At 59.1% G+C, this 51,411-nt stretch carries 44 protein-coding genes (1 of these 44 running past the window's edge); 20 read left to right on the top strand and 24 right to left on the bottom strand.

Annotated elements, in window-relative coordinates; all coding sequences use genetic code 11:
- Positions 1–258 precede the first annotated feature (258 nt).
- From GE543_RS20525 to GE543_RS20505, 4 genes are all read left to right on the top strand, one after another.
- Positions 259–1,575, top strand: a complete 1,317-nt coding sequence (locus GE543_RS20525; RefSeq protein WP_153222252.1) for an MFS transporter — start codon at positions 259–261, stop codon at positions 1,573–1,575.
- Between the two features lie 486 nt (positions 1,576–2,061).
- The gene (locus tag GE543_RS20520) at positions 2,062–2,331 is read left to right on the top strand and encodes a LuxR C-terminal-related transcriptional regulator (RefSeq protein WP_153222251.1); all 270 of its coding nucleotides are present in this window, start codon (positions 2,062–2,064) and stop codon (positions 2,329–2,331) included.
- 181 nt (positions 2,332–2,512) lie between these two features.
- Complete coding sequence (locus tag GE543_RS20515; protein ID WP_153222250.1) at positions 2,513–3,244, top strand: hypothetical protein; 732 nt, start codon at positions 2,513–2,515, stop codon at positions 3,242–3,244.
- Positions 3,245–3,937: 693 nt separating this feature from the next.
- Entirely contained in the window at positions 3,938–4,807 is an 870-nt protein-coding gene (locus GE543_RS20505) for a hypothetical protein (RefSeq protein WP_153222248.1), read from the top strand.
- A 4-nt stretch (positions 4,808–4,811) separates the two neighbouring features.
- On the opposite strand, the gene GE543_RS20500 is transcribed toward GE543_RS20505, so the two are convergent.
- The 6 genes from GE543_RS20500 to GE543_RS20475 form a co-directional block, all read right to left on the bottom strand.
- Positions 4,812–5,888 (bottom strand): diguanylate cyclase, encoded by a 1,077-nt coding sequence (locus GE543_RS20500; protein WP_046271090.1) that lies wholly within the window; start codon positions 5,886–5,888, stop codon positions 4,812–4,814.
- 299 nt (positions 5,889–6,187) lie between these two features.
- Entirely contained in the window at positions 6,188–7,390 is a 1,203-nt protein-coding gene (locus GE543_RS20495) for an MFS transporter (protein WP_003412721.1), read from the bottom strand.
- Between the two features lie 203 nt (positions 7,391–7,593).
- Entirely contained in the window at positions 7,594–8,181 is a 588-nt protein-coding gene (locus GE543_RS20490) for a polyribonucleotide nucleotidyltransferase (RefSeq protein ID WP_153222247.1), read from the bottom strand.
- A gap of 131 nt (positions 8,182–8,312) precedes the next feature.
- Complete coding sequence (locus GE543_RS20485) at positions 8,313–9,125, bottom strand: VacJ family lipoprotein (RefSeq protein ID WP_003412714.1); 813 nt, start codon at positions 9,123–9,125, stop codon at positions 8,313–8,315.
- A complete protein-coding gene (locus tag GE543_RS20480; protein WP_003363327.1) occupies positions 9,118–10,416 on the bottom strand; it encodes a hypothetical protein in 1,299 nt (432 codons plus the stop codon). Before GE543_RS20480 ends, GE543_RS20485 begins: the two co-directional genes overlap by 8 nt.
- Before the next feature lie 848 nt (positions 10,417–11,264).
- Positions 11,265–11,555 (bottom strand): hypothetical protein, encoded by a 291-nt coding sequence (locus GE543_RS20475; RefSeq protein WP_153222246.1) that lies wholly within the window; start codon positions 11,553–11,555, stop codon positions 11,265–11,267.
- A 40-nt stretch (positions 11,556–11,595) separates the two neighbouring features.
- Between GE543_RS20475 and GE543_RS20470 the strand changes: the two genes are divergently transcribed.
- The 3 genes from GE543_RS20470 to GE543_RS20460 all read left to right on the top strand — a co-directional run bounded on the left by GE543_RS20470 (position 11,596) and on the right by GE543_RS20460 (position 14,651).
- Positions 11,596–12,450 carry a glycine betaine ABC transporter substrate-binding protein gene (locus GE543_RS20470; RefSeq protein WP_046236297.1) on the top strand — a complete coding sequence of 285 codons (855 nt, stop codon included), beginning with the start codon at positions 11,596–11,598 and terminating at the stop codon, positions 12,448–12,450.
- A gap of 234 nt (positions 12,451–12,684) precedes the next feature.
- Positions 12,685–12,996, top strand: a complete 312-nt coding sequence (locus GE543_RS20465) for a DUF485 domain-containing protein (protein ID WP_003314526.1) — start codon at positions 12,685–12,687, stop codon at positions 12,994–12,996.
- A complete protein-coding gene (locus tag GE543_RS20460; RefSeq protein ID WP_003363323.1) occupies positions 12,993–14,651 on the top strand; it encodes a cation acetate symporter in 1,659 nt (552 codons plus the stop codon). The genes GE543_RS20465 and GE543_RS20460 overlap by 4 nt, the downstream gene beginning before the upstream one ends.
- Positions 14,652–14,771: 120 nt before the next feature.
- On the opposite strand, the gene GE543_RS20455 is transcribed toward GE543_RS20460, so the two are convergent.
- Entirely contained in the window at positions 14,772–14,930 is a 159-nt protein-coding gene (locus GE543_RS20455) for a DUF3309 family protein (RefSeq protein WP_002552554.1), read from the bottom strand.
- Between the two features lie 315 nt (positions 14,931–15,245).
- On the opposite strand from GE543_RS20455, the gene GE543_RS20450 reads away from it, so the two are divergent.
- From GE543_RS20450 to csrA, 4 genes are all read left to right on the top strand, one after another.
- Positions 15,246–15,623, top strand: coding sequence for a DUF2784 domain-containing protein (locus tag GE543_RS20450; protein ID WP_178118647.1), 378 nt, complete (start codon positions 15,246–15,248; stop codon positions 15,621–15,623).
- A 102-nt stretch (positions 15,624–15,725) separates the two neighbouring features.
- Positions 15,726–16,541 (top strand): SDR family oxidoreductase, encoded by an 816-nt coding sequence (locus tag GE543_RS20445; RefSeq protein WP_153222245.1) that lies wholly within the window; start codon positions 15,726–15,728, stop codon positions 16,539–16,541.
- A 188-nt stretch (positions 16,542–16,729) separates the two neighbouring features.
- Complete coding sequence (locus GE543_RS20440) at positions 16,730–17,062, top strand: YnfA family protein (RefSeq protein ID WP_003393231.1); 333 nt, start codon at positions 16,730–16,732, stop codon at positions 17,060–17,062.
- A 170-nt stretch (positions 17,063–17,232) separates the two neighbouring features.
- Entirely contained in the window at positions 17,233–17,427 is a 195-nt protein-coding gene (gene csrA, locus GE543_RS20435) for a carbon storage regulator CsrA (protein ID WP_003402536.1), read from the top strand.
- 57 nt (positions 17,428–17,484) lie between these two features.
- Here csrA and GE543_RS20430 read toward each other — a convergent pair whose 3' ends face one another.
- The 4 genes from GE543_RS20430 to GE543_RS20415 form a co-directional block, all read right to left on the bottom strand.
- The gene (locus GE543_RS20430; protein ID WP_003314533.1) at positions 17,485–17,712 is read right to left on the bottom strand and encodes a YheU family protein; all 228 of its coding nucleotides are present in this window, start codon (positions 17,710–17,712) and stop codon (positions 17,485–17,487) included.
- 67 nt (positions 17,713–17,779) lie between these two features.
- The gene (locus GE543_RS20425; protein ID WP_003412697.1) at positions 17,780–18,976 is read right to left on the bottom strand and encodes an osmoprotectant NAGGN system M42 family peptidase; all 1,197 of its coding nucleotides are present in this window, start codon (positions 18,974–18,976) and stop codon (positions 17,780–17,782) included.
- A 79-nt stretch (positions 18,977–19,055) separates the two neighbouring features.
- Complete coding sequence (gene ngg / locus GE543_RS20420; RefSeq protein ID WP_003412693.1) at positions 19,056–20,804, bottom strand: N-acetylglutaminylglutamine synthetase; 1,749 nt, start codon at positions 20,802–20,804, stop codon at positions 19,056–19,058.
- Positions 20,805–20,807: 3 nt separating this feature from the next.
- On the bottom strand, positions 20,808–22,580 hold the full coding sequence (locus tag GE543_RS20415) for an N-acetylglutaminylglutamine amidotransferase (protein ID WP_003402540.1): 1,773 nt from the start codon (positions 22,578–22,580) through the stop codon (positions 20,808–20,810).
- A gap of 278 nt (positions 22,581–22,858) precedes the next feature.
- On the opposite strand from GE543_RS20415, the gene GE543_RS20410 reads away from it, so the two are divergent.
- Both GE543_RS20410 and GE543_RS20405 read left to right on the top strand, forming a co-directional pair.
- On the top strand, positions 22,859–23,047 hold the full coding sequence (locus tag GE543_RS20410; protein ID WP_371927213.1) for a type II toxin-antitoxin system HicA family toxin: 189 nt from the start codon (positions 22,859–22,861) through the stop codon (positions 23,045–23,047).
- Positions 23,048–23,083: 36 nt separating this feature from the next.
- Positions 23,084–23,488: a type II toxin-antitoxin system HicB family antitoxin gene (locus GE543_RS20405; protein ID WP_153222243.1), complete on the top strand. Its 405-nt coding sequence runs from the start codon at positions 23,084–23,086 to the stop codon at positions 23,486–23,488.
- A gap of 16 nt (positions 23,489–23,504) precedes the next feature.
- Here the strand turns inward: GE543_RS20405 and GE543_RS20400 are convergent, their stop codons facing one another.
- The 4 genes from GE543_RS20400 to mnmC all read right to left on the bottom strand — a co-directional run bounded on the left by GE543_RS20400 (position 23,505) and on the right by mnmC (position 29,930).
- On the bottom strand, positions 23,505–24,584 hold the full coding sequence (locus GE543_RS20400) for a lipocalin-like domain-containing protein (RefSeq protein ID WP_153222242.1): 1,080 nt from the start codon (positions 24,582–24,584) through the stop codon (positions 23,505–23,507).
- The gene (locus GE543_RS20395) at positions 24,574–27,054 is read right to left on the bottom strand and encodes an ABC transporter permease (protein ID WP_153222241.1); all 2,481 of its coding nucleotides are present in this window, start codon (positions 27,052–27,054) and stop codon (positions 24,574–24,576) included. The genes GE543_RS20400 and GE543_RS20395 overlap by 11 nt, the downstream gene beginning before the upstream one ends.
- On the bottom strand, positions 27,054–27,722 hold the full coding sequence (locus tag GE543_RS20390) for an ABC transporter ATP-binding protein (protein WP_004394289.1): 669 nt from the start codon (positions 27,720–27,722) through the stop codon (positions 27,054–27,056). Before GE543_RS20390 ends, GE543_RS20395 begins: the two co-directional genes overlap by 1 nt.
- Before the next feature lie 225 nt (positions 27,723–27,947).
- Positions 27,948–29,930, bottom strand: coding sequence for a bifunctional tRNA (5-methylaminomethyl-2-thiouridine)(34)-methyltransferase MnmD/FAD-dependent 5-carboxymethylaminomethyl-2-thiouridine(34) oxidoreductase MnmC (mnmC, locus tag GE543_RS20380; protein ID WP_153222240.1), 1,983 nt, complete (start codon positions 29,928–29,930; stop codon positions 27,948–27,950).
- 148 nt (positions 29,931–30,078) lie between these two features.
- On the opposite strand from mnmC, the gene pap reads away from it, so the two are divergent.
- A complete protein-coding gene (gene pap, locus GE543_RS20375) occupies positions 30,079–31,575 on the top strand; it encodes a polyphosphate:AMP phosphotransferase (protein WP_153222239.1) in 1,497 nt (498 codons plus the stop codon).
- Between the two features lie 38 nt (positions 31,576–31,613).
- Here pap and GE543_RS20370 read toward each other — a convergent pair whose 3' ends face one another.
- Positions 31,614–32,027, bottom strand: coding sequence for a YbaN family protein (locus tag GE543_RS20370; protein ID WP_153222238.1), 414 nt, complete (start codon positions 32,025–32,027; stop codon positions 31,614–31,616).
- A 10-nt stretch (positions 32,028–32,037) separates the two neighbouring features.
- Complete coding sequence (locus GE543_RS20365) at positions 32,038–32,625, bottom strand: YecA family protein (protein WP_003412674.1); 588 nt, start codon at positions 32,623–32,625, stop codon at positions 32,038–32,040.
- Positions 32,626–32,802: 177 nt separating this feature from the next.
- Here GE543_RS20365 and recQ point away from each other — a divergent pair, with 177 nt between their 5' ends.
- From recQ to GE543_RS20350, 3 genes are all read left to right on the top strand, one after another.
- The gene (gene recQ, locus GE543_RS20360) at positions 32,803–34,932 is read left to right on the top strand and encodes a DNA helicase RecQ (protein ID WP_032699329.1); all 2,130 of its coding nucleotides are present in this window, start codon (positions 32,803–32,805) and stop codon (positions 34,930–34,932) included.
- Positions 34,933–35,025: 93 nt separating this feature from the next.
- Positions 35,026–35,460, top strand: a complete 435-nt coding sequence (locus GE543_RS20355; RefSeq protein ID WP_003363288.1) for a MarR family transcriptional regulator — start codon at positions 35,026–35,028, stop codon at positions 35,458–35,460.
- Between the two features lie 95 nt (positions 35,461–35,555).
- A complete protein-coding gene (locus tag GE543_RS20350; protein ID WP_153222237.1) occupies positions 35,556–37,781 on the top strand; it encodes a FimV/HubP family polar landmark protein in 2,226 nt (741 codons plus the stop codon).
- Between the two features lie 32 nt (positions 37,782–37,813).
- On the opposite strand, the gene GE543_RS20345 is transcribed toward GE543_RS20350, so the two are convergent.
- The gene (locus GE543_RS20345) at positions 37,814–38,164 is read right to left on the bottom strand and encodes a topoisomerase DNA-binding C4 zinc finger domain-containing protein (protein WP_153222236.1); all 351 of its coding nucleotides are present in this window, start codon (positions 38,162–38,164) and stop codon (positions 37,814–37,816) included.
- 546 nt (positions 38,165–38,710) lie between these two features.
- Here GE543_RS20345 and GE543_RS20340 point away from each other — a divergent pair.
- The 3 genes from GE543_RS20340 (at position 38,711) to GE543_RS20330 (ending at position 45,706) form a co-directional block, all read left to right on the top strand.
- A complete protein-coding gene (locus tag GE543_RS20340; protein WP_153222235.1) occupies positions 38,711–41,716 on the top strand; it encodes an autotransporter serine protease in 3,006 nt (1,001 codons plus the stop codon).
- Between the two features lie 234 nt (positions 41,717–41,950).
- Complete coding sequence (locus GE543_RS20335) at positions 41,951–45,067, top strand: autotransporter serine protease (RefSeq protein ID WP_153222234.1); 3,117 nt, start codon at positions 41,951–41,953, stop codon at positions 45,065–45,067.
- A gap of 348 nt (positions 45,068–45,415) precedes the next feature.
- Entirely contained in the window at positions 45,416–45,706 is a 291-nt protein-coding gene (locus GE543_RS20330; RefSeq protein WP_060400948.1) for a hypothetical protein, read from the top strand.
- A 52-nt stretch (positions 45,707–45,758) separates the two neighbouring features.
- Here GE543_RS20330 and GE543_RS20325 read toward each other — a convergent pair whose 3' ends face one another.
- The 6 genes from GE543_RS20325 to GE543_RS20295 all read right to left on the bottom strand — a co-directional run.
- On the bottom strand, positions 45,759–46,334 hold the full coding sequence (locus tag GE543_RS20325) for a Bro-N domain-containing protein (protein ID WP_153222233.1): 576 nt from the start codon (positions 46,332–46,334) through the stop codon (positions 45,759–45,761).
- Between the two features lie 417 nt (positions 46,335–46,751).
- On the bottom strand, positions 46,752–47,870 hold the full coding sequence (locus GE543_RS20320; protein ID WP_099315153.1) for an HNH endonuclease signature motif containing protein: 1,119 nt from the start codon (positions 47,868–47,870) through the stop codon (positions 46,752–46,754).
- 166 nt (positions 47,871–48,036) lie between these two features.
- Positions 48,037–49,284: a ribonucleotide-diphosphate reductase subunit beta gene (locus GE543_RS20315; RefSeq protein WP_003393710.1), complete on the bottom strand. Its 1,248-nt coding sequence runs from the start codon at positions 49,282–49,284 to the stop codon at positions 48,037–48,039.
- Between the two features lie 669 nt (positions 49,285–49,953).
- The gene (locus GE543_RS20305; protein ID WP_153222232.1) at positions 49,954–50,523 is read right to left on the bottom strand and encodes a GNAT family N-acetyltransferase; all 570 of its coding nucleotides are present in this window, start codon (positions 50,521–50,523) and stop codon (positions 49,954–49,956) included.
- A 104-nt stretch (positions 50,524–50,627) separates the two neighbouring features.
- Entirely contained in the window at positions 50,628–51,275 is a 648-nt protein-coding gene (locus tag GE543_RS20300) for a BON domain-containing protein (RefSeq protein WP_153222231.1), read from the bottom strand.
- A gap of 131 nt (positions 51,276–51,406) precedes the next feature.
- Positions 51,407–51,411, bottom strand: partial view of a potassium channel family protein gene (locus tag GE543_RS20295; protein WP_003418224.1) — the 3' portion only. It continues 445 nt past the right edge of the window; the window shows 5 of its 450 coding nt (coding positions 446–450); its start codon lies beyond the right edge, outside the window; it ends in the stop codon at positions 51,407–51,409.

Below are 51,411 nucleotides of genomic sequence, written 5' to 3'. Positions count from 1 at the left end.
CGCCCCCTCCCGCGCGCGCAGCCAGTTCTCCACCGGCTGCGACGATCTGCGGCCGCAGGGCGCCGAGACCCTCTTGCGACGCATAGCGCCGCACGATAATCGGATTATCAGTGGAGACCGACGCGGAGCGCCGCACCATAGTCGGGATTATCGTTCCTGCTACAGGCCTCAGCTCCGTATCAGTGCGCCCGCAAGCTTTGCTATTCTTCGCGCCCTGTGAGCGTCAGGCGCTCTTTTCAGCCATGTTTCGGGGGCTTCATGACGGCCATCGTTCAATCCACTCCGCAACCTTTCACCAAAGGCGACTACAAGACCCTGAGTCTTGCGGCGCTGGGTGGGGCGCTGGAAATCTACGACTTCATCATTTTCGTATTCTTTGCGCTGACCCTCAGCCAGCTGTTCTTTCCCCCGGACATGCCCGAGTGGTTGCGTCTGCTGCAAAGCTTCGGGATCTTCGTGACCGGCTATCTGGCGCGCCCGCTGGGCGGGATTCTCATGGCGCACTTCGCCGACCGGCTGGGCCGCAAACGCGTGTTTAGCCTGAGCATTCTGATGATGGCCCTGCCTTGTCTGCTGATCGGCGTCATGCCCACCTACGCACAGATCGGTTACTGGGCGCCGCTGGTGCTGCTGGCGCTGCGCATCCTGCAAGGAGCCGCTGTGGGCGGCGAAGTGCCAAGCGCCTGGGTATTCGTGGCAGAACACGCGCCCAAGGGGCACCGCGGCTATGCACTGGGCGTACTGCAAGCCGGTCTGACATTCGGATACCTGCTGGGTGCACTGACCGCAACATGGCTGGCGCGTGTCTTCAGCCCTGGCGAAATTCTTGAATGGGCATGGCGTATTCCGTTCCTGCTCGGTGGCGTATTCGGTGTGGTGGGCGTCTGGTTGCGCCGCTGGTTGAACGAAACCCCGGTGTTCATCGCCCTGCATGCCCAGCGTGAACATCTGCCGGCGCTGCCACTTGGCCAGGTGCTGCGCGATCATCGCCAATCCTTGCTGCCTGCTGCGCTGCTGACCTTTGTGCTGACCTCCGCAGTGGTGGTCCTGGTGGTGATTACCCCGACCGTGATGCAGCAGCGCTTTGGTATCAGTGCCAGCGACACCTTTGCTCTGAGTGCCGTCGGCATCGTGTTTCTCAATATAGGCTGCGTGCTGGCAGGCATGCTGGTCGACCGGATCGGCGCCTGGCGCGGCATCATGTTCTACAGCCTGCTGATGCCGATGGGCATCGGCGTGCTTTACACCAGCCTCATCGAGCAATGGATGCCGCTGGGCATCGCCTACGCGATTGCCGGGCTGGCGTGCGGGATTGTCGGTGTGGTGCCGTCGGTGATGGTCGGACTGTTCCCGGCGAACATCCGGGTGTCAGGCATCTCGTTCACTTACAACATCGCCTATGCCTTCTGGGCCAGCACCACGCCATTGATGCTGATTGCGCTGATGCCGTGGAATATCTGGGTGTGCGTGCTGTATAGCCTGATCATGGGCGCCACGGGCCTGATGACCGCTGCAGTATTCGGCCTGCGCCGTGGCGTGGTGGTGGATGACCTGGCAAGCGGTAAAGCCGGATAACTCCGGGGCGGGGGGCGCGGCGACCGCTGTTCTCGTACACACCGGCAATGCCCGCTGCTCACCTCTTGTGTGGGGTGAGTGGCAACTCGAATATGGCCGGAAAGTTCCGGGCGGCAGGCAGGTTCAATTGTAACAAGTGATTGTAATTCCGTTTCCTCAAGTCTATCTTGCGCCTCTCTGTAGCGTTTACGTTATTTATCTAATGTGCTCTTGGCTCATCCCTGCGCGAAATGTTTCGCCAGGTGATTCATTCATGGTGTCGATCAATAGTCAGACGTAATTATTCCGTATCTGCTGTAGGAGTTTTCCTCGGTATTTAATTATTAGAGATTTTTCTTACAGCTTGTAGCTTTGTTACAAGGCTTTGAGGGGAAACTCGTGTTTATGCGAAACAAGACTAAATAAAATGATTTCTGTGCCGACTTACTGTTTGGGTCATGGAAGACGAATGTAAGAAACATCCTACGAATTTGCCGGTTAGGCAAAATGATGGCAAGGGGAAGTATCATGTGGGTGACAATGAGAGAGCAGGAGGTTCTTGGCCTGTTGTTGCAGGGATGTACGAACAAGGAAATTGCCAGGCAGCTCAGTATCAGTGACTACACCGTTCGCGATCACGTATCTTCGCTGCTAAGAAAGAATCAGGTGAGGACGCGTGCCGAGCTCATGGCCAGGTGCGTATCTCTATTGCTTCCGGGGCACACTGCCCGACCCCCTACATCTGTCGGATTGCCTAGCGAGCCAGTACATACATAATGTGTCTTGTCGCAACCTGTAACTTGTTAATGCAATGAGCACTGCCGACGTTTGGCAGTGCAATCAATAATACCGTGCTGCTCTGTGACGCCTGTCAGGCACTGCTTCCTGCTGTCTGCATAAAGGACTATCCGAAACCTGCTCGCACGACGAACTGTAAACAATAAAAAAGGAGCCACTCATGACTGTTTGTTTTGTTCGGGGCGAGCCAGGTGCCGACACGTCGTTGCGGCTGGACCCACTGCGGCCCGGCTTTAATACGACAACGGACTTCCAGCATCTGGCAACCCGGCAGTCCGCGCTTTCCGTAGCGCAACTGGCCGAGCAACAGGCAAAGCTGTCCGGACCTGTCGGCCTGTTTGCCAAACTCTGTAGGCAGCTTCGTTCGCATGGGCGTCAGTCACCCTTGCTCGAAGACATTGCCCGGCTTGAGGGCCGCAAGCGTCAATGGCTGGCCGAGCGCGCCGTACAATTTGCACTCGGGCTGCACGGCCGTCGGTCAGAAGCCGAGAACCCGTTCAAAGGCCTGGTGCGCGAAGACCTGTGCTGCATCGTATTCGATGATCCATCGCCGCACACGCTGGTCGAGCGTTATGCCGCCAGCGAAGCGCTGCGGGCTCAGGACAGTGAGTACTTCGTCAAACTCATAGCCACCACGCGCAATACCGTCGAACGGCGAATCGTCTTTCATGGTCTGCTCGAACACTTCGACCGGCTGTTGCCCATCGAGAAGAGCATCTATCCGCTCAACTATCGAGCTCTTCAGCAAGCACACCTCGATCATGAAGAAGCCCTCTATGGCGCACTGATAAAGCAGCAGTCCATCGGCACATTGCTTGAGAGGCATACGCCTGAGTGGCTGCTGGATAACCTCTCCTCGTTTGAGCTTTCCATTGATCAAGCGTGTGGCTAATCAGGTCTCGGACGTGGGTATTTATACCAGTTGGTTGATGGGGTTTTTACAAGCGGTTTAGGTTTTCTCTAACAAACATGTTTAATCAGAGTGCGCGTTAGCGCGTTCGTTGAATGATAAAAAATAGCGGTTCGTGCAGATGCTTTCAAGCCTGCGGCTTTCGCACGGCCGATGAATTTGATTTATAAATATTGGAGTACACCTATGAAAAAAATAGCACCTTTGCTTGTGTTGTTAGTGTCGGCTGCCAGCCAGGCGGGCGATTATTCTGTTACGACTACCCGAACACCGACGTTTATCAATGGGCCTGGTCACAGTGCGTTTTCCCGACACCAATTGAGATTGGCTGATTACCCCCGCGGCGCGGCGAATAACTCTCGGTTACAAAAGATTTCCTGGACCGCGACTACTTTTCCGGAAAGCGTGAACGAACGCGCAAATCTTTGTTTTAGGAGAGGCGGTGTACATGATTCTGATTGTATCCCTATAACGCCAGGCGTGCCTGGCAGTACTGAGAGGTTCAACAGTCTTGGTTTTAGCTATGCCTCCGACGTCATGATTAGGCACAGCGCTGAAAGTGGGCCTTGGCAAAGCAAGCCTGCCGGGCCAGAAACAGTCACCTTTCATTTAACGTATTGATTGTTAATCCCTGGCGATAACCGCCAGGGATCTTTCGGAGCAGGAGCCAACGTTATGCGAGTCATAAGTTCCGGAGCAGATGCACTGATAGCCGCGCAACAACTTGACGATAAAAGAGCGGCAAAAAACATGCCCTCAATTGCCAATCCCCCCCTCCGATCAACCTCTCCAGACTCTGCAGTGACCATCAGCGGCCAGGCCCTCCTGAAACACAGGGTGTTCGGATTCGCGGACTCTGCTCGTTCTGCGCCCATGCTAGGAAAAGCCGAATGTGGAATGTCCATGCCCGAGGCGTTTTTTTTAACCCGGGATGATCGCAGGCTGCTGGGTGATGTTTACGAGTGGGCGAGCGCTCAGGGAGCTGACCTAGGCTATGTTGATGATCTGGCTTTTGGACTGGCCTCGTACAGAGAGAAAGATGATGGAAGAATATGGGGCCGCCAGAACCAGGGCAAAACATATGACATGGAAGGCCACAAGGTGTTCTACAGTTTTACCGAGCCGCACGCGGCCACCGCCAAGCGTATTACCGAAAGCGATGGGTTAAAAACAACGCGGCTGGATCAGGGGTTTGTTCGCTTCATCACTGACAAGGACTACGGGTCCATCGGTCACAATAATTTTGATTTCATGGAAAAAGTCATCAACAGGTTTTCAACGGCAGGGGAAAGGGACGAGCAACTGGGGGCAGATTTCACTACTTATAAAAGCCAGAAGAGTGACTACATAAGGACGCTGTCCAAGGAAAAATACACGCCTGGCGAAGGCGACTCTCGAGAAACGGCCGCCGTAAAAAAATCCACCAAACCCAAGGAAATAACGCTGGAAAGCCTGCGTAACGATATGCGCGAGACATTCCTGAAAGCGATGGGGGTCAAGAGTCTCTCATCCCTGTTCGACATGCTGTTCAAGGACAAGCGTTGACGGATCAGGCCTGTGCGCCAAGCGACTGGAGTTCTGGCGGCGCATCCTGAGGGCTGGCGACGCGGTTGCGGCCGGTGCTTTTGGCCAGATACAGCGCCTTGTCTGCTTCATGCAGCCACGACGACGCATCCGGCATTTCAGGGGAGTAGGCGGCAATGCCGATACTGAGGCTGACCTTGAGATCGCAATGCAGGGTATAGGTCATTTCATCTATTGCCATGCGCAGGCGCTCAAGGATTTCCTTTGCTTGAAGCAGACTGGTGTCGGGCAGAATGACGCAGAATTCATCGCCGCCACAACGCCCGATCAGATCGGAATCGCGCAGGTTTTCTATCAGTGCTTCGCTGATACTCTGCAGCACCGTGTCGCCCATCAGGTGGCCGTAAGTGTCGTTGATGACCTTGAAGTGATCGATATCGATCAGCGCGATGACGCACTCCTGATACGCGCCCTGGTTACTGGCGTACTTAAGGTCAAGCAGGTCCTTCCACGCGCCATGATTGAGCAGGCCGGTGAGGCTGTCGGTGCGGCTGACCTTGCGCAGGATGTTGCGGTGTTCCCATAACTTGAGTGTGACCTGATGGCTCAGCCAGCCAATGAAAATAGGGTAGGTCACCAGTACCGGAAGGCAGGCGTAGATCTGCGCCATGTTGCCATGCAGATTGACGACAGGGTCGAGCGCGGCCAGCGAAATCAGCACGCCCAGTGCCTGCATGCACAGGCCTTGCAGCATCAGACGTGGCCCGGCGGCGGCCATGTTATGCATGGCCATCATGGCGAGCACCGTAACCCCGGGAACTGCGCTGAAACCCATCGCGCCAACCCAGAAACCGCCCATCATCGAATCGAAAAGCAGATTGCGCCATTCAGCCTGGTAAGGCTCGCGCGACGTTCTTGCGAGCTGGTAAGCAACATGCGGCCACACCAGGCTATAGAGCAGCGCCAACAACCACGCCCAGTGTGCTGCATTCACGTAATACAAAGAAACAGCGACCGTCACAAAGCCAACGCTGACACCGAAGCATCTCGGGGCGTAGATCCGCTTGGCGAATGCCATCCCTCTGCGGTGATAGGTGCTCATAGATTCTTACCGGACATTACTTTCGAATCGGTCAGAAATCGACACCGCTTGACCGAAAGGCTGGAGTTTGAGCGTTCACTAGTGGCAAGGGAAGAGTATTTTGCCGAGGGGTGTCAAATAGCTACGTATTGAGGAAAAGTCACTGATTAAAAGTCAATTAAATGACAGAAACAGTGCTAAAGCCTGTTCAAAAATATGACGAAATATACAATTTAATACACCGCTAATAACCGGGGCAGGGTGTCTGGTTGTTGGCAGACACACTGCCCGGCGAGTTCAGTAACGCGACGGTCAGGCGGTTATAACGGTGCCTTGTTTTTCTGAGTGCTGGTCATCCATGCAACGGCAATGGACAGCAGCGCAACAACAGCGGCGACATACCCTACGGCACCCAGGCCCAGGTGCTCGATGGTAAGGCCTCCGATGATCGATCCCAGGCCGATGCCGGCATTGGCGGCCGAGACATTCAAGGTCCCTGCCAGTGCCTGGGCCTGAGGCGCTGCTTTCATCACCCTGATCTGGCAGATCGGAAACAGCGCCGTATGTGCGATGCCCCAAATCACCAGCACCACGGCCAGCAGCGGCATGGAGCCTGCGGCGGGTACGCTTGCGGTCATGCCCAGTGCGAGCAGCAGCGCAAAGGCCATGGTCGAGCCGAGCGGGCTGCGGTCCACATAACGTCCACCCAAGGCATTACCGATCAGGCCGACCGCGCCGAAGCCCATCAACCACCAACCCACTTGAGCCGATTCGATGCCCGCGATGCGTTCCAGTGTGTCAGCCAGGTAGGTATAGGCACCGAACATGGCCGTGAACAGCAGGATGGACAGCAGCAGGTTGGCGAGGAAAAACGGATCCCGGAGAATTTTTGCCTGCTCGGCGAGGCCGACCTTTGCAGTAGGTTCGATACGCGGCATCGACAGTGCCAGCAACAGGGCCATCAACGCTGACAGCAGCGTCAGCGCCCAGAATGCGCCGCGCCAGCCCACGGCATCGGCAAATACCGTACCCAGCGGAATACCGAACAGCATGGCAGCCGAGATGCCGAGGTACACCTGCGCAACAGCCTTGCCAGCGCGTTTCGGTCCGGCCAGCAGGCTTGCCGTTTCACTGGCGGTGCCCCAGAACACCGGCAAGGCCAGTGCCGGAATGAACCGCGCCAGCGCCAGCACCCATATATTGCTCGACACCGCCGCCAGCGCGTTGGAGGCGGCGAAGATCAGCAGGATGACAATGAACGTACGCTTGCGGTCCAGGTGCGAGAGCATGGCCGTCAGCGGTGGGCCAAAGAGCATCACCGTGAAGGCGAACAGCGTCACCAGCAAACCGGCAGTAGAAATGGAAATTCCCAGATCACGGGCCATTGAAGGCAACAGACCGATGATGAGAAATTCAGTGGTGACGATCACGAAGCCGGCGAGGGCCAGAATCGCGATGGACAAGCCGGCGCCGGTCGAGCTTTCGCCGCGAGCGCCGGAGGCAGTGGTTTCCAGAGAAGGCATTGTGCAGACCCATTAAAAATAAGTCCGCCAGCTTATTGCAGAAAAGAACTTCTATCTTTGCCAAGTTTTCCCTTTGTTGTGGACTGGAATTCACTAATAAGGGTTTCGTGGGCGATCTGCCAGGGTTCAGGCTCTGGTCGAGCGGTTATCCGGCGTGTTGCGGGTGGATTGAGCCACATCGGACCGGCGGACCGGTCCGCAGATCACTGGCCGATGACAGTCTTCACCAGCGCAGCATGCTCTTTCGGATTCTTCGCATTGGAGACCACGTTCAGTACGGCTGCGCGGCTACCCGATGCAGCGACGATCGATGTGCTCAGCACCTGAGCGTCACTCATGGTCGCCGAGGTGTCCAGTTGACGCACACCAAGACCGTTCTTCTTGACGATCTTCTTGTCGCCCAGCTTTTTGAAGTCCTTGTAGCCGGTACTCTGCTGGGCAAGGATGCCGGTGACCAGCCCATCAAGTACTGCGCCGTCGTTATCGTTGGCCTGCACGCCCATTGGCATAGGTGTTTCGGTAACGATCAGCACGCGCTTTTCGGCCGCATTGGTGTAGAGCGACCCCGTCACACCCTGAGCCTTGGCTTTTGCATCAATCTCGGGCATCTCGCCCTGTACGTAGCCCGTAGGGATGGTGAAGGCCAGTTTGCCGCCCAGCAGCGAAGCCTTTTGCACCGCAGCAGCGGGCGCAGCGGCCTGCGGCTTGGTGGCAGCCTGAACGCTGAGCATGCTCTGACATGCTGCCAGTGCGACACACACAGCCATTGCCTTGAAACCGAAAGAGCGCATGGAAATTCCTTTTTGTCTGTTGATGACGGAGGCGTTTGCCTTGAGCCATGTGATTGGCCAAGCAGGTAAAAGTGCCAAAAAAAACGACCAGCCCGATCACTCCGGCTGGCCGTCGTTTTGCCGCGTTACGCTTATTCGGCGATCTGCAGCTTGCGCGACTCGGTGTAGACGTAGCGCACTTTTTCATACTCGAACGGCGAGTTGAGCTGGCCGTAACGGAAGCTGGTGACGTAACGGCGGTCAACGGCGCGCAACACGGTGATTTCCGGATGGTCGCTGCTGACTTCAGCCACGTTGAGGAAGTTGATCTGGTTTTCAGCCGTGTAGTCGAACAGCATGCCGCCGGTGTCACGCACGTTCGATGGACCGAACAATGGCAACACCAGATAAGGCCCTGCAGGGACGCCGTAGAAGCCCAGGGTCTGGCCGAAGTCTTCGCTCTGGCGCGGCAGGCCCATCATGGTCGCCGGGTCCCACAGACCGGCGATGCCGATGGTGGTGTTGAGCAGCAGACGGCCAGTGGTGTCCAGCGAGCGCTCGCCCTTGAACTGCAGCAGGCTGTTCAGCAGGTTGGAAACGTCGCCCAGGTTGCTGAAAAAGTTGCTCACGCCGCTGCGCACGAAGCCAGGGGTGATGTAGCGGTAGCCGTCCACGACCGGCAGGAATACCCATTCGTCGAAACGGTAGTTGAAGTGGTAAACCCGGCGGTTCCAGGATTCCAGCGGATCATAGACTTCCAGCGCGTTGATGGAGGCGCGCTCGAACTCACGCTGATCCAGCCCCGGGTTGAATTGCAGCGACTTCAGTGGCTGAGTGAAACCATCAGCATCGGTCTGACGGGCCACAGTGGCCGGGTGCTGAGCCTTGTTGCTGGTATCCGCGTCAGCGGCCTGGACTGTGCCGGCACAGAGCAGAGCGGCAAGAAGTAAAAGACGTTTAGCCACGGAAAAACTCCAGCATGGCGTCGGTGTTGACGCGGTAATTAAGGTTGCCGCAATGCCCGCCGTACGGGTAAACGGTCAGGCGATCGCCAAAGGTCTTGCGCAGGAAGCCGAGGTCACCCGAGCCCAGGATCACGTCGTCGGCGTTGTGCATGACGGCAATCTTGGTGTTGCTGTGCAGGTAGTCCTTGAGCGCGTAGAGGCTGACCTGGTCGACCAGTTGCAGCAGGCTACCGCCGTCGGTGCGTGCGCGCCACATCGGGATGACCTGTTCGGTCAGGTAGCAATCGAAGTCGCACTGCAGAGCACGCTTGAGGAACGGCGTCAGGCTGGTGCCTTCGGTGATCGGGAATTTCGGTGGCGTGATCAGACCGCGACGGTTGATCAGGTCGGAGGTGAACGCGATGTCAGCCGACGAGAAGCGGAACGAGGTACCGATCAGCATCGCCATCTGTTCGTTGGTCAGGTGCTGCTTGGACTGCTGGAAGTCGAACAGCAGTGCATCGTTGAGGTCGATGTAACCCTTTTGGCGGAAGTAGCGGGTCAGCTTGGCCAACACCAGTTCGTAGAACGTGGTGGTGTTGTTGATGCCCTTGACGTTGGTCTGTACCAGTTTGTCGAGGTTGCTGATCGAGGTGTAGAGATTGACCGGCGGGTTGAGCAGCAGGACTTTCTTGAAGTTGAAGCTGCGACGGGTTTCGTCCAGCTTGCTGACGAATGCAGCATTCAGTGCGCCGAGGCTGTAACCGGTCAGGTAATAGTCGGTTACCGGCAATTGCGCCTGCTGAGCCCGAATGGCCTGCATGACGCGATAAATGTCTTCTGCGTCGTCGGTGGAGACGCCAGGAGTCGCAAAGCGCGAGGCCGAGCTCATGAAGTCATAGCTGGTGGGCGAAGACAACTGCACGACGTGGTAGCCCGCGCCGTAATAGAGCTTTTTCAGGAATTCATTGATGGTGCTGTTATACGGCGCGCCGGTGCCGGCGATCAGGAAGATCAGCGGGGCAGCATGGTCCTGTTTGGCCAGGCGATAGTGCAACTTTTTCACCGCCCAGAAGTTGTCGGGCAGGGTGAACTCGCGCTCGGGGTGCAGGTTCAGGGTGTAAACATCCTGATCGATATCTTCATCGTCAGGCAGATCGGGGCGCAGATCGGGCGGTGTGGTCGCAATGGTCGCTTCAAACGGATTAGTCAGCGGGTAGCCATAGGTGGCAGAGTCGACGTTGGTTGCCAGAGCGGACGCACTTAAACACAAGCCACCTATAACGGTGGCGAGGCGCAGAAAACGGAGCATGACTAAATCCCTTGGGAAAGAAGTGCTGATGAGATACGCAGGCTATGACCAAGGTGTAGTGCCAAAGTGCCCCATCCACCGGTTAACCCTGTAAATATGACGGAACAATACACGTTCTTTGGATTTTGCAATGCAGATATGCGGTTTATTTTTGTATGACTCGTGTATCTGCTGCCCCAAAGCGACGTTTGCACGGCTGGTGATGATGGGCAGGCCATGGCCTGGAGACGAATTTTCCGACTTGCGGAAAGCACAAAGGAGAGCCGTAGCTCTCCTCCAATGTGGTTCACGTGCTCTTTTTATTGTTATAGGGCGGCCTGTTATTGTTGTTGGCGACCAGTCCCTTTACAGCGTTGTTGTGCGACCCCCATGCGGGGTCAAGAGCAAACGTATTTTTTTGAGCGCTGATTCACTTTAATCACCTGCCTGCACAACGGGGTGATCCCACCGGTTCTGGAGCTACCTGACGGTAGTTTTATTGTTCTCTGTCCGGTCGCGAGGCCTTTCACTGAAAGGTCCCTGTAAAGCTGATCCACTCCAAAAAAATCTGTTAGCTGCGCCTCTGTCCGTTTTGTTCTTGTTGTGTCAGAGCCGTTACGTATTGTTTTTATTGGTTTGCTGCATCATTTGTTGTTTTTGTTGTACCAGAGATATAGCAGGACCCGTGCCAGTTTTTGAAAATCCTTTTAAATCAGTGGCTTGTGAATTCTGATGGTTGGCGCGTGGTCATAGAGCCGGAAAAAATGTTTCCGTGTTACCCGTTCGCGGTGGTGATCGTAAAGCTGCGGTAACACATCGTGTTTCCTTCGTAGCACGAGCCAGAGTGGTGCGCCGCAAGTCTGTGTCGTCTATACGACGATGGTATGGGGAAGGGCGTTCTCCTCCGGGCATAAAGGTGTGCCCCTGCCGCTAATGGCCAGCTTCAGGCGTTTTTCGCTGTGCGTTGTCGTTGATGGCTCGTTGTTGTCGTTTCCCATTGTCCCAGTGTCGCAGACAGAGCATGCCTGCCTGTCGTGCAGGTCGATGATCAGGGTGGCGTTGCGGTGCGTTTGATTGCGCGTGGCAGCGATAAAAACGTGCAAGGCGCCGCGTGCCCAAAGGTCGGGCGCGGAGGCGGTCTGGAGAACAACGTTAACCATGCCCCGACAACCGTCGGTGCAAACTTCCGGGGAAGCGACAATGATGATGCGAAAAATACTGGGGGCGGGTGCCGCTCTGGTACTTGCGGTCAGCTCCACGCTGGCGATTGCCGAAACCAAGACCCTGACCATTGGCTATGTGGAAGGCTGGTCCGACAGTGTCGCCACCACCTTCGTGGCCTCCGAAGTGATCAAGCAAAAGCTTGGTTATGACGTCAAGTTGCAGTCTGTCGCCGCAGGGATCATGTGGCAGGCGGTGGCAACCGATAAGCTCGACCTGATGCTGTCTGCCTGGCTTCCGGGTACGCATGGCGAGTACTACGCCAAGTACAAGGATCAGGTCGTCAACTACGGGCCCAATTTCAAGGACGCCAAGATCGGCCTGATCGTGCCTGAATACGTGAAAGCCAAAAGCATTGAAGACCTCAAGACCGATGATTCCTTCAAAAAGAAGATCACCGGGATCGATGCCGGTTCGGGCGTGATGCTCAAAACCGATCAGGCCATCAAGGACTATGGGCTGGACGGCTACAAGCTGCAGGCCAGTTCCGGCGCGGGCATGATCGCTGAGCTCACCCGTGCAGAGAAGGACAAAAAAGCCATCGTGGTTACCGGCTGGGTGCCGCACTGGATGTTCGCCAAGTGGAAACTGCGTTTCCTGGACGATCCGAAAGGTGTCTACGGCGAGGCTGAAACCGTCGACAACGTTGGCAGCCTGGGGCTGGAGAAGAAAGCTCCTGAAGTCGTGGCCTTCCTGAAAAAATTCCAGTGGGCGTCCAAGGATGAAATCGGTGAGGTGATGCTGGCGATTCAGGACGGTGCCAAACCTGAAGCGGCAGCGAAGGACTGGGTCGCCAAGCACCCGGACCGCGTCGCCGCATGGACTGCCAAATAGTCGCAAAGTGTCTGAATAGCTCTTCTCAAGGCCGTCTGGTGTTATCGCCAGACGGCCTTTTGTTTTTCTGCCCCGGAGTATTTTCCGTTCGACCGACTGCCGGCGGGTCCAGGCCGTGCGAGAAGAGGTATCTACGGCTAATGTCGTTCTAATACTAAGGTCGTCTGGAGTGCGCGCCGGACCCGACTAAAGTGCATTACGTGACATCTCATCTGTGCTGCGAGGACAAAAACAATGAACGACAGCATTTACCTCTCGATTCAAAACAGCCCCCGTTTCAAGGAGCTGGTCTCCAAAAGAGAGCGTTTCGCCTGGATTCTCTCGGCGATCATGCTTGGCCTGTATGCGGCCTTTATTCTTTTGATCGCTTACGGACCCCATATTCTGGGGGCCAAACTAAGTCCCACTTCAACCATTACCTGGGGAATGCCGATAGGCGTTGGGCTGATTCTTTCCGCGTTCATATTGACGGCCATCTATGTTCGCCGTGCCAACGGTGAATTCGATGACCTGAACAACGCGATCCTCAAGGAGGCTCAGCAATGATCCGGCGCCTATCAGCAGCACTTGGCCTGGCCGCCTTCGCGCCGACCCTCTGGGCGGCAGACGCGTTGACGGGTGCAGTGCAGAAACAACCCCTGAACGTCGCCGCGATCGTCATGTTCGTGGTCTTCGTCGCTTTCACGCTGTACATCACCTACTGGGCATCGAAAAAGAACAAGACTGCGTCGGACTACTACTCGGCAGGTGGCAAGATCACCGGTTTCCAGAACGGTCTGGCGATTGCCGGTGACTACATGTCGGCAGCGTCCTTTCTGGGTATTTCCGCACTGGTCTACACCTCCGGCTACGATGGCCTGATCTACTCGATCGGCTTCCTGGTGGGCTGGCCGATCATCCTGTTCCTGATCGCCGAACGCCTGCGCAACCTGGGTAAATACACCTTTGCCGACGTGGCCTCGTACCGCCTCAAGCAAAAGGAAATTCGCACCCTGTCTGCCTGCGGCTCGCTGGTGGTGGTGGCGTTTTACCTGATTGCGCAGATGGTCGGTGCCGGCAAGCTGATCCAGCTGCTGTTCGGTCTGGACTACGCCGTTGCGGTGGTGCTGGTCGGTATCCTGATGTGCCTCTATGTGCTGTTCGGCGGCATGCTTGCTACAACCTGGGTGCAGATCATCAAGGCAGTGATGTTGCTGTCCGGTGCGTCGTTCATGGCACTGATGGTCATGAAGCACGTCAACTTCGACTTCAACATGCTGTTCTCCGAAGCGATCAAGGTTCACCCCAAAGGTGAAGCGATCATGAGCCCTGGCGGGCTGGTGAAAGACCCGATCTCGGCGTTCTCGCTGGGTCTGGCCCTGATGTTCGGTACTGCGGGCCTGCCACACATCCTGATGCGCTTCTTCACCGTGAGCGATGCCAAGGAAGCCCGCAAGTCGGTGCTCTACGCAACCGGCTTTATCGGCTACTTCTACATCCTGACCTTCATCATCGGTTTCGGCGCGATCCTGCTGGTCAGCACCAATCCGGCGTTCAAGGATGCAGCAGGCGCCTTGCTCGGCGGTAACAACATGGCTGCGGTTCACCTGGCCGATGCGGTCGGTGGCAGTCTGTTCCTGGGCTTCATCTCGGCAGTCGCCTTCGCCACCATTCTGGCAGTGGTTGCCGGTCTGACCCTGGCGGGTGCTTCGGCGGTTTCTCACGACTTGTATGCCAGCGTCATCAAGGCAGGCAAAGCCAACGAGAAGGACGAGATCCGTATCTCGAAAATCACTACCATTGCCCTGGCGGTCGTGGCGATCTTTCTGGGTATTGCCTTCGAAAGCCAGAACATCGCCTTCATGGTGGGCCTGGCGTTCTCGGTCGCGGCAAGCTGCAACTTCCCGATCCTGTTGCTTTCCATGTACTGGAAAAACCTGACCACCCGTGGCGCCATGATTGGCGGCTGGATGGGCCTGATCAGCGCAGTGGTGCTGATGGTGCTGGGTCCGACCATCTGGGTGCAGATCCTGCATCACGAGAAAGCCATTTTCCCTTACGAATACCCGGCGCTGTTTTCCATCGCCATCGCCTTCGTAGGTATCTGGTTCTTCTCCATCACCGACAAGTCGAAAGCGGCGGAGGGCGAGCGCGCTCTGTTCTTCCCGCAATTCGTCCGCTCGCAGACGGGGCTGGGTGCCAGTGGTGCGGTTTCGCACTAAGGCCAGGTTGTTGTGAACGAGAAGCAGCCTTCGGGCTGCTTTTTCATGGGCAATAAAAAACCCCGCTTGAAAAAGCGGGGTTTCTTATTGGCTACATGCGCTGCTGCGTGGAGCAGAAGGTCATATCTTGCCGAGCAACACCAGAATCAGCAGGATCACCAGGATCGTACCGATGATGCCCGACGGACCGTAGCCCCAGCTGCGCGAGTGCGGGAATACTGGCAAACCGCCAACTAGCAGCAGAATCAAAACGATGATAAGAATAGTGCCGATGCCCATGGTGAGTTCCCTCTTTACATTAGTGTTAATTAACAGATGCAGTTGAAACGTCATGCCAGACGGTATGAAGTAGCCTGCTTGACTCATCCGACTCCGGGCGTTGGAGAAAGGTTCGATCTATTTTTAATAATTTATTACCTATTTGAAAATCATTGAAAATCAGGGGCTTGTCGTATTTTTGTCTAACAATAACTCGGGCTTTTTTGATCTGATGCAGTTGAATCGGTCTTAAAAACAATTGAACTAAAGACCCTGAAAAGTCTCTGCGCGACGCGAACTTTCTACCTGAGGCATGGCCCGCAAGAGGACACAATGATGGTTTATCGAGTGGCGGCGGATGCCGTGGTCGTGTTTCATCTACTGTTCATTGTGTTCGTCCTGTTCGGCGGACTGCTGGTATTGAGAAGGCCCTGGGTGGCGCTGCTGCACGTTCCAGCGGCGGCCTGGGGGACAGCGGTCGAGTTTCTGCACCTGTATTGCCCGCTGACACCGCTGGAAAACACCCTGCGCAGCAACGCTGGAGGGCAGGGCTATACCGGGGGCTTCGTTGAGCATTATCTGATCCCGCTGATTTATCCGGCCGGGCTTACGCCGGGCATACAGCTTTGGCTGGGCGGCATCGTCGTGCTGCTCAATGTGTCGGTGTATGGCCTGTTGTTGCTCCGTTATGTGGCCCGAGCCAGGCGTTCATAAGGCTGCGGTTTGCTCCAGGCATTCAGCGTCTTGATGGTGGGTTTGTGGTGCTTCTAGTGTGATTACACTCAGGCAACTCCTGCACATCACAAGGCACTCGCTATGCAAAACCGCATCATGATTACTGGCGCCGGCTCAGGTCTGGGTCGTGAAATTGCACTGCGCTGGGCACGCGAAGGGTGGCGGCTGGCACTCTCGGACATCAATGATGCCGGCTTGCAGGAGACCCTTGCGCTGGTACGCGAGGCGGGTGGTGACGGCTTCGTGCAGCGTTGCGACGTTCGCGATTACAGCCAGCTCACCGCGTTCGCCCAGGCGTGTGAACAGCGCTTTGGCGGCATCGACGTGATCGTCAACAATGCGGGGGTGGCTTCCGGGGGCTTTTTCAACGAATTGTCGCTGGAGGACTGGGACTGGCAGATCGCGATCAACCTGATGGGGGTGGTCAAGGGCTGCAAGGCGTTCCTGCCGATGCTGTTGGCCAGCAAGGGCCGGATCATCAACATCGCCTCGATGGCAGCGCTGATGCAGGCCCCGGCGATGAGCAATTACAACGTCGCCAAGGCCGGGGTCGTCGCGCTTTCCGAGAGCCTGCTGGTCGAACTGCATGACCAGGGGATTGGGGTTCATGTGGTCTGCCCGTCGTTCTTTCAGACCAACCTGCTGGATTCCTTCCGCGGCCCCACGCCCGCGATGAAGGCGCAGATCGGCAGGTTGCTGGAGAAGTCGCCGATCACCGCGCGGGATATCGCCGACTGCATCTTCAGGCAGGTTAGCGAAGGCGAGTTCATGATACTGCCTCACGAAGAAGGCCGCATGGCCTGGGAAATGAAACGCAAGCAGCCACAGGCGATGTATGACGAAATGACCGTCATGTGCGCCAAGATGCGCGCCAAGGCGCAGAAGGGGCATGCCTGACCAACCCGGCCGCTCTGAGTCCTCTTTGCGACGCAGACAACTCATTATCGTGCGACGCTCTGCGTCGCATGCCGTTCCGGACGCTCTGCGTCCTCTTGTGTGGCACGCCGTTGCGTGTTCAAGGTCATGACCGCACTGTTTTCTGATAGGGTTGCGCGCATCTTGCAGCCCTGTCCCGAGAACCTTTCATGCTCAATTACCTGTGGTTCTTCCTTGCCGCTCTGTTCGAGATATTCGGTTGCTATGCCTTCTGGCTGTGGTTACGCCAGGGCAAGAGCGCGCTGTGGGTGATTCCTGCGCTTGTCAGCCTGACGGTGTTTGCACTGTTGCTGACACGTGTGGAGGCGGCTTATGCGGGCCGAGCGTATGCGGCGTATGGCGGGATCTACATTGTCGCGTCGATTGCCTGGCTGGGGCTGGTCGAGCGGGTCAGGCCGCTGGGCACGGACTGGCTGGGTCTGGCTTTCTGCGTCATCGGTGCGACCATCATTCTGCTCGGGCCGCGTTGGTCCGCCGCTTGATTAACCACAGTCGCGAACGACATTTCCCACGGATTTGGCCGGAAAGTAAGACGTTTCCTTCAGTCTTTTCCGGTGCTGTTGCAGGACGTTACTGATTTGCCATCAGCGCATTGAAGCGCCGTGTCTCGCCATGCACCCTGCCTCTTTTGCGCAACGCAAGGGTGGGAAAAATGCTGGTACTGACGCGGGAAATTGGCGAAACGTTTTCCATCGGTGATGACATCACCGTGCAGATCCTGGGGATCAACGGCAATCAGGTCAGGCTCGGGATCAATGCCCCGAAAGACGTCAAGGTTCACCGCGCCGAAGTCTACAAGCGAATCGCCAGGACGCTTGCGCAACAGGCAACAACGCCGCTTCGGTGAGCGGCGTTGTCAGCAGGCTATGTTGCAGGTGAATGACCTGACTCAGGCACTGTAAGGCTATTCGAAAAACTCCTTCGGCACGTCGTGCTTGAGCATCAGCTGACACTGCTGGCTCTCAAGGTCGAAAAAGATCACCGCCTGGCCCTTGGTCAACGCATGACGCACGCGCAATACCCGGGTTTGCAGCGGTGTTTCGTCGCCATTATCGGTGCCCTCACGGGTGACGAAATCCTCGATCAGGCGAGTGAGGGTGTCAGGTTCCAGTTGGTCGTAGGGGATCAGCATGGCGGTTCTCGTGTCGATGAGCGGCGATGATAGAACTGCGGTGCCACGCACCGCAATTCACAGGGCCTCAACTCTCTTCGCGATTCTGCCCGATCAGGCTGTCGACCGGTGGCACGCGGGTGTCGGATTCCATCTGCGCATCGTGCTCGATCTGATGGCTGAAGCGCTCCAGCGAGCTCTGCGCCGGTTTGGCATCGCTGGCGAATACCGGTGGGCTGAGCATGTAGGCACCGAGCAACTTGCTCAGCGCTGCCAGACTGTCGATATGCGTGCGCTCGTAGCCATGCGTCGCGTCACAGCCGAAGGCCAGCAAGGCGGTGCGGATGTCATGCCCTGAGGTCACCGCCGAGTGCGCATCACTGTAGTAATAGCGGAACAGGTCACGACGCACCGGCAGCTCATTGTCCACGCCCAGCCGTAGCAGATGGCGGGACAGGTGGTAGTCGTAAGGACCGCCCGAGTCCTGCATCGCCACGCTGACAGCGTGCTCGCTGGAGTGTTGACCCGGCGCAACCGGCGCGATGTCGATGCCGACGAACTCGCTCACGTCCCAAGGCAGCACACCGGCTGCGCCCGTCCCGGTTTCTTCGGTAATGGTGAACAGCGGGTGGCAGTCGATCAACGGCTCGGCACCGCTGTCGACAATGGATTTCAGGGCGGCGAGCAGTGCCGCTACACCGGCCTTGTCATCCAGGTGACGGGCGCTGATGTGTCCGCTCTCGGTGAACTCCGGTAGCGGGTCGAAAGCCACGAAGTCACCGATGCCAATGCCCAGTGATTCGCAGTCGGCGCGCGTGGTGCAATAGGCATCCAGGCGCAGCTCGACGTGGTCCCAACTGATCGGCATTTCGTCCACGGCGGTGTTGAACGCGTGACCGGAAGCCATCAGCGGCAGAACGCTGCCACGGATCACGCCGGTGTCGGTGAACACGCTGACCCGGCTGCCTTCGGCAAAGCGGCTCGACCAGCAGCCGACCGCAGCCAGCGCCAGGCGGCCATTGTCTTTGACTTCCCGAACACTGGCACCGATGGTGTCCAGATGCGCCGATACGGCCCGGTCGGGGCTGTTCTGCTTGCCCTTCAGCGTGGCGCGGATGGTGCCGCGGCGGGTCAGTTCGAACGGGATACCGAGCTCTTCGAGTCGCTCGGCCACGTAACGCACAATAGTGTCGGTGAAGCCGGTGGGGCTTGGGATCGCGAGCATTTCCAACAGAACTTTCTGCAGGTATTTCAGATCCGGATCGGGGATATTTGCAGGGGTCATGGATGCTCCTTATGGAACAGTTGCAAGCCACGGGCTGCAAAGGCTGATGCGCCGTTTGCAGCCGTGCCCGCAGCTGCGATCAGATATGCACAGGCAGGCTGTGCGGAAACAACAGATCGACGAAACGTTCGGCGGTGGGTTGTGGTTCGTGATTGGCAAGCCCTACGCGTTCATTGGCTTCGATGAACACGTATTCAGGCTGATCGGCTGCCGGCACCATCAGGTCCAGGCCGACGACCGGGATGTCCAGCGCCCGCGCGGCACGCACCGCGGCGTCGCTGAGTACCGGGTGCAGAATGGCCGTGACATCTTCCAGGCAGCCGCCGGTGTGCAGGTTGGCAGCACGGCGCACGGCCAGGCGCTGATCCATCGGCAGAATATCTGCATAGTCGAAACCGGCCTCGCGCACGGTGCGCTCGGTTTCCTGATCCATCGGAATACGGCTTTCGCCATCCGTTGCCGCAGCGCGGCGTCGGCTCTGGGCTTCAATCAACTGTTTGATGGTATGTCGGCCGTCACCGATGATTTCAGCCGGACGACGTATCGCCGCAGCCACGACCTGAAAGCCGATCACCACGATGCGCAAGTCCAGGCCTTCATGAAAGCTTTCCAGAATCACGCGAGTGTCGAACTGGCGGGCCTGTTCGATGGCGCTCTGCACGTCGTCAATGGTGCGCAGATCAACCGCAACGCCCTGGCCTTGTTCACCGTCCAGCGGCTTGACCACGATTTGCCCGTGCGCTTCGAGGAACGCCAGATTATCGTCTGCGTTGCCCGCCCTCTGCTGTGCGGGCAGGCGCAGGCCGGCGGCCTTCAGGGCACGATGGGTCAGGCTCTTGTCCTGACACAAGGTCATGCTCACCGCGCTGGTCAGATCGCTCAAAGACTCGCGGCAGCGTATGCGACGACCGCCATAGCTGAGGGTGAACAGCCCGGCATCCGCATCATCCACCTGCACGTCAATGCCGCGCCGATGGGCTTCCTCGACAATGATCCGCGCATACGGATTGAAGTCCGCCTGCGGGCCAGGGCCGAGAAACAATGACTCGTTGATGCCGTTCTTGCGCTTGATGGCGAAGGTCGGCAGGTTGCGGAAATTCAATTTGGCGTACAGCGCCTTGGCCTGATCGTTGTCATGCAGCACCGACAGATCAAGGTAGCTCAGGCCGCGACTCATGAAATGCTCGATCAGGTGCCGGACCAGTACTTCGCCGACACCCGGCCGCGTGCATTGCGGGTCGACGGCCAGGCACCAGAGGCTGCTGCCTTTCTCCGGGTCATTGAAGGCCTTTTGATGATTGAGGCCCATCACGCTGCCGATGATCGTTTTGCTGCCTTCGTCCTCGGCCACCCAATACACCGGGCCACCTTCGTGGCGCGGGGTCAGTAGCTCGGGATCGATGGGCAACATGCCGCGCGCCAGATACAGGTTGTTGATGGCCTGCCAGTCGTTTTCATTGTGCGCACGGCGAATGCGGTAGCCGCGAAACACACGCTGCGCCGGGCGGTAATCGCTGAACCACAGACGCAGCGTGTCCGACGGGTCGAGAAACAACTGCTGCGGCGATTGCGCCAACACCTGTTGCGGCGCTGCCACATACAGGGCGATGTCGCGCTCGCCAGGTTTTTCGTTGAGCAGGTCCTGAGCCAGTGCGGCCGGATCAGGGTAGGTGTGACCGATCAGCAAACGTCCCCAGCCACAGTGCAGCGCCAGAGGGTCTGCATCTATCTGGCTACCGTCTTCAGCGAGTCGTGCCTGCAGACGTTCGTACGAGGGCGACTGGCCGCGCAACAGGCGCTGGCTATAAGTCGTCGCGTTCTGTTTCATCGATCACAGTCCCTGTTCGCTGAGCCAAAGGTTCAGCGCTGCCAGTTGCCACAGCTTGGAGCCGCGCAATGGCGTGAGCTGGCCCTCGGGGTTGGTCAGCAGCTTGTCGACCATGGCAGGGTTGAACAGGCCGCGGTCCTGACTGGAGTCGGTAAGCAACTCGCGCACCCAGTTAAGGGTGTCGCCCTGCAGGTGTTTGAGGCCAGGCACCGGGAAGTAGCCTTTTTTGCGGTCGATCACTTCCGAAGGAATGACCATGCGCGCGGCTTCTTTCAGCACTTGTTTGCCGCCGTCCGGCAGCTTGAATTTACCCGGGATGCGAGCCGACAGTTCGACCAGACGATAGTCAAGGAACGGCGTGCGCGCTTCCAGGCCCCAGGCCATGGTCATGTTGTCGACACGCTTGACCGGGTCATCGACCAGCATCACCGTGCTGTCCAGGCGCAAGGCCTTGTCGACGGCGGCGCTGGCGCCTGGCTGGGCAAAGTGATCGCGAACGAAATCACCGGCTGCGTCATTGGCAGTGCGCCACTTCGGCTGCACGGTCTCGGCGTATTCGGCGTAGCTGCGGTCGACGAATGCATCGCGGTAGGCCGCCACCGGATCGCTCGCGCCGTCGACTTGCGGGTACCAGTGGTAACCGGCGAACAGCTCATCAGCGCCCTGGCCGCTCTGTACCACCTTGCAGTGTTTCGACACTTCACGTGACAGCAGGTAGAAGGCGATGCAGTCGTGGCTGACCATCGGTTCGCTCATGGCGCGGAACGCCGCAGGCAACTGCTCGATGATCTCGCGTTCCTGAATACGCAACTGGTGATGGCGCGTGCCGTAGTGCTTGGCGATCAGATCGGAATACTGGAATTCGTCGCCACGCTCGCCACCGGCATCCTGGAAGCCGATAGAGAAGGTCGACAGGTCCTCGACACCCACTTCACGCAACAAGCCCACCAGCATGCTCGAGTCGACGCCGCCGGACAGCAGCACACCGACGTCCACTGCAGCACGCTGACGGATCGCTACCGCTTCACGCGTGCTGTCCAGTACGCGGTCGCGCCAGTCTTCGAGGGTGAGGTTTTTCTCGTCTTCGTGCGGGCCGTAGGGCAGGGTCCACCAGACTTTCTGTTCGACCTTGCCGCTGGCGTCGATACGCATCCAGCTGGCGGGCGGAAGTTTTTCGACGCCGGCCAGCAAGGTGCGCGGCGCAGGCACCACCGCATGGAAGTTGAGGTAATGGTTGAGCGCCACCGGATCAAGCATCCCGCTGATGTCACCACCCTTGAGCAGGGCAGGCAGCGAGGACGCGAAGCGCAGGCGCTTGTCGGTTTTCGACAGGTACAACGGCTTGACGCCGAGGCGGTCACGGGCGATGAACAGCTGCTTGCTGTCACGTTCCCAAATGGCAAAGGCGAACATGCCATTGAGCTTGGGCAGCATGTCTGCGCCCCAGGCGTGATAGCCCTTGAGCAACACTTCGGTGTCACCGCCGGAATGGAACTGATAGCCAAGGCTTTCCAACTCGGCACGCAATTCGGGGAAGTTGTAGATCGCGCCGTTGAAGGCCAGGGACAGGCCCAGATTGCTGTCGATCATCGGCTGCGCCGAGCCGTCCGACAGGTCCATGATTTTCAGGCGACGATGACCAAGGGCAACCGGCCCCTGGCTGTGAAACCCCCACGCATCCGGGCCGCGAGGCGCCAGCTCATGGGTAATGCGCTCAACAGCGGCTAGGTCCGCTGGTTGATGGTCGAAACGTAATTCACCTGCTAATCCGCACATAAGTCCTTACCGGGTTTCCGTTGGGGAGGTGACTGAGAAAGTGCAGTCACCCAGAAACTGACCCAGTGAGGGCATGGTAGTTTTAGATCAAAAAGTTATAAGCGTTTGTTTTCAGCTGGTTGGGCTGCATTGGCTTGCGGGTTTTTCGAGCAAAGCAAACACGAGCTCGCCTTCACGAAATAAGTTGTGAAGGAATAAAAAAGATAACTCTGGGTACCTTTTTTGTATTTTTTTAACATGCGCCCAGAGTTATATTTTTTACGTCGAATGACACGGAGGTGGGGGGGCAGAGCAGGCAATTGATAACGGAGCTTGAAGCAGATGGATGGGTTCTGGATCGTGTTTCTGGCAGTCACCCTAGTTTCAAGCATCCCGAAAAACTTCAGACAGTCCCCGCGCCGCATCCCAAGAAAGATTTGCCAGTCGGAACGGTGCGGGCCATCAAAAAGCTTGCCGGGCTGGTTTAGTCCAGTTTTGCCCTGACACCCTGTTGGAGAAAGAAAATGAAATACCCAATGTGCATAGAATGGGGAAACGACACCACGGCGTTTGGTATCCAGATTCCCGATATTCCCGGTGCCGTAACAGCTGGCGATACGTTCGAGGAAGCCCACGCTGCGGCGGTTGAGATTGCTCATATCATGCTGCAGGAAATAGCAACTGGTGGTGGAACCATACCCAAGGCCGGCACGGTTGCCGAGCACGCCAGGAATGCCGATTTCGCCGGAATGGGCTGGGGCATGATCGAGATTGACGTAACGCCTTATCTTGGCAAGACGGAGAAGGTCAACGTCACACTGCCTGGTTTCGTGATCAAGCAGATCGATCGCTATGTACGGGATCACAGCATCAAGAGTCGTTCCACCTTCCTGGCCGACGCGGCGCTGGAAAAACTGGGCAGAGCGTGACGGCCAGTCGGAGTGCTCAATACCCGGTCATCTCCAGATACCCCACGCCTTCCTGGCTCCCGCTGAACTTCACCGGCCCCTCCCAGTAGGGAATACTCACGCCCATCCAGGCGGCCGGGTTCAGCGCGTTGGTGGTGATGTCCAGGTTTCGGTCGGGGACCCTGACTCTCCAGCGCGTGGGCACTTTATGCTCGCCGATCGAGGTTTCTTTCAATGGCTCAAGGCTGATCTCGTTGGCGTGCAGCATCCGGGTGGTGCCGTCGGCGCTGATCCAGTTACCGGTCAGGTAGGGGGCACCGTTCTTGTGGCGGATGCGATAGAGCATCAGGCGATCGCCATCTGCCAGTTGCAGCGAAAACCAGTCCCAGCCGCTCTGGTTGGCGGTCAGTGGCTGGCTGCTCCATTCCCGGTCCAGCCACGCTTTACCGGTGACCTGATGTGTTTTGCCCTCAATGACCACGCTGCCTTTGGCGTCGAAGAACGGCTGGCTGTAGTAGTACGACGCCTGGCCCGCCTCCGATTTCTGGCTGTAGCCCTGTTCGCCCTGCAGCACCAGCGGTTTGCTGGATGTCAGGTTCAGGTCGTAGCGAAAGTCCTTGCCGCTGGCCTTTAGCTGCATGGCAGTCAGCGGATCACCGCTGTGAACATTGCTGGTAAAGGCCCAGTCATCGATCCGCGCCGAGAAGGGGGCCAGCGTCACGTCGGCCTGACCGATGCCGCCGCGCGCATAACGCTCCGCCACATAATGACCGCTGCTTGAAGTCGCCGCCGCATGGCCGAGCCAGATCGTGCCGTCATTCCAGCCGCTGCCAGTCTGTTGGCCGGGGCGCAGGGCATTGCGAAACAACGTCCACTGCACGCCGAACTGCTGGCCCGCGTCATCCTTGAGGGTGGCGGTGATGTACCACCACTCGATACGAAAGCCGGGATGCTGGCCGTGGTCTTGCGGGAATGTAAAGACCTTGCCCGGCGTCACCTGCGCGTAACTGTCGGCGGTATTGCCCAGTCCGGCGAATCCGCTTTCAGGTTGTGGTTTGTCGTCGCAGGCAGCGAGCAGCCCGACGAGGACCAGCGGCATCAGCCATTTACTGTTCATTGGCGAATGTCCTGAGTAGATCCGCTGGACGGCTGCGGTACAGCTTCAGCAGCGGCCAGGCCGAGGCCAGCAAGGTCGCCAGCATCGCCAGCGCCATCAATTGCAGCAGTTGCAGCGGGAACACCTGCAGCGGCAGGCGCCAGCCAAAGGCCCGAACGTTGATCACCGCATCCAGGCACCAGGCCAGCAGCAGCCCGAGTGGCAGCGCGAGCACCAGTGTCAGGACCGCCAGCAGCCAGGTCTGCCCCAGGTTGAGCAGCATCAGTTGCCGTCGCGTGACGCCCAGCGCCCATAACGGGGCGAGCTGCCCGAGGCGGCTCTGGCTTTGAGTCAGCAGGCTGATGAACAGCGCCACGCCAGCAACGCCCAGTGTCAGGCTGTTGAGAGCGGCAGTGGCGGCAAACGTACGTTCAAAGACCTGGCTCGACCAACCCTTGAGCTGGCTCTGATCGATGATGTGACTATCGTCCAGCTTGAAACGCGCTTGCAGCCGGGTGACCAGCGACGGGATTGTCGCCTGATCGACCCTCAGGTTGAAACGCACCGGCATCGATTGCGGCCAGTGGGCAAGCAGGTGCCGGGCATTGACCAGCAGATGGCCCTTGGGATTGCCATAGTCGGCATAGATCCCGACGATGCGCGGGGTCCACTTGCCAGTGGGCACCGGGATGCTCAGCGTATCTTCCAGCCCCAGTTGCAGGCGGCGTGCCAGTTGTTCGCTGAGCATGACCGTGTCTTCATCGCGCAAAACATTCCACGGATCACCAGCGACGGATTCCAGCAACGCCCAGTGCTGGCGATAGGTGCCGTGATCGATCACACCAAACAGGTCCGCAGGCCAGCCCTGGACTTGCACCGGCACCTGCCAGTTGGGCAGCACGGCGCTGACATCCTGTTGCTGGTTCAGCCAGGTGTTCAGCGGCCCTGCCTGCTCGGGGTTCTGCGGGCTGACATACAGTTCAGCGGTCAGGCGTTGCTCCAGCCAACTGTTGAATGTCTGGCGAAAGCCCGAGGTCATGCTGCCTGCGCCGATGTTCGCGGCCATCGCCAGCAACAAGGCCATCAGCGCCAGGCTCAGGGCGGGCAACTGTTGACGGCAATCCGCCAGAAACCATTGCCCAAGCACCGAGCGGCTGCGCTTCAACAGACCGCCAAGCATGGCGTTCAGCAAAACCGGCAAGGCCAGCGCGGCACTGAGCAGCAGGGCGGACATCATCACGAACCCCAGCATCAGACTGGTGCCGAACAACAGCGCACTCACGCCAACCACCGCGCCCAGCACCGCCACCCACGCCTGGCGCTGCAACCACCGCGCATGGGCTTGCTGCCATGCCTGGGCATCGGCCAGTGCCAGCAACCGCAGGCGCGCAGCCCGCAACAGGCTGTTGGCACCGGCCAGCAACGCGCCAAGCAGACTCAGGCCGATACCGCTCAGCCACCACCACAGACTGAGGTTCAACTGGCCGGCGACTTCCGCGCCGTACAAGCCGCGCAGGCTGGCCGCGACATCCGGCAATAACAGGCTGGCCAGCAGATAGCCGCTGACCACGCCAAAAATACCGCCCAACAGCGCCAGTGCCCCAAGTTCTACGCCCAGCGCAGCGATCAACAGACGTGCGCTGACGCCACAGGCACGCAGGTTGCGCAGCAGGCCACGGCGCTGTTCAAGGGCCAGGCCAATGGCGGCGTGGACAATGAACAGGCCTACGATGAAGGACAGCACTCCGAGTGCGTTCAGGTTCAGATGGAAGCTTTCGGTGAGGCGCTCCAGATTGTTTTCTTCGCCGCTCTTCTTGATCACCAGCAGGTCATTCAGGGCTGCCGGCAGCGCAGGGTTCTGCCGGGCAAAATCCTTGGCCAGCAGCATTCCGGACAACTGCCCTGGCTGGCCCAGCAGCGGTTGCGCAAAGCCTATGTCCGTCAGCAAAACACCGGGCGCCATGTCGGGTTTGGCGTGCAAGGGGGGCAGCGCGACGCCGGTTTCGGTCAGCGGCTGCTGGCCTTCCTCAAGCCCCAGCGCTTGCAGGGTCTGCGGCGCAATCCAGGTCATGCCCGGCGGTGTGAGAAAGTCCACGACCTGTTCGGCGTTCAACGTCTGCCCGGCCAGTGCCGAGCCGGGCGGCAAGGTCACCGGCTCGATACCCATCAGTTGCAGGCGACGGTCTTCACGCCCTTGAAGCACGATGCGGCCTTGCAGCATTGGCGACACGGGCCAGCCTTCGCGGCGCAACTCGATAAACAACGCCTGCGGGAACAGCCCGCCGCTGCTGGCGGTGATACGGGTCTGCGGCTCGCCGCCAATCAACTGGCTGGCACGCTGGTAGCTTTCCCGCGCCTGGCTATTGAGCGCCTGCACGCCGGTGAGCAGCGCGGTGGCCAGCCACAAGCCGGTCAGCACACTGAAAAACTGCACCGGATGACGGCGCCAATGGCTCAGCAGGGCGCGCAGCGTCCAGTAGAAGACCCGCATCAGCGTTTGCCTTCGTCAGCCAGACGCCCCAGATGCAGCACTACTTTGCGCGACAGCCGCTGCGCGACGCGCGGGCTATGGGTGACCATCAGCAGACTGGTAGGGCTGTCGGCGAGGATATCCAGCAGCAGTTGCAGCACCTCGTCGCTGGTGGCTTCGTCGAGATTGCCGGTGGGTTCGTCAGCCAGCAGCAGGCCGGGTCGGGAGGCGAGGGCGCGGCCTATCGCTACACGTTGCTGCTGTCCGCCGGAGAGTTGTTCGGGGTAACGGTCCAGCAGCGCGGTCAAGCCCAGGCGCTCGATCAAATGCGCCTGCCAGGCTGCATCAACGCGCCCGGCCAGCCGGGCCTGAAACGCCAGGTTGTCGGCTATTTTCAGGCTGCCGATCAGGTTGAACTGCTGAAACACCAGACCGATCTCGGTACGCCGCCAGTTGGCCAGCTGGCTTTCGTTCATCAGGTCCAGACGCTGGCCTGCGACCTCGATGCTGCCATCGTCGACCTGATCCAGGCCTGCCACCAGATGCAGCAAGGTGCTCTTGCCACTGCCGGATTCACCCATCAACGCCAGGCTTTCGCCCTGTGCCAGATGCAGATCGACACCACGCAAGACATCCAGCGGCCCCTGTGCCGTGGTGTAGCGCTTGAATACGTTTCGCACTTGCAGCATGAGCAACCCAATCGTTCTGACAGACGCTCAAGAGTAGCGCCTGAGCTCGTGCGCGTCGCGGGTAGATGCCCGCTATCGTGCGACGCTCCGCGTCGTCATGCCGTTCAGGACGCTCTGCGTCCTCTTTTCGACGCAGAGCGTCGAGAACTGCATTCCCACGCTGGAGCGTAGGGAACGATAATCTCAACTGTCGTGCGATGCTCCACGTTGGTCCTGCTTTTCAGGCTACTTCCCGCCGCCCCGAATCAGCCCGCGCAGCGCAAAGCGGTTGGGGTGACACGCCTCGGCCACGCTACGTGGCAAAGGCAGTGGTTCGTTGTCGAGCCAGGCGGCGATCAGTTCGCCACACAGCGGCGCGGTGATCAGCCCGCGCGAACCGTGGCCGCTGTTGACGTACAGGCCGTCCAGCCACGGGCAAGCGATGTCCGGCACCTGACGTGCGTCCTTGCCCAGCGCGGCATAGGCCTGCATGAACGCCCCACGGTCGGCCAGCGGACCGACGATGGGCATGTAATCCGGGCTGGTGCAGCGAAACGCCGCGCGCCCCTGCAATTGCTCGGGCGCTAAATCGGCGGCCTCGAGGCGCGAGGTGAGGTCTTCCGAGATCTCCCGCAACAGCCCCAGATTGTCCAGATGATCGGCCAGGTTCGGCGTCAGATCGGTGCTGTTGAAATCGAAACTGGCGCCCAGCGTATGTTCACCCAGGCGCGCCGGAGCCACATAACCCTCGGCGCACACCACGCTGCGCAATGCCGTGCTGGCCTGAGTCTGCGGCAAACGGGTGATCTGCCCGCGGATGCGTTTGAGCGGTAAGTCGGCGCTCTGCGAAAACTGCTGGATATCAGCTGCCCCGGCCAGCACCACGACCGGAGCACTGTCGATCAACTGTTCGTCACTCCAGACCTGCCACTGATCATCGACACGTCTCAGCTCCAGTGCCTGCTGATGAGTGATCAGGCTGATATTGGCGTGCGCAGCCTGTGCGTGACACAACGCAGGCGGATGAACCCAGCCACCTTCGGGGTAAAACAGCCCGCCACTGTTCAGCGCAACGCCGCTCTGCGCTTCGGCCGCGGGCTGCTCCAGCAGGTGCAGGAGTGATTCGGGGAAGGCATCGGCCAGTTGTTTCTGGCGCAGCGCTTCCTTGTCATCGAAGGTCAGTTGCAGCACCCCGCAAGCGTCCCAGTCGACTCCGCGCTGCAGGCGTTCAAGCAGCCTTCGTGTATGGCCGAAACCGCTGAGGATCAACTGTGACAGCGCCGTACCGTGCGCCGACAGTTTCAGGTACAGCACGCCTTGCGGGTTGCCGGATGCTTCCTGCGCCGGTGCGGCGTGGCGCTCCAGCAGGCTGACCTGCCAACCGCGTTGCGCCAGACTCTGAGCCGTAGCGCAGCCGGCCAGCCCCGCGCCAATCACCAGCGCTTTGCGCTCGCCGCCAATCGGTGCGGGGCGGGCGAACCATGGTTTGGCGGCAGGCGGATGCGCCACGTCCTCGGGCCAGGCGATAAACGCGCCACGCAGCACTTCCCATTTATGCCCGATGCCCGGCACCCGCTTCATCTTGAAACCCGCCGCATTCAGCGAACGCCGCACCCAGCCGGTGCTGGTGAAGGTGCCAATGGTGGTGCCCGGTGTGGACAGTCGCGCCAGTTCGGCGAACAGCTCGGGTGTCCACATTTCCGGATTTTTCGCTGGTGCAAAGCCGTCGAGAAACCACGCATCAATCTGCCCGTCCAGCTGCGGCAGCATCTGCAGCGCATCGCCGATCAGTAGCGTAAGCGTCACGCGGCCGCCCGCGAACACCAGACGCTGAAAGCCTTCATGCACAGCCACATACTGATCGAGCAATTGACCCGCAAACGGCGACAGCTCGGGCCACAACGCCAAGGCACGCTGCAGGTCGGCGTGGCTCAACGGGTATTTCTCGACGCTGACGAACTGCAGGCGCGCATTGGCGGGCGCGCACTCGTCGAACAACTGCCAGGCACAGAGGAAATTCAGCCCGGTGCCGAAGCCGGTTTCACCAATGATCAACCGGCCGTCATCCGGCAATTCGGTGAAGCGCCGGCGCAGGTCGTTCTGCACCAGAAACACATGGCGCGTTTCGTCCAGACCGGACTCGGTGGAAAAGTACACGTCGGAAAAATCGCGGGAACGCGGGTTGCCGTGTTCGTCCCAGTCGATCTGGGCGTGGCGGGTAATGGTCATGTCGGGCTCAGCGAAGGCAGTGGCGGCATTTTAGCCGTCTGCGCAGAGAAAAGTGCTATCAAGGATGTGCGGATTGACCGATGCCTGCAATCAATGGTCACAATCTCCATCAGGCGTTCTCTGAGCCCACATCAATCAGGAGCTGTGCATGTTTGAATCCGCTGAAATCGGTCATGCCATTGACGATGAGACTTACGAGGCAGCGTTGCCGCAATTGCGCGAAGCGTTGCTCGAAGCGCAGATAGACCTGCACGAGCAGGCTGGTCGCCAGATCATCGTGCTCATCAACGGCATAGAAGGCGCGGGCAAGGGCGAGACCGTCAAACTGCTCAGCGAGTGGATGGACCCGCGCCTGATCGAGGTGCGCACCTTCGATCAGCAGACCGACGAAGAACTCGCTCACCCGCCCGCCTGGCGCTACTGGCGGCAATTGCCGGCCAAGGGCCGCATGGGGATTTTCTTCGGCAACTGGTACAGCCAGATGCTCCAGGACAGGGTTCACGGGCGCTTCAAGGACGCCGTGCTCGATCAGGCCATCAGCGGTGCCGAACGACTGGAAAAGATGCTCTGCGATGAAGGCGCGCTGATCTTCAAGTTCTGGTTTCACCTGTCCAAAAAACAGATGAAGCTGCGCCTCAAGACCCTCAAGGATGATCCGCTGCACAGTTGGCGCATCAGCCCGCTGGACTGGCAGCAGTCCAGGACCTACGACAAGTTCGTGCGCTTCGGCGAACGGGTCCTGCGTCGCACCAGTCGTGAATACGCCCCCTGGCATGTGATCGAGGGTGTGGACGCCAACTACCGTAGCCTGACCGTCGGCCGCCTGTTGCTGGAAGGCATGCAGGCCGCGCTGAACAAGGCCGAGCCCGAGACTGCGGCGCTGACGGTCGGGCCGCTGGCGATTCACAGTAACGAGCTGACCCTGCTCGACAGCCTCGACCTGAGCCTGAACCTGAGCAAGGACGACTATCAGCAGCAGTTGATTGCCGAGCAGGCGCGGCTGTCCGGCAACATGCGCGACAAGCGCATGAAAAGCCACGCGCTGCTGGCAGTGTTCGAAGGTAACGATGCGGCGGGCAAGGGCGGTGCGATCCGACGTGTGGCGGCGGCGCTGGACCCGCGGCAATACGCCATCGTACCGATCGCCGCGCCCACCCAGGACGAGCGCGCGCAACCGTATCTGTGGCGTTTCTGGCGGCAGATACCGGCGCGCGGCAAATTCACCATCTTCGATCGCTCGTGGTACGGCCGCGTGCTGGTTGAGCGTGTCGAGGGTTTTTGCAGCGAGTCGGACTGGAAGCGCGCGTATTCGGAAATCAATGACTTCGAAGAGCAGCTCACCGACGCAGGCGTTGTGGTGGTCAAGTTCTGGCTGGCCATCGATCAGCAGACCCAACTGGAGCGTTTCGAGGCGCGCGAAAAGATCCCGTTCAAGCGCTACAAGATCACCGAAGATGACTGGCGCAACCGCAAGAAGTGGCCTGACTACCGCCAGGCAGTCGGCGACATGGTGGATCGCACCAGCACCGAAATCGCGCCGTGGACATTGATCGAGGCCAACGACAAGCGCTGGGCCAGGGTCAAGGTGTTGCGCACCCTCAACGAAGCGCTGGAAGCGGCGTTCGCCAGGGACAAAAAAAACTGATTGTCTGAGTGTTGCGGTGGCGTCGGCTTTACTCGGCGCTACCTCTCGCAACCGCCCGGCGGGCGCGTCTTCTGCCTGAGGATATAGATCGTCACCAGCACTGCGCTGGTCAGCATGAAGATGCGTGCCCAGGGTGAGGGCACCAGGTAGCACGACAGGCTGATGCTGAGCCACATCAGGACGATGGCGTAGACCTTGCCCTTGAGCGGGATGCCGTTGCCTTCGAGGTAATCACGAATCCACGGACCGAGTTGCGGGTGGTTGACCAGCCAGTCGTAGAAGCGCGGAGAGCTGCGCGCGAAGCAGGCCGCGGCCAGCAGCAGAAAAGGCGTGGTGGGCAGCACCGGCAGGAAAATACCGACCACGCCCAGTACCACGCTTAGCCAGCCAATCGCTACAAGCAGATAGCGCACCGACTTATGACGGCTGGTGCGCGGTGAGCCTTGCGCCATAGGCGCCGACTCAGTGATGGCGGGGCTTGAGGATCGCCGGCTTTTCGTCGGGTGCCTGGCAGAGCAGGTACAGGGCGGTCAGCGCTTCGGGGATCTGCACGATCATGTCGTCCATCAGGTTGGCGTCCTGAGCGATGTCGGCGAACTCCGGCTGTTCGTCGAACAGGCCCGAACCGACCATGATCGGCAGGAGCATTTCGCTGACTTCTTCCTCGGCACTTTCGAACCAGGCGTTTTCACGCAGGAACACGCCTTCCATGAAGCCAATGCACCAGCCGCGCAGGTCGGAATCATCCGGGTCGTCGCCCAGGTCCAGATCGCACGGCAGATCGAACTCTTCATCGGACGCCAGTTGGCGGGCAATGTGTGCTTTGAGCAGCAACAGCGTGGTTTCGATTTCTTCACGCTGGATATCGCTGCTGTACTGCGGCGTCTCGGAGAACAGCGCGTCGATCCACTCGCGCTCCGGCACCTCTTCGGCGCAGATGGACAAAGCGGTCAGGTAGCCATGCGCGGCCACGTAGTCCAGTGCTTCTTCGTGCAGTTCATCTGCATCGAGGAAGACTTGCAGGCGGGTTAATTGCTCAGCGAAGGACATGGAAGCGCTACCTTGAAAATAAACGATGCTGGATTCTAGGCCCTGAGCGTCCGTGGCGCCAGCGCGCAGGCCAATTGCAGTTAATTTCGACCGCTCATGTCCCAGTCATCCATTGCTCTCAAGTGCTCGGGTATACTCCCCCGTTTTGCAGTGCAGCAGGATATTCCGGGGTTTTTTATGCTTGAGCAGGCACAACGCGTACTTAAAGACATCTTCGGTTACGACAGCTTTCGTGGTCGCCAGGGTGCCATTATTGAGCGTGTAGCCAGCGGTGGCGATGCGCTGGTGCTGATGCCCACCGGTGGCGGCAAGTCCCTGTGTTTTCAGGTACCGGGGCTATTGCGCGACGGGCTGTGCGTGGTCGTGTCGCCACTCATCGCGCTGATGGACGACCAGGTTGCGACGCTCGATGAACTGGGCGTATCGGCCGCTGCACTCAACTCGACCCTCAGTGCCGAGCAGCAGCGCGACCTGGCCAATCGCATTCGTCTGGGCGAAGTCAAAATGCTCTACCTCGCCCCGGAGCGTCTGGTCCAGCCACGCATGTTGTCGTTCCTGCAAAACCTCAAGATCGCCCTGTTTGCCATCGACGAAGCGCACTGCGTGTCGCAATGGGGTCACGACTTCCGCCCTGAATACCTGCAACTGGGACAACTGGCCGAGCTGTTTCCGGATGTACCGCGCATCGCGCTGACTGCCACCGCCGACAAGCGCACCCGCGAAGAAATCGTCACGCGTCTGCACCTGCAGAACGCCGAGCGCTTTCTGTCCAGCTTCGACCGGCCCAACATCTTCTATCGCATCGTGCCCAAGGAACAGCCGCGCAAACAGTTGCTGGCCTTCCTTTCCGAGCGCCGCAGCGACGCCGGTATCGTTTATTGTCTGTCACGCAAGAAGGTCGATGAGGTCGCCGTCTTTCTCAGTGACAACGGCTACCCCGCGCTGCCTTATCACGCGGGTCTGCCGTCCGAAACCCGGGCGGCCAACCAGAAGCGCTTTCTCAACGAGGAAGGGCTGATCATGGTCGCCACCATTGCGTTCGGCATGGGCATCGACAAGCCCAACGTGCGTTTTGTCGCGCACATGGACCTGCCCAAATCGCTTGAGGCCTATTACCAGGAAACCGGCCGGGCAGGGCGTGATGGCCTGCCCGCCGATGCCTGGATGGCCTACGGTCTGCAAGACGTGCTGATGCTCAAGCAGATGCTGCAGAACTCCGAAGGCGACGAGCGTCACAAGCGGCTGGAGCAGCACAAGCTCGATGCCATGCTGGCCCTGTGCGAAGAAACCCGTTGCCGTCGACAGACCCTGCTGGCCTATTTCGACGAAGACATGCCCAACCCGTGCGGCCATTGCGACAACTGCGTCGATGGCGTGCAGACCTGGGATGCCACCGAGCCTGCGCGTCAGGCGCTGTCGGCCATCTACCGTACCGGCCAGCGTTATGGCGTCGGCCATCTGGTCGACGTGCTGCTCGGCAAGTCCAATGACAAGGTAGAGAGCTTCGGTCATCAGCACCTGTCGGTGTTCGGCGTCGGTAAAGCGCGCACCGAGTCCGAGTGGCGCTCGCTGTTCCGCCAACTGGTTGCGCGCGGTCTGGCGGACATCGACCTTGAAGGCTATGGCGGCCTGCGCCTCAGCGACACGTGCCGGCCTCTGCTGCGTGGCGAAGTTTCTCTGGAACTGCGCCAGGACCTCAAGCCACAAACCACATCGAGAAGCAGCTCCGGCAGCCCGGCCAGTCAACTGGTGCGTGGCGAAGAGCGCGAGCAGTGGGAAGCCCTTCGCGCGCTGCGGCGCAAGCTGGCCGAAGAGCACGGCGTCCCGCCTTACGTTATTTTCCCGGACTCGACCCTGCTGGAAATGCTGCGCAGCAAACCCGGATCGATGGCCGAGATGGCCAAGGTCAGCGGCGTCGGTGCGCGCAAGCTGGAGCGTTATGGCGAAGCCTTTCTCGAAGTACTCAGCGGCAAGGCCGAGGCACCACGGGTGGTCGCCGATGTGCGTCACGAACTGATCAGTCTGGCGCGGGCGGGCATGACCCCGACGCAGATCGCCGGTCAGTTGCAGTGCTCGGAAAAGAATGTCTACACCCTGCTGGCCGAAGCCATCGGCAAGCAGCAGTTATCCATCGAGCAGGCGCTGGACTTGCCGGAGGACCTGCTGGGTGAAGTGCAGGATGCCTTTCTCGATGGCGAAGGGGAACTGCCGCCAGTGTCGGCGATTGCCGAGCAGTTTGCCGGGCGGGTGCCGGAGGGTGTGTTGTATTGCGTACGTGCAGCGCTGCAATCGGAGTTTGAGGTATAACGGCGTGCGGCGGAGCGTCACCGTCCCGTGCTTGCTTGAACATAAGGACCATGCTTAGCTCGCTAATAATTAGTTTTAATCACGAGTTTCCTTATGCCAATGACTGATGAACATCGTTTCGGGATGCAACTCGGACACCTCACGCGAGGCTGGCGTGCCGAGCTGGATCGCAGGCTGGCCGATCTTGGCCTGTCTCAGGCTCGCTGGCTGGTGCTGCTGCACCTCGCGCGCTTCACCGAACCGCCCACCCAGCGCGAGCTGGCGCAAAGCGTGGGCGTAGAAGGCCCCACTCTGGCGCGTCTGCTCGACAGTCTTGAAAAACAGGGCCTGGTGCAGCGTCAGGCGGTGCTCGAGGATCGACGTGCGAAAAAGATCCTGCTCAGTGACACGGCATTGCCCTTGATCGAAAAAATTGAAAACATCGCCAATGTATTGCGTATCGAGTTGTTCGAGGGCGTGAGCGAAGAGGATCTGCGCGTCAGCATGCGCGTGCATTCGCAGATTCTCGCCAATCTGGAAAGATCCTGAGACGAAGCTGCGCATTCTCAACCATAATCGTTAAACGGATACTGACGTCCATCTGATTACGTGAGAAGCCTGCCGTGGTTTCCATAAGGGTTCGCATGCTGAAGAGTTCACTGGCTGCTGTCGAAGGTGCAGGCCGCAAGGCGCGCGAGGCGTTTGGCAAGGGCGTGTTGGCGGTTTCGTTGCTGACCTGCTCCACGCTGGCATCTGCGTTGGGCCTGGGTGAAATCACTTTACACTCGGCGCTCAACCAGCCGTTGAATGCCGAGATTCAGTTGCTGGAAACCAGCGGTCTGAGCAATGAAGACGTGGTCGCCCGGCTCGCATCACCCGAAGCGTTCGCCAAGGCCGGAATAGAGCGTGTGTTCTTTCTCAATGACCTGCGCTTCACCCCGGCCCTGCGTGGTGACCGCGGCGTGATCCGGGTGGTTTCCAGCAAGCCGGTCACCGAACCCTACCTGAGTTTTCTCGTCCAGCTGGCGCGGCCGAATGGCGATTTGCTGCACGAATACACGCTGCTGCTCGATCCTGCCACCTCGGCGCAAGGCCTGGCTGCCACGCGCAGCCGCAACCAGCAGCGCTCGGCCACCTCCGCTTCGGAAAGCCGCATGCCGGTCGCGCCACCGGCGGCCGTGCAGGGCAAACGCTATACGGTGGCCAGTGGCGACACGCTCAATGGTATCGCCAGCCGCTTGCAGGGACCGGGCAACAAGGTGTCGGCAAGCCAGCTGGCGGACGGTATTCGTTCGCTCAATCCGCAGGCCTTCGCCGCAGGTGCCGGTTCTGCGCTTAAAGTCGGCCAGGACCTGTTGCTGCCGGACGCCGCAGTGCTGCCGACCGCCGCAGCGCCTGCCGCAAGCGCTACGGCGCCGTCGCCAAAGCCTGTCGAATTGCAGCGTACCGCCGAGCAGTTGTCGGCCGCTGCCATCGAAAACCAGCAATTGACTCAGTCACTGGAGGCGCTCAAGGCGCAGACGCAGGAATTGCAGGAAGAGATGAGTGGCAAGGACAAACAGATCATCGCCTTGCGCAGTGATCTGGCCGCTGCGCAATCCGCTGCCACGCCAACTACCACGCCAGCTGCACCGGCAACAGTCACGCCAGCACCCGCCACACCTGCAGTTGCGCCTGCCGCGCCTGCTCAACCTGTTGCTGCATCGGGCAGCGATTCATTCCTCAGCCTGCCGATACTGATCGCTGCCGTATTGATCGTGCTTTTGCTGGTGGCATTTGCCTATTCGAAACGACGTCAGCAGCGCAAGGAATCAGCGGCGCTCGCCGCCACCCCGGATGACCAACTGATCAAGCCCGCTCAGGCATCCATGCTTCCGGTGTTCGAAGTGCCTGCTGTTGCGCCGCAGCCCGTGGTGCAGAGCCCATCGACGCCGGCGCCGGCCAAGCCATCGCCAGCACAACGCTCGCCCGGCGCTGCTCCGGATGCGCTGGATGGCGTGAGCATTTACATCGCCTACGGACGCTTCACCGAGGCGATGGGTATTCTGCGCAGCGCCCTGGAAACCCAGCCCGAGCGCGATGACATACGCATTCGCCTGCTGGAGTTGCTGGCGGAACAGGGCGACGGCACTGGTTTCGTTCGCGAAGAACAGGCTGCGCTGGAGCACGGCGTCGATCCGCAGACCATTCAGGACATCCGCGATCGCTTCCCGCAGCTCAAGGCTGCCGAGATCGCTCCCGTTGCGGCGGTCGTCCCGGCTGTCGCGGTGGCAGCCAGCACATTGTCTTTCGATAAATCCGAGCCTGAGCCTGAGCTCTACCTGCAGCCCGAAGCTGAGCCAGAACCCGCCGCGCAGCTGGATGAAAGCGCGGCTGCCGCGCTGAACCCGCAGCACGCCGATGAGTTTCAGTTGAACCTGGACGACCTGTCGATGGACGCCGACTGGGATCTGGTCGACCCTTTCGACAGCCCGCCGACGCGCGCCAAGCCTGCCGCTACACCAGCGCCGGCTGAAGTCGACCCCGGTTTTTCTTCGGACCTGACCCAGTTGCCGGAAGTCTTCGAGCTCTCGGACGAACAGTTCCTCAGTGATTTCTCCGAGCCCGAGGTGGTTGAGCCAGTCGAAGTACTTGTGCCATCTGCCGCCGACGGCCTGAGTGACGATTTCCTCGACAGCTTCATGAACGATGACGCTGATTTCGACCTGCTGGATCTGGAAGAACCGCCGCTCAGCCAGATCAATCAGGCGCAAGTGCTGATCGAGGACGGCGATCTCGAATCGGCCCGTGAAATCCTTCAGCAGGTCATTGACGAGTCTGATGAAGAGCATCGGCGCATGGCGCGCGAGCTGTTGGCCAACATCAGCTAAGTGGCGCTTTTGAGGAGCGACCGGTCTGGCGTTTAGCGAAAGATCGGTCGGATCCCCCGGCATGTCGGGTAGGCCACACAACCCCAGAATTCCCCCGCGTTCTTGCCGGTGCGCGCCACCTTGATCACCATGGTTTTCCGGCAGTGCGGACACGCAGGCGCCGCAGGCTTTGCCGTGGGTGTTGGCGGCGCAGGTTGACGGGGCTTCTTGTCGGGTTTGGCGCGGCGGGTTCTGACCGGCGCTTGCGGCTCAGGCGAGTGCACTGCAGGCGTAACGGGCTCCGGGTGCTGTCGCTGGCTCGGTGTGCCTCCTGCAACCCGGCTCAATAAACCGCGCAGTGTCTTGATCAGTGATTTCAGCGCAGAGGCCGTGTTGCGTGCCATGGGAGTGCCTTGGGTCGGGTCGCGATCAGGGCAGCATGGTGCAGGCATCTCGTCGTGGCGCAAATACCTGGTTCCGCCGCTAAGCAGGCCACGCCTTGGATAGGACGCGGAGCGTCCTGAACGGCATTACCACGCGCGCGCCACTTATCGTGCCCATCGCTCCGCGTGGGCATGCCGTTCATGACGCTCTGCGTCATCTTTTTCCATGAATCTCCGAATGGATATTTATTATTGCCAGACAAGTTTTGGCGCCCTCAGACATGTAACGCTGTTGGCAACTGTCACTGGAAACATTAGCTAGCGCGCGAGAAAAATAAATCGCGTGCAATTAAATGGCCACTATCCAGTAACTCATCTGAACAATAAAAATAAAAACAAACCCAATGAATTCAATTATCTATCACTGAAATATATGCCCGGCGATGCATTATCCTTATGTCTTAACCTTTGTATCAGAATTGAAATAAAACTGTTGCCAAGTTTTACACTGCGGACTATGTTCTGGAATCGCTCAATCAAGAGCCAACCAGTATCAGGTGTGCAGGGATGCAAAAGTCGAAGTGGGTGAGTGTTGTCCGTTATTCGTTCAAGTCTGTAGCAACCGGCGCGTTTTGTGCGCTGTCTTTTACAGTTGGCTGCTCGGCTTATGCTGACTATGTCGAGCAGGGCAAGCCGGGTGACGCTGCCAGCTGGCGCTCGGCAGAATTCCAGAGCGACTGGGGTCTGGGCCGCATTCAGGCTGATCAGGCCTACGCCGCTGGCATCACCGGGGCAGGCGTCAAGATCGGTGCGCTGGACTCGGGCTTCGACCCGTCCCACCCGGAAGCCACGCCGTCCCGCTACCACGCAGTCACCGCTACCGGCACCTACGTTGACGGCTCGCCGTTCAGCATCACCGGTGCTATCAACCCGAACAACGACACCCACGGCACGCACGTCACCGGGACCATGGGCGCGGCGCGCGATGGCGTCGGCATGCATGGCGTGGCGTACAACGCGCAGATCTACGTCGGCAACACCAACCAGAATGACAGCTTCCTGTTCGGCCCCAACCCGGACCCGCAGTACTTCAAGGCGGTGTACGGCGCCTTGGCGGATGCCGGCGTGCGCGCCATCAACAACAGCTGGGGCAGCCAGCCGGCCGACGTGACCTACGCCACCGAAGCGGGCGTGCGCGCTGCCTACGCTCAGCACTACAACCGCGGCACCTGGCTGGACGAAGCGGCGAATGTCTCGCGCAAAGGCGTGATCAACGTCTTCAGTGCAGGCAACAGCGGTTACGCCAACGCCAGCGTGCGGGCGTCGCTGCCTTTTTTCGAGCCGGATCTTGAAGGCCACTGGCTGGCCGTGTCGGGTCTCGACAGCAGCAACGGTCAACGCTACAACCAGTGCGGCCTGTCCAAATACTGGTGCATCACTATGCCCGGTCGACTCGTCAACAGCACCGTGCCGGGCGGTGGCTACGGCATTAAATCCGGCACTTCCATGTCCGCGCCGCATGCCACTGGCGCGCTAGCACTGGTGATGGAGCGCTTCCCGTACATGACCAACGAGCAGGCGCTGCAAGTGCTGCTGACCACCGCCACTCAGCTCGACGGTTCGATCACCCAGGCACCGACCAACAGCGTCGGCTGGGGTGTGGCCAACCTGGAGCGGGCAATGCGCGGTCCGGGCCAATTGCTCGGCACCTTCGACGCTAACCTGGGCGCAGGTTTGACGGATGTGTGGAGCAATAATATTTCCGATCAAGCGCTGATCCAGCGTCAGGCCGAGGACAGCGCCGAGCAGGCCACCTGGCAGCAGACGCTGATCAGCAAAGGCTGGCAGAACGGCGTTGCCAGCACCGCCAGCCAGCAGGATCAGGCCGATTACGCCACCGGCACTGCTCGCGCCGCCGCGGCTGTGCAACGCCAGTATCAGGGCAGCCTGATCAAATCCGGCGCAGGCCGCCTGATTCTCGACGGCGCCAACACCTATCGCGGTGACACACTGGTCAATGGCGGCGTGCTGTCGGTCAATGGGTCGCTGGTGTCAGCCGTGCAGGTCAATGCCGGCGGCACACTGGGCGGCAACGGCCAGATCGGCGGGCTGACAGCGCGCAACGGCGGTATCGTCGCGCCGGGCAACTCCATCGGTACATTGCAGGTCAATGGCAATGTCACCCTTGAGCCGGGTTCAACCTACGCCGTCGAGCTCTCGCCAACCGCCAGTGACCGCATCGTCGCTACCGGCAGCGCTACCGTGTCAGGCGCCAACATGACGCTGGCGCTGGAGAATGCAACGCCAGTGGCCTTGAGTGCTGCACCAGTCCAAAGCGTGGTGGGTCGCCAGTACAATGTGCTGCAAGCCGCCAATGGCATCAACGGCCAGTTTGGCAGCGTCACTTCCAACTACGCCTTCCTCGGTGGCCGACTCGACTACGCAGCCAACGCGGTCGCACTGAACGTCGAGCAAACCGCCGCTTTCAACAGCGTGGCGCAAACCCCTAACCAGGCGGCTGTAGCGACTGCCGCCGAACAGCTCGGCGCCGGTAATGCGGTGTATGAAAACCTGCTGCTTACCCAGAGCGCTGCCTCGGCACGCAACAGCTTCCAGCAATTGTCCGGTGAAATTTACCCGGCCATCGGCAGTATGTTGATCAACGACAGCCGTCAGGTCCGGGATGCCGTAGGTGAGCGTCTGGGTGCCAGCGTGTTCGGCAACGATGGCAACACTGCCGCACAAGACAACGTCTGGCTCAAAGCCCTGAGCGCATGGGGTAAGACCGACTCGCGTGACGACACCGCCGGTTACACCTCCTCGATTGGCGGGCTGCTGGCCGGTGTCGATGGCAACCTTGCCGATGACACCCGTCTGGGCGTCGTCGCTGGCTACAGCGACAGCTCGTTGAACATGGGCTCCGGCACGCATTCCCGGGCGTCGGTGGACAGCTACCATCTGGGCGCGTACCTCGGCCATGAAATCGGTGCGCTGCGCCTGACCCTCGGCGCCGCACACAGCTGGCATCGCATCGACGCGCAACGCGACGTGCAGGTCGGCGGCGCAGCGGGCAAGGAGAAAACCAAACACGATGCGCAGAGCACTCAAGTGTTCACCGAGGCGGCGTATCGCATTCACCTGCAACCCGCGACGCTTGAGCCGTTCGCCAATCTGGCCTACGTCCACCTGAACACCGATGGCTTCACCGAGAAGGGCGACGCCGCAGCCCTGTCTGCCGGTAGCGACAACCGTGATGCGGTACTCAGTACCCTGGGCCTGCGTGCCCTGAAGAGCATCGCGATCAGCGACCGTCAGAAGGTCGACCTGTCCGGCAGCCTCGGCTGGCAGCACAACCTGAGCAACACCGATTCCGAACAGCATCTGGCATTTGCCTCCGGTGGCAGCAGCTTCGCTATCGAAAGCTCGCCGCTGGTGCGCGATGCCGCGCTGGTCGGTGCTCACGCCAGTCTGGCGTTGAGCAAGGAGGCAAGGATCAGCCTCGATTACAGCGGCCAGCTGGCCAGTCGTGAGAAAAGTCACGGTGTCGGCCTGAGTCTTAATTGGCAGTTCTAAGCAGTACGCAACCCTATGCTCTGTACGGAAAGTGGCTGCGCTCGGTGATGCTTCGTTAAAAACAGGCTCGGAATGCTCATTTACAACACGTAGACTCCGCTTCCTCGCCTGTTTTTGCCTTGCCTGACCTTCGCTCGCCGACTTTTCGTACAGAGCCTAAGCCCAAAAGAACGACGCGCATGCAGATGCATGCGCGCGGAGATTCGTGCGCGTTAACTAAGGACGGTAATTTTCATGAGAGATGCATTCAGCACCCGACACACCTCTGTCAAACCCCTAAGACAAGCCATTCGGGCGGTCAATCGCGCCTCCTGTGGCGCGCTCGCCTGCTACCTGGCGACACTGGGCGCGGCTCATGCCGCACCGTATGTGGAAGCAGGGCAGGCGGGCAATGCCGCCAGCTGGCGCAGTGCCGAGTTCAATGCCGACTGGGGCCTGGGCGCGATCAACGCGGATCAGGCCTACGCCGCTGGCTACAGCGGCAAAGACGTCAAACTGGGCATCTTCGACCAGCCGGTCTACGCCCCGCATCCGGAATTCGACAGCCCCAACAAGGTGGTCAATCTGGTCACCAGCGGCATCCGCGAATACACCGACCCGTACATCCCGGTGAAGGCGGGCGACGCTTTCCGTTACGACGGCGCACCGAGCCTGGACTCCGGCGGCAAACTCGGTAACCACGGCACCCACGTCGGCGGCATCGCCGGTGGCAATCGCGACGGCGGTCCGATGCACGGCGTGGCTTACAACGCGCAAATCATCAGCGCCGACAACGGCGACCCGGGCCCGGAAGACGGCATCGTACTGGGCAACGACGGCGCGGTGTATCAGGCTGGCTGGAACGCGCTGGTCAACAGCGGCGCGCGGGTCATCAACAACAGCTGGGGCATCGGCATTACCGACCGTTTCACTAAGGGCGGGCGCGATCCGGCGTTCCCGCACTTCACCGTGCAGGACGCGCAAGTGCAGTTCGACCAGATTCGCCAGATCCTTGGCACGCGTCCGGGCGGTGCGTACCAGGGCGCTATCGATGCCGCACGCAGCGGCGTTGTCACCATTTTCGCTGCGGGTAACGACTACAACCTCAACAACCCCGACGCGATGGCCGGGCTCGGCTATTTCGTACCAGACATCGCCCCCAACTGGCTGACCGTCGCTGCCCTGCAACGGAACCCCAACGCCGCCGCAGCCGTGGCCACGCCGTACACCCTGAGTACGTTTTCCTCACGTTGCGGCTACACCGCCAGCTTCTGCGTTTCTGCACCCGGTACGGGCATCTATAGTTCTGTCCTCAACGGCACCAGCCTGGCAGACCTGACCGTCGGCTGGGCCAACAAGAACGGCACCTCGATGGCCGCGCCTCACGTCGCAGGCAGCATGGCTGTGCTGATGGAGCGCTTTCCTTACATGACCGGCGCGCAGGTCGCCGACGTCCTGAAAACCACCGCCACCGATCTTGGCGCACCGGGTGTCGACGCGCTGTACGGCTGGGGCATGATCAACCTCGGCAAGGCGGTCAACGGCCCGAGCATGTTCGTCACCGAAGCGGACATTCCTGCCGAGTTCCGTATCGACGGCGCCTACGGCGACAGCCAGTTTGTGGCTGACCTGCCTGGTGTCGGTGCGATTGTCGATGCCGGCAAACCGACCCAACGCACCTGCAGCGGGCCGCAATGCGGGCTGGACGTATGGAGCAACAACATCTCCGGCCACGGCGGCCTGACCAAACAAGGCATCGGCACCCTGGTGTTGAGCGGGGCCAACAGCTACAGCGGCCCGACGCTGGTCAATCAAGGACGCCTAGCGATCAACGGCTCGCTGGCCTCTGCGGTCATCGTCAATAACGGCGGCATACTGGGTGGCAATGGCAGCGTCACCTCGCTGAACGCCAACCGGGGCGGCACCGTCGCGCCGGGCAACTCCATCGGCACGCTGCAAGTGGCGGGCGACCTCAACCTGGCACCGGGCTCGACCTACGCGGTTGAATTCTCGCCCACCGCCAGCGACCGCATCGTGGTCGGCGGCACCGCGACCGTGAGCGGCGCCAGCATGGCCCTGTCTCTGGAAAACGACAACCCCGCGCTGCTCAGCAGCAACCAGACCCGCAGCGTGGTCGGTCAGCAGTTCAACGTGCTGCAGGCGACTGGCGGCGTTCAGGGTCAGTTCGGCTCGGTGACCGATAACTACACCTTCCTGGACGGCAACCTGGCCTATACCGGTACAGGCGTGACACTGGCCCTTGCACGTAACGGCGACAGCTTCGCCAGCGCCGCACAAACCGACAACCAGCGCAGCGTGGCCCAGGCCATCGAGCAACTGAGTGCGGGCAACTCGGTCTACGAGGGCATCATCCTCAGCCAGGACGCTGCCAGCGCACGCCGCGCATTCACCCAGCTGTCGGGCGAAGTGCATCCGGCCATCGCTACACAGCTGATCAACGACAGCCGCCAACTGCGCGACGCCGTGGGTGATCGTCTGCGCGTAGAAGGCTTGTACGACCAGCCAGCACCGGGCACTGAAGACAGCTCGGTGTGGGTCAAGGCGCTGGGTGCCTGGGGCAAAAACAGTGGCAGCAGTGACAGCGCCAGCTCGACCTCATCGCTGGGCGGCCTGCTTGCCGGTATGGACGGCCTGATCAGCGAGCACACCCGTTTGGGCGCGATGGCAGGTTACAGCGACACCTCGCTGAGCCTGGGCGACGACACCCACTCGCGGGCATCAGCAGACAGCTACCACCTTGGCGCCTACATCGGCCACGAACAGGGCGCACTGCGCCTCACCGCAGGCGCATCGCACAGCTGGCACCGCATCGATGTGAAACGCGACCTGCAATTCGGCGCGTTTTCCGACCGTCAGAAGGTCAAGCGCGACGCCCAGTCGAGCCAGGTGTTCACCGAAGCCGCCTACCGCCTGAACCTGCAACCGCTGGCACTGGAGCCATTCGCCAACCTGGCTTACGTCCACTTCGACAGCGACAGCTTCACCGAAAAAGGCGGCGCCACAGCCCTCAAAGGCAGCGACGACACACGCGACACCGTGCTCTCGACCCTGGGCATGCGCGCCGGAAACCGCTTCAACCTCAACGACACACAAAAACTCGACGTCTCCGCCACCCTCGGCTGGCAGCACAACCTGAGCGACACCTCGTCGGAACAACACCTAGCCTTCGCCAGCGCCGGCAACAGCTTCAACGTGCAAAGCGTCTCCATGGACCGCGACGCCGCCGTAGTAGGCGCCCGCGCCAGCCTGGCCTTGGGCAGGGACGCACGCATCAACCTGGACTACAACGGTTTGCTGGGTGCGCGGGATAAAACCCACGGTGTGGGTCTGTCGCTGGATTGGCAGTTCTGATGGGGGATGCCTGCGGGGTGTAGTAGCCCCGCAGGCACTCGGTAATACCTATCGTGCCCATACGCACCGTATGACTATCGTGCCAATGCTCCGCGTTGGCACGCATCTCGTGACGCTCTGCGTCACATCCAAGCCATCACGCGAATGCTGGATCACTCATAAGTCCAAGCTTCTGCCGGGAACCGGCAGCAAAACCTGTGCATGCGGTACATCCTCTGCGAACCAAGTTTCAGGCTTGGCCTATCCATGCCTCCACCAGATCACCTCAAAAAACAAAATTTGATGGCCCAATACCATCATGGTAAAACCTTGCAACAGACGCTCGTCTGCACTCGCTAGGGAATAGCCATGAAAAAGACAGGGACAGGCCTCTTCGCCATACTCGCATTGCTCTGCGCCTTCACCGTGCAGGCCAGAGAAACCCAGGTAACAGACGCTTCAATCGTCAAAGCCATCATCCAGGAATCCATCGATGGCTACTCCGGCAACTGTCCTTGCCCTTACAACTCTGCGCGTAACGGCAGCCGATGCGGCAAGCGCAGTGCGTATAGCCGTGAAGGTGGTGAGGAACCGATTTGCTACAAGGAGGACGTCACCAAAGAAATGATCAACGACTACCGACGCCGCCTGAAAGACTGATCCGACGAGACACAATGGCCGTCACCCACATGGCACGGCCATCACCACGCATTCAACCCAGCCGAGAGGCAGGCAGCACCGCCCGCCACCAAGGCCTGCCCAAACTGCGCGGACGCGACTCAACCTGCATCTGCGGATGCGCCAACAGCATCGGCATATCCCGCAACCGTATCCACGGCTCGCTGTGCCAGTGCAACATACTCACCGACAACCCCGGCCACTGCAGCATGCTCAGGTTCGGCGTGCAGTCATCGAACGGCACCTGCCCATCCCGCAACGCAGGCACCACCTCATGGGTAAGCCACTGCCGCAACCCGCGATTCTCCGCATGGTAGTGATGCACCATCATCGCGTAAGCCCCCGACTCACTGACCATCAGTTCTGACTGCGCTTCGCCGTGCAGGTCGAGCGTGATCATCCGGTGCTGGTCAGCGTCCAGCTTGCGTAGGGTTCGCTCGTTCAATGGCCAGCCGATCATGCGACCCAGATCGCGGGCACTGAACCAGGGTTGGTTTTCGAGGAGGAGGGCAAGGAGTTGGCGGTTGTGGCGGTGGAAGGGGGTTGGGGTGAAGCCGGCAAAAACCTCTTGTGCCTGACGAGCACTGCCCCGGAATAGATTGTTTAACATGCTGACCTCTACGTATGAGCTGAAATGACGTTAAAGACCAACGCAGAGCGGGCGTAAGAAACCCCAACTGAGCGGATCAGCAAAGCCGAGATTCCCCGTTCAATTAGAACGATTGGAATCTGAAGCTATGCGTGAACTCACTGCATCTACGTTGGGTGTTTCTTAGGCACCGGCGCATACGATACCGGCGCTGGCAACGTGTCGATATCGGACAGGGGAGGGAGGGGCTGTCAGGGGTTTCCGATTTTTGGAGTGCATTGGGTCTCGGCAGCTTGGATTAAGCTTGAAGTTGTGCGAATAAGGATTGCTTGATAGTTATTTGGTTTTAGAAACTCACGACCATTACACCGCCACAGTCGGTTGGCTAAGCCGTCTGTGCTCTGGGTTAGTGATGTGTGAAAATCTAGTTTAGCAAAGTTAATAATTGTTTTTGTTCGCTAGCCAAGGAGATTCTTTTGATGAGATTATTTGCTTAAGCATCTCATTTTTCTGCTCGCCCATTTTTCCGTAGTGAATTTCTTTATGGCATGCCGGGCAGAGAGCTGCTATAAATTGTGGGTGGTCTAAGCCGCCATCTGATAAGCGATTTATGTGGTGCGGTTCTAAATAAGGCTGTTCTTTTTTTGTGATGAAAGGAGCAGATTTCTCGCAGCTTTCACATGCCCCATTAGCTCGTCGTAACACATAGTCTTTTACTGCTCGGCTTCTAGCATACACTGTACGAATAGCCGTCATCTTGCCTTTGCTAGGCAGCGCAACGGTTGCTTCATATGCGCGATTGCGGAGTATCTCTATTTCAATTTCTTGTTGGTCTTCTTGCAGAAATTCGCTCGGGCTTTCTTCGTTTGCTAGCAGATCTATTACAGGGATTAGATGAAAGATTAAAACTTTTCGTGTAGTGCCTTCTCGATCTGGTCCGTCGGTCCACGAGATATCTGCGCATGAAAACTCACCAATGTATTGCTGTCCTTTCCGCTCATCGAGCGCTTTGAAAAGGTGTAAAGTTCGACCGGTTTCTGCGTGTTTTTGAATAGCTAAATTACCCCTAGTTAGAGTCATATCCCCAATCTGACCCTCACCGGTATACGAGTAAACACCACTCGCATCGATCTCATCCCGATACCCGTATTGTTCGCCTGACGAACCAGTGAATAAAAATACTGCAGGTGCTTTATCTGATGGTGCTATCCCGCTTTGAAAACTACCGCCGAACGGCGCATGAATCTCAGACCTTCGGTCATATATTTCTCCCTTTACGAACTCAAGTCTTGGTGATTTACGTAGATCTACGATCTCAAACCCGCGAGCACGAAGATATCCATTTGTAGGTCTACCTCCAGTAAAGTCGTGAACCGCTATGCCGGTGGCGAGAGAAACGATTTTTTTCGCAGGGTACAGCTGATCCTCAACTCGGATAGCAAACTTATGTGACCTATTCGATTCCCATGTAGCCCAATCAGGCTGCTTTCTGAGCTCTTTATCGAATTTTTTCAGTGCCTGTTCAATCGCTTTCTTTTCAACAGCTGGAATCGCCACGTTGCCATCCTTGTAGGAAAAATCTCCTACAACTGTACGAAATGGACGAGCGTCTTGGCTACCTATACGATTACCTAGGTCAGAAAATTCTTAAATGACTTTTCACATTACATAAAAAAGGCCGCCTCTCGGCGACCTTCTTTGTATATTGCTGGACTAATGCGAATCAATCCCAGCTCAAAGCCCCACCAGTCTGATACTCAATCACTCTCGTTTCAAAGAAATTCTTCTCTTTCTTCAAGTCCATGATCTCGCTCATCCAAGGGAACGGGTTGGTCGTCCCTGGATACTCTTCCTTCAAGCCAATCTGGCTCAAACGACGGTTAGCGATGAATTTCAGGTAGTCCTCCATCATCGCAGCGTTCATGCCGAGTACGCCGCGGGGCATGGTGTCGCGGGCGTATTCGATTTCCAGCTGGGTGCCTTGCAGGATCATCTGCGTGGCTTCTTCTTTCATCTCGGCATCCCACAGGTGCGGGTTTTCGATTTTGATCTGGTTGATCACGTCGATGCCGAAGTTCAGGTGCATGGACTCGTCGCGCAGGATGTACTGGAACTGCTCGGCGACGCCGGTCATCTTGTTGCGGCGGCCCATGGAGAGGATCTGGGTGAAGCCGCAGTAGAAGAAGATGCCTTCCAGTACGCAGTAGTAGGCGATCAGGTTGCGCAGCAGCTCTTTGTCGGTGTCGACGGTGCCGGTTTCGAACTTCGGATCGGAGATCGAACGGGTGTACTTCAGGCCCCAGGCTGCTTTTTTAGCGACCGACGGGATCTCGTGGTACATGTTGAAGATCTCGCCTTCATCCATGGCCAGCGATTCGATGCAGTACTGGTAGGCGTGGGTATGGATCGCCTCTTCGAAGGCCTGGCGCAGGATGTACTGGCGGCACTCCGGGTTGGTGATCAGGCGGTACACGGCCAGCACCAGGTTGTTGGCAACCAGCGAGTCGGCAGTGGAGAAGAAGCCCAGGTTGCGCATGACGATGCGGCGCTCGTCGTCGGTCAGGCCTTCCGGGTTTTTCCAGAGGGCGATGTCGGCAGTCATGTTGACTTCTTGCGGCATCCAGTGGTTTGCGCAACCGTCCAGGTACTTCTGCCAGGCCCAGTCGTACTTGAAAGGTACGAGCTGGTTAAGGTCGGCGCGGCAGTTGATCATCATTTTTTCGTCAACGGCGACGCGGGCGCTGGCGCCTTCGAGTTCGGCCAGGCCTTCAGCGACGTCCAGTGCGTCCAGCGCTTTCTTGGCGCGGATCAGGGCAGCGGAGTCGGCCGCGGTCACGGCGCGGGCTTCCTGTGCAGCCAGGCCACCGGCGCTATCGAGGCGATCCATGTTGGCTTCGTTGGCATGACCGGCGTTGGTCGCTTTGGCGACTACTTCGCCGTCTTCCTTATCGAATTCGTCCCAGCTAAGCATGGTGTACGTCTCCTGCCTGAGGGGTTGCCTGTGGCACCCCTGTTGGATTTTCAAAGTATGGGCTGCCAGCGTCGCGCTGAACGTGCGCTGGCAATGGAATTTTTAACTCGGGGTCTGTTGTCGCGATCGGCCGGCTTATGAGTGTGCCGGTCGCTCTTTGAATGTGCTGCCGAGGCTGTGCCTCACAGGCGAGCAGATCGAAAACTCGAGGTTGCTTTCAGACAAGCCAGGTTTGCTTTTGCAAATGGTCATTTGAGTACCCTTGAGCGAGCGCGGATTATACAGATTTTCTCCGGCTCTTGTGCGTGCGTGACTGACTTTGATGCGGGAATTACGCCTGTTTTTCGATAAACTCGCCGTCCGGTCAACCGGCTCGTGAATGCGCGATGTCGAGGCGTAAATCCCTTATGTAGTGTTTTTTTCGAATCTGGGGCGCAGCATATAGTGATGCGAGAATTGCTGCAATCGGCTCGGCAAGGAGATTCGAGGTCATCCTTCAGGATGTGATGTGCGTCAATGCATCCCTGCTGCATGCAGATCGGGGGCTGTGAAGGACAAGGGCTGATCGCAGGCATGGGATCGGCCAGAATGACAGGCGACGAATGGTTATGGGCGGTGCAATTGTGCATCGCTCATAACCGGCGCGTTGGTCATGCCTGACGTGCTCGCTCACAGCGCCAGAATATACTCATGAAAAACTCTGGGCCCGTGTTGTTCATCCTTGAAACGGGTGAAGCCTATGCTCGTGGCCAGCCCGTCCATAGCCAGATTTCCGGACGCGTCCATCGACGATATTTTGCTGAAACCCTCACTCGTCGCCGTTTCCATGAGGTGCTTCATCAACGCTGTCGCCACGCCGCGACGTTGCCAGCTTTCGGAAACCGCAATGGCAAACTCGCAATGAGCGTCGCCTTCAAAGGCACCGTAACGCGCTACGCCGATTTCGGTCAGCTCATCGTTTTCAAAGGCCAGTGCGATGTAGGCCACGCGATTGTGGAAGTCGACGTCCATAAGTTGATCGTGCACTTTTGCATATTTGCTGAACGACCCCAGAAAGCGAAAATGCGCCATGCCCTTTCCCAGGTCATTCAGGAAGGTGAACTCCCGGTCGCGGTCTTTATCGACCAACTGACGAATCAGCATCGGGGTGCCATCGCGTAGCTTCTCGACCCAGGACCCGTCGACCAGCTCGTCAGTGTCTTCTTTGAAGCGTTTGAGGATGTCTGCTGTGTAGGGCATGCGAGTAGCTCCGGATGAACGAGGGGAATGTCTTTTGCAGCCTAGTCCGGTCAATGTGCAGCTCCGCTGTTATCGGCCCGCTGACCCGGTCGGCAGACAGTCGGTCAGTTGATGAGAAGGTGGTTGTCCACGTTCTTTACACCTGGTACTGCCCAGGCGGCATGTTCGACCGCTTTGCGTTCACGCCAGCGGTGAACGTAGCCTTCGAGCTTCACTTGATTGCCTTCGGCGGTAACGCGAATTGTGCTGGCATCCAGTTCCGAGCTTCGTGCCAGGGCCTGCTCGATCAGTGTCTTGATGTCCAGGGCAGCGGCTCTGGGTTTGACGATCAGCCGGTTATCGAGGCCCGCGACGCCTGCAAGGGTGTTGATGGCTTTTTGTGCGGCTTCTTTCTGGTACTGCCACTCCACATCGCCTTCAAGCGTGACCCATCCCTGCTGCACCTTGACCTGTACGGCCAGGTCGGGTGATATCGCGTTCCAGCGAATCAGGTCCAGACAGCGCGAGGCGATTACGCTGTCGTCGATGTAGAGATCACTCGGCACCCGCACTTCGAGTTCTTCAGCCACTGCTCTGACGCCTTTGACGCTCTTGACTGCGCGCTCGGCCGCGATTTTTTCGGCGAAGGTTTTCACATGGCCGCTGAGCACCACCACACCGTTATCTATCGTGACGCCAATCGCGCCCGCATCGATGTGAGGCAGAAATTCAAGCTCGTCCAGAATCGTTCTACGCAACGTCAGGTCGCTCATGCTCAATCCTCTTGATGATGGACGACGCGGCTGTTTATCCCGTGCCGCAATCACAGCATTGAATACCCTCCTGCAGTTCAAACATTGAGTTTTGTCAGTTAAAGCGCGTTGCAGCACAACGGCCCGTCTGCTTATC

This window comes from Pseudomonas sp. SZ57 (assembly GCF_009495975.1).
GTDB classification, from domain to species: Bacteria; Pseudomonadota; Gammaproteobacteria; order Pseudomonadales; family Pseudomonadaceae; genus Aquipseudomonas; species Aquipseudomonas syringae.
The sequence above is the reverse complement of the archived record's forward strand: the minus strand, read 5'-3'. Positions and strand labels throughout refer to the sequence as shown.

Coding starts and splice junctions, on each gene's coding strand:
- GE543_RS20525 (WP_153222252.1), top strand. CDS start 259: ATGACGGCCATCGTTCAATCCACTCCGCAACCTTTCACCAAAGGCGAC.
- GE543_RS20520 (WP_153222251.1), top strand. CDS start 2,062: ATGATGGCAAGGGGAAGTATCATGTGGGTGACAATGAGAGAGCAGGAG.
- GE543_RS20515 (WP_153222250.1), top strand. CDS start 2,513: ATGACTGTTTGTTTTGTTCGGGGCGAGCCAGGTGCCGACACGTCGTTG.
- GE543_RS20505 (WP_153222248.1), top strand. CDS start 3,938: ATGCGAGTCATAAGTTCCGGAGCAGATGCACTGATAGCCGCGCAACAA.
- GE543_RS20500 (WP_046271090.1), bottom strand. CDS start 5,888: ATGAGCACCTATCACCGCAGAGGGATGGCATTCGCCAAGCGGATCTAC.
- GE543_RS20495 (WP_003412721.1), bottom strand. CDS start 7,390: ATGCCTTCTCTGGAAACCACTGCCTCCGGCGCTCGCGGCGAAAGCTCG.
- GE543_RS20490 (WP_153222247.1), bottom strand. CDS start 8,181: ATGCGCTCTTTCGGTTTCAAGGCAATGGCTGTGTGTGTCGCACTGGCA.
- GE543_RS20480 (WP_003363327.1), bottom strand. CDS start 10,416: ATGCTCCGTTTTCTGCGCCTCGCCACCGTTATAGGTGGCTTGTGTTTA.
- GE543_RS20475 (WP_153222246.1), bottom strand. CDS start 11,555: ATGGTTAACGTTGTTCTCCAGACCGCCTCCGCGCCCGACCTTTGGGCA.
- GE543_RS20470 (WP_046236297.1), top strand. CDS start 11,596: ATGATGATGCGAAAAATACTGGGGGCGGGTGCCGCTCTGGTACTTGCG.
- GE543_RS20465 (WP_003314526.1), top strand. CDS start 12,685: ATGAACGACAGCATTTACCTCTCGATTCAAAACAGCCCCCGTTTCAAG.
- GE543_RS20460 (WP_003363323.1), top strand. CDS start 12,993: ATGATCCGGCGCCTATCAGCAGCACTTGGCCTGGCCGCCTTCGCGCCG.
- GE543_RS20455 (WP_002552554.1), bottom strand. CDS start 14,930: ATGGGCATCGGCACTATTCTTATCATCGTTTTGATTCTGCTGCTAGTT.
- GE543_RS20450 (WP_178118647.1), top strand. CDS start 15,246: ATGGTTTATCGAGTGGCGGCGGATGCCGTGGTCGTGTTTCATCTACTG.
- GE543_RS20445 (WP_153222245.1), top strand. CDS start 15,726: ATGCAAAACCGCATCATGATTACTGGCGCCGGCTCAGGTCTGGGTCGT.
- GE543_RS20440 (WP_003393231.1), top strand. CDS start 16,730: ATGCTCAATTACCTGTGGTTCTTCCTTGCCGCTCTGTTCGAGATATTC.
- csrA (WP_003402536.1), top strand. CDS start 17,233: ATGCTGGTACTGACGCGGGAAATTGGCGAAACGTTTTCCATCGGTGAT.
- GE543_RS20430 (WP_003314533.1), bottom strand. CDS start 17,712: ATGCTGATCCCCTACGACCAACTGGAACCTGACACCCTCACTCGCCTG.
- GE543_RS20425 (WP_003412697.1), bottom strand. CDS start 18,976: ATGACCCCTGCAAATATCCCCGATCCGGATCTGAAATACCTGCAGAAA.
- ngg (WP_003412693.1), bottom strand. CDS start 20,804: ATGAAACAGAACGCGACGACTTATAGCCAGCGCCTGTTGCGCGGCCAG.
- GE543_RS20415 (WP_003402540.1), bottom strand. CDS start 22,580: ATGTGCGGATTAGCAGGTGAATTACGTTTCGACCATCAACCAGCGGAC.
- GE543_RS20405 (WP_153222243.1), top strand. CDS start 23,084: ATGAAATACCCAATGTGCATAGAATGGGGAAACGACACCACGGCGTTT.
- GE543_RS20400 (WP_153222242.1), bottom strand. CDS start 24,584: ATGAACAGTAAATGGCTGATGCCGCTGGTCCTCGTCGGGCTGCTCGCT.
- GE543_RS20395 (WP_153222241.1), bottom strand. CDS start 27,054: ATGCGGGTCTTCTACTGGACGCTGCGCGCCCTGCTGAGCCATTGGCGC.
- GE543_RS20390 (WP_004394289.1), bottom strand. CDS start 27,722: ATGCTGCAAGTGCGAAACGTATTCAAGCGCTACACCACGGCACAGGGG.
- mnmC (WP_153222240.1), bottom strand. CDS start 29,930: ATGACCATTACCCGCCACGCCCAGATCGACTGGGACGAACACGGCAAC.
- pap (WP_153222239.1), top strand. CDS start 30,079: ATGTTTGAATCCGCTGAAATCGGTCATGCCATTGACGATGAGACTTAC.
- GE543_RS20370 (WP_153222238.1), bottom strand. CDS start 32,027: ATGGCGCAAGGCTCACCGCGCACCAGCCGTCATAAGTCGGTGCGCTAT.
- GE543_RS20365 (WP_003412674.1), bottom strand. CDS start 32,625: ATGTCCTTCGCTGAGCAATTAACCCGCCTGCAAGTCTTCCTCGATGCA.
- recQ (WP_032699329.1), top strand. CDS start 32,803: ATGCTTGAGCAGGCACAACGCGTACTTAAAGACATCTTCGGTTACGAC.
- GE543_RS20355 (WP_003363288.1), top strand. CDS start 35,026: ATGCCAATGACTGATGAACATCGTTTCGGGATGCAACTCGGACACCTC.
- GE543_RS20350 (WP_153222237.1), top strand. CDS start 35,556: ATGCTGAAGAGTTCACTGGCTGCTGTCGAAGGTGCAGGCCGCAAGGCG.
- GE543_RS20345 (WP_153222236.1), bottom strand. CDS start 38,164: ATGGCACGCAACACGGCCTCTGCGCTGAAATCACTGATCAAGACACTG.
- GE543_RS20340 (WP_153222235.1), top strand. CDS start 38,711: ATGCAAAAGTCGAAGTGGGTGAGTGTTGTCCGTTATTCGTTCAAGTCT.
- GE543_RS20335 (WP_153222234.1), top strand. CDS start 41,951: ATGAGAGATGCATTCAGCACCCGACACACCTCTGTCAAACCCCTAAGA.
- GE543_RS20330 (WP_060400948.1), top strand. CDS start 45,416: ATGAAAAAGACAGGGACAGGCCTCTTCGCCATACTCGCATTGCTCTGC.
- GE543_RS20325 (WP_153222233.1), bottom strand. CDS start 46,334: ATGTTAAACAATCTATTCCGGGGCAGTGCTCGTCAGGCACAAGAGGTT.
- GE543_RS20315 (WP_003393710.1), bottom strand. CDS start 49,284: ATGCTTAGCTGGGACGAATTCGATAAGGAAGACGGCGAAGTAGTCGCC.
- GE543_RS20305 (WP_153222232.1), bottom strand. CDS start 50,523: ATGCCCTACACAGCAGACATCCTCAAACGCTTCAAAGAAGACACTGAC.
- GE543_RS20300 (WP_153222231.1), bottom strand. CDS start 51,275: ATGAGCGACCTGACGTTGCGTAGAACGATTCTGGACGAGCTTGAATTT.